The 57,671-nt window shown below is 50.4% G+C and carries 39 protein-coding genes (1 of these 39 running past the window's edge); 25 read left to right on the top strand and 14 right to left on the bottom strand.

The window, feature by feature from the left end:
- Positions 1 to 3,060: the 3' portion of an SUMF1/EgtB/PvdO family nonheme iron enzyme gene (locus tag AAC022_RS19130; protein ID WP_339733612.1), read on the top strand. The gene continues 1,074 nt to the left of window position 1, outside the view; 3,060 of the gene's 4,134 nt are visible here — the last part of the coding sequence; its start codon lies beyond the left edge, outside the window; it ends in the stop codon at positions 3,058 to 3,060.
- A 200-nt stretch (positions 3,061 to 3,260) separates the two neighbouring features.
- Here the strand turns inward: AAC022_RS19130 and AAC022_RS19125 are convergent, their stop codons facing one another.
- From AAC022_RS19125 to AAC022_RS19100, 6 genes are all read right to left on the bottom strand, one after another.
- Complete coding sequence (locus AAC022_RS19125) at positions 3,261 to 4,631, bottom strand: Gfo/Idh/MocA family oxidoreductase (RefSeq protein WP_339733611.1); 1,371 nt, start codon at positions 4,629 to 4,631, stop codon at positions 3,261 to 3,263.
- A 435-nt stretch (positions 4,632 to 5,066) separates the two neighbouring features.
- Entirely contained in the window at positions 5,067 to 6,593 is a 1,527-nt protein-coding gene (locus tag AAC022_RS19120) for a TolC family protein (protein ID WP_339733610.1), read from the bottom strand.
- Between the two features lie 187 nt (positions 6,594 to 6,780).
- Positions 6,781 to 9,918, bottom strand: coding sequence for an efflux RND transporter permease subunit (locus tag AAC022_RS19115; RefSeq protein ID WP_339733609.1), 3,138 nt, complete (start codon positions 9,916 to 9,918; stop codon positions 6,781 to 6,783).
- 69 nt (positions 9,919 to 9,987) lie between these two features.
- Positions 9,988 to 11,283 carry an efflux RND transporter periplasmic adaptor subunit gene (locus tag AAC022_RS19110; protein ID WP_339733608.1) on the bottom strand — a complete coding sequence of 432 codons (1,296 nt, stop codon included), beginning with the start codon at positions 11,281 to 11,283 and terminating at the stop codon, positions 9,988 to 9,990.
- 70 nt (positions 11,284 to 11,353) lie between these two features.
- Positions 11,354 to 12,781, bottom strand: coding sequence for a HAMP domain-containing sensor histidine kinase (locus tag AAC022_RS19105; RefSeq protein ID WP_339733607.1), 1,428 nt, complete (start codon positions 12,779 to 12,781; stop codon positions 11,354 to 11,356).
- Entirely contained in the window at positions 12,778 to 13,452 is a 675-nt protein-coding gene (locus tag AAC022_RS19100; RefSeq protein ID WP_339733606.1) for a response regulator transcription factor, read from the bottom strand. Before AAC022_RS19100 ends, AAC022_RS19105 begins: the two co-directional genes overlap by 4 nt.
- Positions 13,453 to 14,087: 635 nt before the next feature.
- Between AAC022_RS19100 and AAC022_RS19095 the strand changes: the two genes are divergently transcribed.
- The gene (locus tag AAC022_RS19095) at positions 14,088 to 18,518 is read left to right on the top strand and encodes a PVC-type heme-binding CxxCH protein (protein ID WP_339733605.1); all 4,431 of its coding nucleotides are present in this window, start codon (positions 14,088 to 14,090) and stop codon (positions 18,516 to 18,518) included.
- Between the two features lie 11 nt (positions 18,519 to 18,529).
- Here AAC022_RS19095 and AAC022_RS19090 read toward each other — a convergent pair whose 3' ends face one another.
- A complete protein-coding gene (locus AAC022_RS19090; protein WP_339733604.1) occupies positions 18,530 to 22,750 on the bottom strand; it encodes a M56 family metallopeptidase in 4,221 nt (1,406 codons plus the stop codon).
- A gap of 62 nt (positions 22,751 to 22,812) precedes the next feature.
- Complete coding sequence (locus AAC022_RS19085) at positions 22,813 to 23,169, bottom strand: BlaI/MecI/CopY family transcriptional regulator (protein WP_339733603.1); 357 nt, start codon at positions 23,167 to 23,169, stop codon at positions 22,813 to 22,815.
- A 309-nt stretch (positions 23,170 to 23,478) separates the two neighbouring features.
- Between AAC022_RS19085 and AAC022_RS19080 the strand changes: the two genes are divergently transcribed.
- Positions 23,479 to 23,676 (top strand): hypothetical protein, encoded by a 198-nt coding sequence (locus AAC022_RS19080; protein WP_339733602.1) that lies wholly within the window; start codon positions 23,479 to 23,481, stop codon positions 23,674 to 23,676.
- Between the two features lie 166 nt (positions 23,677 to 23,842).
- Here the strand turns inward: AAC022_RS19080 and AAC022_RS19075 are convergent, their stop codons facing one another.
- On the bottom strand, positions 23,843 to 24,613 hold the full coding sequence (locus tag AAC022_RS19075; RefSeq protein ID WP_339733601.1) for a hypothetical protein: 771 nt from the start codon (positions 24,611 to 24,613) through the stop codon (positions 23,843 to 23,845).
- Between the two features lie 47 nt (positions 24,614 to 24,660).
- Entirely contained in the window at positions 24,661 to 25,293 is a 633-nt protein-coding gene (locus tag AAC022_RS19070) for a hypothetical protein (RefSeq protein ID WP_339733600.1), read from the bottom strand.
- A 577-nt stretch (positions 25,294 to 25,870) separates the two neighbouring features.
- On the opposite strand from AAC022_RS19070, the gene AAC022_RS19065 reads away from it, so the two are divergent.
- The 3 genes from AAC022_RS19065 (at position 25,871) to AAC022_RS19055 (ending at position 30,658) form a co-directional block, all read left to right on the top strand.
- Positions 25,871 to 26,953, top strand: coding sequence for a class I SAM-dependent methyltransferase (locus tag AAC022_RS19065; RefSeq protein WP_339733599.1), 1,083 nt, complete (start codon positions 25,871 to 25,873; stop codon positions 26,951 to 26,953).
- A gap of 734 nt (positions 26,954 to 27,687) precedes the next feature.
- On the top strand, positions 27,688 to 29,556 hold the full coding sequence (locus tag AAC022_RS19060; RefSeq protein WP_339733597.1) for a 2-oxoacid:acceptor oxidoreductase subunit alpha: 1,869 nt from the start codon (positions 27,688 to 27,690) through the stop codon (positions 29,554 to 29,556).
- A gap of 79 nt (positions 29,557 to 29,635) precedes the next feature.
- Positions 29,636 to 30,658, top strand: coding sequence for a 2-oxoacid:ferredoxin oxidoreductase subunit beta (locus AAC022_RS19055; protein ID WP_339733595.1), 1,023 nt, complete (start codon positions 29,636 to 29,638; stop codon positions 30,656 to 30,658).
- A gap of 104 nt (positions 30,659 to 30,762) precedes the next feature.
- On the opposite strand, the gene dcd is transcribed toward AAC022_RS19055, so the two are convergent.
- Complete coding sequence (gene dcd, locus AAC022_RS19050) at positions 30,763 to 31,335, bottom strand: dCTP deaminase (protein WP_339733593.1); 573 nt, start codon at positions 31,333 to 31,335, stop codon at positions 30,763 to 30,765.
- Between the two features lie 142 nt (positions 31,336 to 31,477).
- Complete coding sequence (gene nth / locus AAC022_RS19045; RefSeq protein WP_339733591.1) at positions 31,478 to 32,173, bottom strand: endonuclease III; 696 nt, start codon at positions 32,171 to 32,173, stop codon at positions 31,478 to 31,480.
- 135 nt (positions 32,174 to 32,308) lie between these two features.
- Between nth and AAC022_RS19040 the strand changes: the two genes are divergently transcribed.
- Both AAC022_RS19040 and AAC022_RS19035 read left to right on the top strand, forming a co-directional pair.
- Complete coding sequence (locus AAC022_RS19040; protein ID WP_339733589.1) at positions 32,309 to 33,013, top strand: LON peptidase substrate-binding domain-containing protein; 705 nt, start codon at positions 32,309 to 32,311, stop codon at positions 33,011 to 33,013.
- Between the two features lie 164 nt (positions 33,014 to 33,177).
- On the top strand, positions 33,178 to 34,773 hold the full coding sequence (locus tag AAC022_RS19035; protein WP_339733587.1) for a sulfatase: 1,596 nt from the start codon (positions 33,178 to 33,180) through the stop codon (positions 34,771 to 34,773).
- 18 nt (positions 34,774 to 34,791) lie between these two features.
- Here AAC022_RS19035 and AAC022_RS19030 read toward each other — a convergent pair whose 3' ends face one another.
- Positions 34,792 to 35,211 (bottom strand): hypothetical protein, encoded by a 420-nt coding sequence (locus tag AAC022_RS19030; protein ID WP_339733585.1) that lies wholly within the window; start codon positions 35,209 to 35,211, stop codon positions 34,792 to 34,794.
- Between the two features lie 469 nt (positions 35,212 to 35,680).
- On the opposite strand from AAC022_RS19030, the gene AAC022_RS19025 reads away from it, so the two are divergent.
- From AAC022_RS19025 to AAC022_RS19010, 4 genes are all read left to right on the top strand, one after another.
- Positions 35,681 to 36,523: a transketolase gene (locus tag AAC022_RS19025; RefSeq protein ID WP_339733584.1), complete on the top strand. Its 843-nt coding sequence runs from the start codon at positions 35,681 to 35,683 to the stop codon at positions 36,521 to 36,523.
- 113 nt (positions 36,524 to 36,636) lie between these two features.
- A complete protein-coding gene (locus AAC022_RS19020; protein WP_339733582.1) occupies positions 36,637 to 37,590 on the top strand; it encodes a transketolase C-terminal domain-containing protein in 954 nt (317 codons plus the stop codon).
- Positions 37,591 to 37,689: 99 nt separating this feature from the next.
- A complete protein-coding gene (locus AAC022_RS19015) occupies positions 37,690 to 38,646 on the top strand; it encodes a GNAT family N-acetyltransferase (protein ID WP_339733581.1) in 957 nt (318 codons plus the stop codon).
- 100 nt (positions 38,647 to 38,746) lie between these two features.
- Positions 38,747 to 39,703 carry an ornithine cyclodeaminase family protein gene (locus AAC022_RS19010; protein ID WP_339733580.1) on the top strand — a complete coding sequence of 319 codons (957 nt, stop codon included), beginning with the start codon at positions 38,747 to 38,749 and terminating at the stop codon, positions 39,701 to 39,703.
- Between the two features lie 17 nt (positions 39,704 to 39,720).
- On the opposite strand, the gene mazG is transcribed toward AAC022_RS19010, so the two are convergent.
- Positions 39,721 to 40,659 (bottom strand): nucleoside triphosphate pyrophosphohydrolase, encoded by a 939-nt coding sequence (gene mazG / locus AAC022_RS19005; RefSeq protein ID WP_339733578.1) that lies wholly within the window; start codon positions 40,657 to 40,659, stop codon positions 39,721 to 39,723.
- Between the two features lie 119 nt (positions 40,660 to 40,778).
- On the opposite strand from mazG, the gene AAC022_RS19000 reads away from it, so the two are divergent.
- The 13 genes from AAC022_RS19000 (at position 40,779) to AAC022_RS18940 (ending at position 57,566) form a co-directional block, all read left to right on the top strand.
- Positions 40,779 to 41,270: a hypothetical protein gene (locus tag AAC022_RS19000; protein ID WP_339733576.1), complete on the top strand. Its 492-nt coding sequence runs from the start codon at positions 40,779 to 40,781 to the stop codon at positions 41,268 to 41,270.
- 38 nt (positions 41,271 to 41,308) lie between these two features.
- On the top strand, positions 41,309 to 42,352 hold the full coding sequence (locus tag AAC022_RS18995; protein WP_339733574.1) for a prolyl oligopeptidase family serine peptidase: 1,044 nt from the start codon (positions 41,309 to 41,311) through the stop codon (positions 42,350 to 42,352).
- Between the two features lie 224 nt (positions 42,353 to 42,576).
- The gene (locus AAC022_RS18990; protein ID WP_339733572.1) at positions 42,577 to 45,558 is read left to right on the top strand and encodes an anaerobic glycerol-3-phosphate dehydrogenase subunit C; all 2,982 of its coding nucleotides are present in this window, start codon (positions 42,577 to 42,579) and stop codon (positions 45,556 to 45,558) included.
- Positions 45,555 to 45,809 carry a MoaD/ThiS family protein gene (locus AAC022_RS18985; RefSeq protein WP_339733570.1) on the top strand — a complete coding sequence of 85 codons (255 nt, stop codon included), beginning with the start codon at positions 45,555 to 45,557 and terminating at the stop codon, positions 45,807 to 45,809. The genes AAC022_RS18990 and AAC022_RS18985 overlap by 4 nt, the downstream gene beginning before the upstream one ends.
- A 41-nt stretch (positions 45,810 to 45,850) precedes the next feature.
- Positions 45,851 to 46,285: a molybdenum cofactor biosynthesis protein MoaE gene (locus AAC022_RS18980; protein WP_339733568.1), complete on the top strand. Its 435-nt coding sequence runs from the start codon at positions 45,851 to 45,853 to the stop codon at positions 46,283 to 46,285.
- Positions 46,286 to 46,385: 100 nt separating this feature from the next.
- Entirely contained in the window at positions 46,386 to 47,387 is a 1,002-nt protein-coding gene (gene moaA, locus AAC022_RS18975; RefSeq protein ID WP_339733566.1) for a GTP 3',8-cyclase MoaA, read from the top strand.
- 33 nt (positions 47,388 to 47,420) lie between these two features.
- On the top strand, positions 47,421 to 48,596 hold the full coding sequence (locus tag AAC022_RS18970) for an aminotransferase class V-fold PLP-dependent enzyme (RefSeq protein ID WP_339733564.1): 1,176 nt from the start codon (positions 47,421 to 47,423) through the stop codon (positions 48,594 to 48,596).
- Between the two features lie 387 nt (positions 48,597 to 48,983).
- Positions 48,984 to 50,687 (top strand): GspE/PulE family protein, encoded by a 1,704-nt coding sequence (locus tag AAC022_RS18965; protein WP_339733562.1) that lies wholly within the window; start codon positions 48,984 to 48,986, stop codon positions 50,685 to 50,687.
- Between the two features lie 411 nt (positions 50,688 to 51,098).
- Complete coding sequence (locus AAC022_RS18960) at positions 51,099 to 52,217, top strand: type IV pilus twitching motility protein PilT (protein WP_339733560.1); 1,119 nt, start codon at positions 51,099 to 51,101, stop codon at positions 52,215 to 52,217.
- Positions 52,218 to 52,321: 104 nt separating this feature from the next.
- Positions 52,322 to 54,028, top strand: coding sequence for an ATPase, T2SS/T4P/T4SS family (locus AAC022_RS18955; protein ID WP_339733558.1), 1,707 nt, complete (start codon positions 52,322 to 52,324; stop codon positions 54,026 to 54,028).
- Between the two features lie 65 nt (positions 54,029 to 54,093).
- On the top strand, positions 54,094 to 55,356 hold the full coding sequence (locus tag AAC022_RS18950; protein WP_339733556.1) for a type II secretion system F family protein: 1,263 nt from the start codon (positions 54,094 to 54,096) through the stop codon (positions 55,354 to 55,356).
- Positions 55,357 to 55,594: 238 nt separating this feature from the next.
- Positions 55,595 to 56,470, top strand: a complete 876-nt coding sequence (locus AAC022_RS18945; protein ID WP_339733555.1) for a prepilin-type N-terminal cleavage/methylation domain-containing protein — start codon at positions 55,595 to 55,597, stop codon at positions 56,468 to 56,470.
- Between the two features lie 37 nt (positions 56,471 to 56,507).
- Positions 56,508 to 57,566 (top strand): hypothetical protein, encoded by a 1,059-nt coding sequence (locus AAC022_RS18940; RefSeq protein WP_339733554.1) that lies wholly within the window; start codon positions 56,508 to 56,510, stop codon positions 57,564 to 57,566.
- Positions 57,567 to 57,671: the final 105 nt, after the last annotated feature.

The following is a 57,671-nucleotide window of genomic DNA, read 5'->3' as shown; positions in this document are numbered from 1 at the left end:
CTGACCTTGTGCTGCATGATCTTTCTGGCTTTCCCTTCACAGGACAGTAGCTCGACAGAACATTCCAGTATCGTGGCTCCAATAGCTCCACATCCACTTCCTGCAGCGAATGCCGATAATCAAAAACCGTTTGCATTACGGTTTGATGGGATCGACGATTTTGTTGAAACTCCTTTTGTCTACGACAGTGGGGAACCGATCACTTTTGAGGCCTGGCTGACTCCAGACTGTGAAGAACGTCCCAGAAATATGGAAATTGTTTCAAACGCCGAGACGGCAGGGTTTCTCTTACGATTGAAAGATGGAACGATGCCGGAGTTCCTGTTCCATGACGGCATCTACTATGCTCCTCATAATCGCTCGCGTCAGATTGGCTGTGGAAAGCGAGTACACATCGCTGCCGTGTATGATGGAATCAGTATCGGGATGTATGTAGATGGCAAGAAGCAGGGGCTGAATTACCCAATACGGCGGCGACATCGACATTCTCCAATTCCAATCCACCTCTGTGCCAATCCAGACCCGGCTCTCATTGGGCGGCCCGTTGCCGAAAAAAAAGCCTGTTTTGCTGGGTTACTGCATCAGTGCCGCTTCTCAAAAGGCGCAATCTACCTGGATGATTTTTCGCCAGAAAAACGGCTCTCATCCAATGACTCGACCATTCTGCTGTACCACTTCAATAGCGATTCCGGGAAGATTGTATCTGATCAGAGCGGTAATGGTCGCGATGGGAAGATCGTAGGAGCGACCTGGGAAGAATTCGATCCCCAGAAAGTTCCAGATAAAAACGACCAGTTCAAATGGCCTGCCGAGATGCCGGATCCCGTACTGGTCAATGACAGCCCCGAGCGCATTCGGCAGCTTCAATTGGCCTGGGCAGACCACCTGAAGCTGCCACCTGATTTATCAATCCCCATGGGAAATAATTCCGATATCGAGCTGGCGTTAGTTCCCCCGGGTGAATTCATGATGGGAACGTTGGAAACTTCGCTGCAAAGTCCTGATGCTGCTGAAAAGCAGAAGAAATTAGAACCTCGTATTTTGACGGCTAACCTGGCTCAGCAACGAACACGAATCACCCGTCCTTTCTATTTGAGCAAGACCGAGATTTCACGGAAACAATTTCGCCAGTTTGTTGATCAAACCCGTTATAGAACTGATGCGGAAATCGACGGACAGGGTGGTTCTGATTTTAAGACGACGGAAATGAATCCCCGAATTACCTGGGCAAGTGACCTGAAGGGCGCGCTCAGTGAAAATCATCCCGCTACCAACCTGACCTGGTATGATGCCAAAAACTTCTGCAGTTGGTTGACCAGAAACCAGGCCCAACTGGTTTTCGATCTACCCACCGAGTCACAATGGGAATACGCCTGCCGTGCAGGAACGACTTCAATGTGGTACACGTCCGATAGAAACCAGTTATCCAAATACTGCTGGTTTCAATCTACGCAGACCCACCCCTGTGGCAAACTTCAGCCCAATGCCTTCGGTCTACACGACATGCATGGAAACGTCTCTGAATGGTGTCGTGACTATTTTTCGACGGAAGAGAGTTTCTCTGACTCGATCAACAATCCCACCGGCCCCCATTCAGGTACTCATAGAATCATACGAGGCGGTTCCATCAGTCAGGAGGCCGACTATTGTCGCTCTGCATATCGAGAAGGCCGTGTCCCGGTAGCCCGGGATGCCCAAACTGGCTTCCGGATTTGTGCCACGCTCAATCCGGAGACGGAAAACCTGGACAGCCTTGATCAATTTTCTCTGCATTTCAATGGCATCGACGACACTGCCGAGGCCGTATACGATTATCGTACGCGATCTGATCCACTGACCATTGAATGCTGGGCAGACATCCCGGCTGTGACTTTGAACGACCAGTTTGCCTCTGCGGTCATCTTTGATCTGCATTCGCACCTTCGCGCCCTGTATTGTGTGCTGCAAAACCATCGAGTCCACATGTATTACCGCCAGGGAGACTGGACCTGGCATGCCTTTTCTCCGGTAATTTCGGCTGGGAATCATCACATTGCAGGCGTGTTTGATGGAACAACACTGAATATTTTTGTTGACGGGCGTATTCCAGAAAACGTTTCAAAGCAACGGGCCCCGCGTGAGGCACGCTATTTAAGATCGACATTTCGAATCGGTTCCAGTTCGATGCTGGAAAACTCACAGCACCATGGTTTTCAGGGAAATATTTCGCAACTGCGCATTAGCGAAAAAACGGTCTATAACGCTGCGTTCCAACCACCTCCCCTGCTCACACGGCATGAGTCCACTGTTGCCTTGTACCGATTTGAAGAAGGCAACGGCAGGATACTTTATGACCTCAGCGGAATGCATAATCATGCGCGAATTACTGGTGCCGAATGGTCGATCAGTCCGGCACCTGAGAAACAACTCACAAACCGGGGAGTTCGCTTTGATGGCGACGACTGGATCGAATCAAAACTTCCGGACAAATTTGAAGGCCCCTTCACAATTGAAGCCTGGGTCTCACCTGAAACAATGAAAAAAATGGCACACCAGCTATTATTTCAGTGGGGGACTCTCAGCCTGAAATATAATGTAAATAATGGTGAGTATTGGACCTGGTCTCTGCTCGATCCGCAGTCCCTGGAAGTTCCTGTCTCCACGATGTCCATCCGAAATGTTGCCATCAATCACCCCGTACATATCGCCTGTCAGTGGAATGGAGCAAACTGGACCATGTTCTTGAATGGACTCCCTTGCCAGACTCTCAAAATGCGCGACAGCCAGATTGCCCGCCTGAGAGACATCATCGAGTCCTGTCAGCAGAAACCGCTGTTTATTGGAGGAATACAGCCTTCAGAAAAAGACGTTTCGCACTACTTCGAAGGTAGCATGCATGCGCTCCGAATTTCAAACATCGAACGTTATCACAAACTGTTCACACCTCAAGATGATTTTGAAATTGATAATCAGACACTTCTGCTATATCGGTTTGATGAAAAAACAGGAGAGACAGCGCACGACTCCAGCAACGATAAAACGCATGGCACATTACATGGCGCCCAATGGCTCGCCAAATGATTGACTTTTATCCCCGACTCCTTCCATACCCAAAAAACATGGCTCACAACCCCTTGTAAATTAAGGTGTTGCGAGCCATTGTTTTTTGTAGTACAGCAGACCACGACAATGTTGACGAACGTCAAATTCAGTCGATGCTTGCCAACTTCATCATGGGTGTTGTTGATTCGCCGAGTGAATCCGCGAATCCTGCTTCCTGACTACATATTGATTTCGTAACCTTTGCGGTTTTCGCGTGAGAGGAACGAGTTCGCCTGGGCGTCGCCGATCACCTCTCGCTTGACCGGATCCCACTTAATTCCACGATCCAGACGCATGGCGATATTGGAGAGATGACAGATCTCCAGCATGCGGTTATGAGACCAGACGTCGGAAATCGGTTGCTTGCGAGAATTCATAGCCTCGATAAAGTTGGCTGTGTGATTCGCGCTGACCTTGCCGCCGTAAACTTCTTCGATGGCTCCTTCTGGCAGTGGATTCTTTTTGAGGTCTTCAACAGGCGCCCCGACGATCTTGCCACGGTTGACAAAGAACCGACCTTTCGTGCCTTCGAAGAGAATGCCGTTATCACCTTCGCTGGTAATAATCATTTCCACATCGTCGGGCATATCAACTTGGATTTTGAATTTTGTGGCGGCGTTGTACTGATCGTGCACCACAGGGTTTCCATCTTTGTATTCCACTGGCAATGAAAATTCGAGCGGCGTCACTTTACTTGGCCCTGTGTCGCTGGCACCAAGTGCCCAGCAGGCAATGTCAACATGATGCGCGCCCCAGTCGGTCAGTTTTCCACCAGAGTACTCGTGCCAGTTTCGGAAGGCGTAGTGACAATTACTGTAGAGCGGTACGCCACCACCGTAACCCTTACGCATTTCGGGAAGCGCCCGGTAATCCACTTTCGCTGCCGGTCCCAGCCAGAGATCCCAGTCGAGTTCTTGAGGAACAGGAGCAACCGGGATGACAGGAGAAGCCGACATACCATTGATGCCGCACGTCACCTTTTTGACCTTACCGATGCGACCAGCCTTCACCAATGCGACGGCCTGCAGGAATCGCTGTCCCGATTCCGATCGCTGCATCGTGCCGACCTGGAAGACGCGGCCTGTCTCCTTGACGACCTTTTCAATCAACTTGCCTTCGTCAATCGTCAGAGTCAACGGTTTTTCACAATAGACGTCTTTGCCAGCATACATCGCTTCAACCGCGATCTTCGTGTGCCAATGGTCGGGTGTAGCGATCATGACGGCATCAATATCTTTTCGATCGAGAACTTTCCGATAGTCTTTGTAGGCGTCTGGCTTCTTGGTCTGTTTCTTTTCTGTTTTTGCCACGTTGGCTGCGAGAACATTCGCGTCGACATCAGCGAGTGCCGCGAAATCAGCAAATTTAAATGACTTCGAGGTAATCCCCCAACCCTGGTTTCGAAGACCAATAGTTGCAAAGACAGGACGATCGTTCGGTGACTGGTAACCGAAAGCGCGATCAGCCGAAGGGCAGAAAATACTGGCAGCGCCTGCAAAGGCAGCTCCCTGCAGAAAATTGCGGCGCGTTATTTGTCGAGATGTTGGCATCGAGCGAAATCCTCTTGGAGAAATAAATCAGAAGTCTTGTATATCAAAAGTACGCTGGCATCGCTCCGCGCGTTTGGTGCGTCTCGAGAACGATGTCCGTTGGGACCAAACATTATACACGAATGCGTTCATTGAGTACACCATAAACTGGGACCCTAGAGAAGATGGGGGTAATCCAAGACCTGTTTTGTGCATTGTAATACCAGTGATTGTGCAATCTGCCCCCAGGAGTAACACCAGTCATACGGCTTAGTGTTCTCTTGTTTCAAGACTGTGCTGTTCGCGATAATATCAAATTGAGGCTGTACTGAATTTTATTTTCTCGAGTCTAAATTCAACAATAGCCGAGCAATCAATGAGCGTTCAGAGAATCGTTCTCACACCACTTCATTTTTTTGAAATCATCGCTGCGATTCTAATCGTAGGTGACAGCAACTACTGTCCTACGATCAGCTCCAGAGGCATGCCGGTTGCTCCAACTAAGAGAGCGGCAGACTGTGCGAGTTCGTTGAGCAATTCGAGTTGGGCACGTTGATTCTGCAAAATGCTGGTGCGCGCCTGAATGATTCGCACGACATCGACTTCGCCTGCCAGGAATTGTTTCTCCAGACTCTGCAACTCTTGTGGCAGTTCTGATGCGCTCAACGTTTTCTCTTTTGCAAGGACGTCAAAGGCGAGTTTGTATCGTTCGAAAGCCGCCTGTGCTTCCAGTTCGGCTCTCAGGAGTGTCTGACGCCAAACTGCAGTCCTCTGATTTAGTTCGGTCATACGCTGTGTTTCGAGAGGTCTGCCGGTATTAATAATTGGCAGGCTCAATTCCGCGCGCAGGCCAAAATGATACAAACCACTTGCGTCGCGCTGATAATACGGGCCCGTTGTGATATCGGGAACCCGATCTGCGGAAGCAAGATTCAAGCCGGCAGAAGCGACATCAACATTGGCATGTGCCACGAGGACATCCGGCCGAGACGCCGCCCAGCTCGTCATCCAGGCCCGATTGTCTGGTGCTTCATTCACACTTCGAAAATTGATTTCCGACTTCATCGATCCATCGTTCTCTGCAGTAGGCAGCAGCCATTGGGTTGTTCGCAGGTCGCCTGCAATTTCCTCCGGGGAATCGGGCGGCAGTCCGAGCTGACGTCGAAGATTACGCAGTGAAGACTGATAGTTGGCTTCAGCCAGCCTGAGCTGCTGGCTCGTGGCACGTGTATCGATGCGCACCGTCGCCAGATCCGCGCCGGAAATATCGCCCGCATCAAATCGCTTTGACAACGCTGCCAGCAAACGCTCGTTATTATCCTGACTGGCCTGAGCCACTTCCAGCAGCCCGCGTTGATAAAGAGCCGTGAAATATAATTGTGCTGTCAAAGATGTTGCCTGAAGTTCCGCCTGATGAATATTCCAGCGCACGCCGTTTAATGCTGAATGCGCTGCATCTTCGCGAAACTGCTGCTGATGGGCCAGTTGAATCCGCTGCATCAGTAAGACGTAATGATAGGCATTCCCTGTTGGTCCTCCTCCCGGAAAGTACTGGCCGGGAGTGACCTGCGCCTGGAGTATCGGATTGAACGGATAAGTTTCCGCGACTCCCACGGTGGCAACGCCGACCTGTTCCGTTTCACGCAGCGCGACCAGATCCGGATTCCCGGCCAGAGCCAGCGAGATACTGCCGTAAACAGACAACGACTGCCTTGTAGAATGAGAGATTTCAGTAGAGTAATCCGGTTCAACCGTTTCCGTAAACTGTAATGATACTTTTTGGATCTTGGTGACCGGCATGTGTTCAGCAGGAACCGAGACTCTGGCTGCCTGAGTTTCGATCACAGATGAGAGATCAGCGGGGATGTCTTTCGCGATGTCTTTCGCAGAGACCAGATCGGATTGAGACGAACCGCTGGCCCTGCATCCGCTGAAAGTCAGAATTAGTAGCAATAAAAGCAGGATGTGAAGACGAGCCATCATGGCATTTCGATCCAGTAAGTATTTTCCATTGGGGAAGCACTCCGTCGATTCCCCATACATCAGGCTGACGCCTTACTCTCTCCTTTCGTCAAAATACACACCATCGATTCAATACGAAGTCCCTTTTTAAGTCAGAGTTAATCTTCCCGATGAAAGAAGCCTGACTCTATGAATCACTTTAGGAAATCTACGTCGACAGTCCGGGTTGATCCAATTGGAGCGGGGACCGACTGAATTCTGCCTCTTCAGTATTTTCGGTGCTCAGCATTGCCTGTTTCCCCCACAAGAGGTACAGCGGCGGCAGCAGAAAGAGATTCAATATGGTCGAGGTCACAAGCCCCCCGATGATGACAACAGCCAGCGGATATTCGATTTCGTGTCCTGGTTTGTTCCCCGAAATGACGAGCGGCAACAGCGCCAGCGAGGTGGTCAGAACGGTCATCAAAATCGGTGCGAGGCGTTCTTCAGCACCTCGAATCACAAGTTCGAGACCAAACGACATCCCCTCTACCGCCTGAAGATGCCGGTAATGACTGACCAGCATGATACCGTTCCGTGCAGCGATGCCGAGCACGGTGATGAAACCCACCAGCGAACCGAGTGAGAGTACACCGCCTGCCAGCGAGACGGCAACCACGCCGCCGATGAGTGCAAACGGAATCGTCAGGCAGACCATTAACGTCAATCGAGCAGACTGAAAGTCGATATACAGAATCAGCAGAATTCCCAACAGCGCGACCGCTCCCAGCAGCAGCAATCGGTTCTGAGATGCCTGCAGGGCGGCGAATTCCCCCAGAAACTCGGGATGATAACCCCGATCAAAGGGCATGCCGCCTACAGCGGCCTCAATGTCTCGCGCAACAGAACCCAGATCCCGGCCTTTGGCATCGCAGGTGACGTCAATGCGTCGTGAACCGCTTTCGCGTTTGACTTCATTTGGAGCTGGGACAATGCCGATTTCCGCGACATCTTTGAGTGGCACTTGCCCGCCGTTGGGTAAGTCGATTCTCAGTCCGTGCAGTGCCTCTAGATCCGTGCGCGATGCCTCAGTCCCCCAGACCATGACATCCATCTTCTTCTGGTTTTCGAAAACTTCGCCGACCTTTGTCCCCCGCAGCATCGTTGTGACCGCCCGTCGAACCTGACCGGGAGTCAATCCAAATCGTTCGGCAGCTAACGGCTTGAGTCGGATGTCAACTTGAGGAACCAGTACCTGAGGTTCGACCTTGAGATTGTTCACGCCGTCAATTTCACCCATGACTGCAGCGACCTCATGCGCCTGATTTCTCAGCGTTTCCAGTTCGGGACCATAGATGCGCACGACAATACTGGAGCTGGTTCCCGACAGCACTTCCTTGACTCGCTCTCGCAGATACGTCAGGACATCACGGTACAGGCCGGGATAGCTGTCCACAACCGCCTGGATTTTGGCCAGTGTTTCGTCGTAGTCCACATCTTCATCTATGCTGATCCAGAGTTCGGTAAAGTTCGGGCCGACCACTTCATCGGCAACCTGAGCACGACCGATATGACTGCCGAAATTGCGCACGCCAGGAATGGCCCGCAGTTCACGACTCGCCTTGATCGTAATGCGGTCCATCGCTTCAATGGATGTGCCCGGCTTTTCGACAAAGTGCATCAGAAAATCGGTCTCCTGAAAGTTCGGTAGCAGTTCCTGCCCCAGACTCTGTAGTAACACAAATGTCGCAGCAAAAGAGATCGTCAGAACACCAATCGCCGACTTTGGACGCACGGCGAACCACGGCAACATGTTGCGATAGGGAATCTTCAGCCACCGCGTCAGAGGAGGTTCATGCTGTTTCATGTGCTTGCGCGGCAACAGCAGCAGTGACATGGCCGGCGTCACAATAATCGCCACTAGCAGCGACGCCAGAATGGCCAGGATATAACCAATCGCCAACGGTCGAAAAAATGAACCGGGCAATCCTTCCAGAAAGTAGATCGGCAGAAACACCAGCACGATAATCGCCGTCGCATAAACAATCGCACTGCGGACTTCCATTGAGGCGTCCAGCACGACATAAAAGGCAGAACGTGGGCGTTCGGCAAGCTGATTGAGTCGCAGACGGCGCACGATGTTTTCGACATCGATGACCGCATCGTCAACAACTTCACCCAGAGCAATAACCAGTCCTGCGATAATCATCGTATTGATGGTCATGCCCCACCAATGAATCAACAGCACCGCCGAAATCAGCGACAGGGGGATAGCCGTCAGACTAATCACCGCCGTTCGCCAGTCAAACAGGAACGCGATCAGCACGATCACTACGAGCACACACCCAATCATCAAAGCGTTGGTTAGATTCGTAATCGAACGCTCGATGAACGTCGCCGGGCGAAAGATAGTGGAATCGATCTCGACCCCTTTCAATCCCGGCCTGAGCAAATCCAGAGCGGCTTCGACCTTGCGCGTCACTTCCAGAATATTGGCCGCCGGCTGCTTTTCCACGATTAGCAGCAAACCAAGCTGGTCGTTAATCACGGCGTCTCCGATGGCGGGTGCCGCCCCGATCCTGACATCAGCAACGTCGCCCAGGCGCAACGCGGCGCCGCCATTAAAGGAGACCACCGTTCTCGCTAAATCTTCCGGGCCGCTGACCGGAGAAAGCTGGCGTACGGCCATCCGCTGGTTCGGTGTATCGACAAAACCGCCCGCATCCAGCACGACGGCATCTCCCGCGGAACGCAGGACGGCATCGAGCGTGACCTGATGCGCCCGCAGTCGATCAACGTCTACCATCACCTGTAGCTGTTTGTCTCTCTGTCCCCAGATGGCCACATTGGCGACGCCCGAAATCGCCATCAACCGCGGTCGAATTGTCCAGACCGCCAGTTCCGACAGCTCCTGCTGCGACAGTGAATCAGACCACATCCCGATTTTCATCATACGGCTGAGCGAAGAGAGCGGCTGTAGAATGACCGGGGGGCGTGCCACTGTCGGCAGACGTGGTGCTTCCACAGCCAGACGTTCCTGCACCAGTTGCCGCGTCCGATAGAGGTCCACCTTTTCTGTGAGCAGCATGCGGATCGAGGACAGACCGAGCACCGACTTGGACCGCAGTGTATCCAAACCGGGCGTGCCAATGAGTGCGTTCTCTAAAGGAAATGTGATCAGGTTTTCGACTTCTTCCGCGGACAGCCCCGGAGCTTCGGTCTGTATCTCAACATAAGGCGGCGAAAATTCGGGGAAGACGTCCAGTGGCATCTCAGGCACCATCCGCAGCCCTCCTAAGATCAACAACACCGCCGCAGCGATCACCGCGATGCGTAACCTCAAGGCCGTTTCAACGAGCCACCTCATATTCATCTCCACAGGTTATGAACAGTCAATTGACTTTGACTTGATTAATTTCTGTTATTGGACGCTGCGTTATTTCGCAAAGCCGAATTCGGTTCCCGAAAGTTCTGCTGCGCCAGCGGTAACGATCTGCGCGCCAACCGCAGGGCCCCGCAAGAGAGCCACCCGGCCGTGATCAACCCAGCCGACTTCGACACGACGACGAACGTACTGACGTTCTCCCACTTGTTCGTAGACCCATTGGCCCCCATAGATGTCATAAATCAGTGCCGACCAAGGCACGGACTTCACATTCGTCTCACCCACCAAGGGCAGGTGGGCTGAGACTTTCTGGCCGGGACAAAATTGATGATTGACGTTGGGAATTTCGTAATAGATGTCAACAGCAGCCGAAAGCGGCATCGCCGTTGGCGGAAGTGAGACCGGTTTTCCCAGGATATCTTTGTTAGTTAAACGACCATCCAGCAGCGTCAGACGCGCGGGGCGTTTCATATCAATTTCGTCCAGCTCTCCCACATAGACGGGGACTTTGATCCAGAGCACCGCATCATTCATGACTTCAAACAGAGGGAGTCCAGCTGCGATTAACTGGCCCGGCTGAACGTTCGTGGTACGGACGATTCCTGATAGAGGAGAATGAATGGCGAGCGGCTTGAGCGTACCGGCGTCTTCATCCAGTTTAATGTTGTCGACCAGTTTTTTACGAATCTTCGCTGCCGCCAGAACTTCGTCCGCCAACTGCACTTTGGCCTTGGCATCATCGACGGCGCGCCGGGTTCCCACATTCCCCTGTAGCAGGCGTTCGGCCCGCGTCAACTCAATCTGCGCGGCATCTTTCTGCACACTCGCCTGCTGAAGTAAACCCTCTGCATCAATTTGAGATTGTGCCACCGCCGCCTTTGCTTCCGCGAAACGAATTCGCTCAGCCGGCGTTAAAACGGACCGCTCAGGTGAGAGTAACGGCAACAGTTCCAGCAACGTTTCATCCTTTTTAATACGCTGACCGACCTGTGGGAATAAATCACCGTGCGGATGCCCGAGGGTTCCGGCGAGCGGGGCGGAAACAATCACAGAAGCGCCTGTCGGCAAAACCATTTCAGCACCATAGGGCCGTGCGCGAGGCATTGAGCGAATTTCCACCGGCTGCGTTTCCACACCCAGGCTATTGACCGCTGCGGGACTGAGTTGAATGATATTCAGATCGGATTCACTCACGGGGTGAGTCGTCTTCGCATGGCTTACAGTCGGCTTGGATTTTGCCGAATTCGTTGTCTGTTGTGCTTTTCGATCATGATCCCAGATGATGAACAACAGTCCCAGAATGAGACCAAACACCAGCAATGCCAATCCTTGTTTTAGAATCTTCATTTCAAATTTCTTTCTGACGTCTTGATTTGCTCAAATTGGCTATGGTCAGGTTGTTCACTCAAGAGAGGCATCACACCGTAAGACGGTCTGCTGGAGTTGAACTCGGTTCATCAGCATTCGTGTATAATCGCAGACGAACCGTCACTGTCGTCCCGTGTTCCGGCTGACTTTGAATATCAATTGTGCCCTCATGCATCAAAACGACAGTCTTGGCAATCGAGAGGCCCAGCCCGGCGCCTCCACCGGAGTATTGACGCGAAGGGTCGGCCTGATAAAACCGATCGAAGAGATGCGGCAAGTCGTCGGAAGAAATCCCGATGCCTGAATCTTGTATTTCGATGACGGCGGTTTGTTGCGAGACACTCAATCGCGCCGTCACCCGACCGCTATGCTGAGTGTACTTGATGGCATTATCCAAAATGTTGAAGAAGACTTGGCTGAGACTGATATCATCGCCGAGGACTTCGCAAACCGTTTCGATTTCGCAATTCAAGGTCACACCACGATCGGTTGCAACCGGTTTCAACTGATCGACAACATCCAGCAGCAGTGCGTCCAATTGAACGGGGTCATGGATGCAAGGTATGATTCCGGCATCGTGTCGACTGAGATTGAGCAGTTGATCGGCCAGTTTTCCCAGACGTGTTGTTTCCTCAACGACAACAGCCAGAGTTTGCGCGTATTCTTCTGGAGTACGCAAGGAACGCAGGACTGACTCGGCTTCCAGTCGCAGTGCGGCGATCGGAGTGCGAATTTCGTGAGATGCATCCGCGGTAAAGCGTCGAATCTCATTGACGGCGCGTTCCAGTCGGGCGATCAGCGAGTTCAACGCCACTGCCAGTTTCCCGATTTCATCATCCGGATTGGAAACCTCGATCCGACGATCCAGACAGGTGATGTTGATCGAATTCGTATCGTCCACAATCTGCTGGACCTGCCGGAGTGCACGTCCCGCCAGAAACTGACCACTGGCAATCGCCAACAGAACCGCCACCGGTAACAAAAATGTAACAGCCCATTGAAGTGTGTGCAGATCATTATACAGCGGGATGAGCGAGGTCATCACCTGCACGTTCAAAATACCGAACGAGCCAGGCAGAGTTGTGCTCGCAATACGATACGGGCCCAAGCCTTCAAGATCTCGTGTTTCCAGTCGCGTCTGTGGTATCTCTGCAGTTGACTGCGACAAAGTTAGTACGGGTTTCTTCAGTCCCGTACTATTGAAAATGACATGGTCCGCCTGATCGGTGACCATAAATTCATAGAATTCGTGCTGAGAAAATCTTGCTGATGCTTGCGCCGCGAAAACCGAGGTACTGTCGGCAAGTGCGACCTCCAGGCCAATTTCCTGTAGTTCTTCGCGCAAGCCTGTATCCGTACGTGCCAGCACCTGCTGCCAGACTAACAGGCAAAGCACGAGAGAAAAGACGCATAACATCACTGCCAGCGCGAATCCATACCAGAGCGTTAACCGCCATCGAATCGAAAGACGTGTCATGGAGTATCTCCCAACAGATAACCCTGGCCGCGCACGGTATGCAGTATAGAAGTCTGACCGGGTTCCTCAATCTTCTTACGCAGCTGGTTGATCTGAACCTCAATGACGTTAGTCCATGTTGCCGTCGATTCCTTCCAGACATCGCGGGCAATCATCTCGCGCGTCACAATCTGATTGGCATGCGAAATCAGATAGGCTAATAACTCCAACTGTCGATTCTGCAAGGAAATCGACCTCTCCCCTCGACGGACAGTGCGCGAAACCAGGTTCACCGTCAGATCTCTGAACGAGAATTCTCTCTCATTCGTCTGTGCATCTCGACGTAACAATGCGCGAATGCGTGCCAGTAGTTCATCCAGCGCAAATGGTTTGACCAGATAATCGTCGGCACCGATATCAAGTCCGGCGACGCGATCTTCAATCGAATCGCGGGCTGTCAAAATCAGAACGGGTGTTTTATTTCCTGCAGCGCGGAATTCTCTCAGACATTCCAAACCAGACCCATCAGGCAGCATCAAGTCCAGCACAATCAAATCGATATTGGAAGACATCAGGCTGGTTGCCCGGCTCAGTGTTTCTGCCGCCTCGGGTTTAAAGCCTGATTCACTCAAAGCGCGCATGATACTCCGCAGGAGATTTGCTTGATCTTCAACGACAAGTATCCGAGACATTCCAGCGTAACCTAAAATTAATTCCATTTTGGACTGATCATTACACACAGACGAACAGCGCGCATTCAAAATCTATTATCAGCCATGTGAGTACATGAAAGAAGTCTGATACATAGCAGATAATCTCGAATTAATCTTATCGGCTAAGAGACTGAGTCCGGAATTTAATCATTGGCAAAAGAGAAACAAACTTAAAATCAAAATTCCTCGTTCCACTTCGAAAATTTTCGCGGTGATTTGCGTTGAAGAACCTGGTATCTTAGCCGCCATGAAATTGGCATACATTTGCACCCCGCGACAGGTCATAATGAAACCACCAATGAGGACACACTACAGAAAGAGCTGAGTGAAATAGATCGATCGGATCTGCCGCATCGAAAGCCACGAGTAAATTCGGTGTCGCAATCTGGATCGCCGAAATCGATCTATTTCTTAGGCTCATACAGGAATACGAAAAGCCGTGATTGCACACAGCCGGTAAAATATCGCAATAAAAATTGCGCAAAACACCATCTACATTGATTGCTGTCATGTTAATATTGATGAATAACAAAATGATTCTATTTGTCACTTCGCTCTTTTCCGGTACTAACCAGGATCGTTTTTTTTCTTTGAAACTGACAGAGAAACCGACTATGCACCTCGCAATACCATTTATCATTCGAAATACCATTGGCCCGTTTGCCTGCATCGTTTCTCTCATACTGCTGGTGTCCACTGCTGCGACGGCTTCAGCTGAGGAACTCGATCTTCTGTTTATCGGTGACAACGGGCATCATCAGCCGGTGCGTCGATTCGAAGAACTCGCCCCCTCACTTTTAGAGCGCGGGATTACCTTGCGGTACACCGATCGCATGAAGGACCTCAATCCGCAAACACTCTCTCAATTCGATGGGCTGGTTCTCTACGCCAACATCGATCGCATCGAAGAAGCTCAGGCGAAAGCGTTACTCAGCTATATCGCTGAGGGTCATGGTTTCATTCCACTACATTGCGCGAGTTATAGCTGGCGGAATAACAAAGAAATTGTTGCCTTGATGGGAGCTCAATTTCAGCGACATGGCGGACAGGTCTTCTCTACACAGATTGCCAAACCAAAGCACCCGATCATGCAAGGCTACAATAGCTTCACCAGCTGGGATGAGACCTATATTCATCACCTGCATAATGATAAAAATCGAACGGTGCTTGAGTATCGTGTCCAAGGTGATCAGGCGGCGGGCCAGAAACGCGAACCCTGGACGTGGATTAAAACCCACGGCAAAGGGCGTGTTTTTTACACTGCATGGGGTCATGACCAGCGCACCTTTACAAACCCCGGTTTCCACAATTTGGTGGAACGTGGAATTCGCTGGGCGTGTGGAGATGATCCCGGCAAAGCCCCCTCATTCAGCGATCCCAACAGCTTTTCTGCTCCGCAAATGACAGAGCTTCGCAAAGATGTGAAAAAATTCGAATACATTGATGTCGGCCCGAAAATCCCCAACTACACTCCGGGCAAAAACTGGGGAACCCAGGGCAAACTTCGCAACTTAATGCAGAAACCACTCTCTGTCGAAGAGTCAATGAAGCACTTTGTTACGCCTCAGGGTATGGCAGTCCGACGTTATGCAGATGAGCGTGATTTTCATTCCAAGCCGATTGCGATGACATGGGATGAACGAGGGCGCCTCTGGATTTGTGAAACCGTTGACTACCCCAACGAATTAGGAAAAAATCGCGACCGCATTCGTATCTGTGAGGATACCGACGGCGACCACGTGGCTGACAAATTCACGGTGTTTGCAGAAGGCTTAAGTATTCCCACCGCCATCGTAATTGTCCGCGGGGGCGCAGTCGTACAAAATGGTACCGAGACGATCTACTTAAAAGACACTGATGGCGATGATGTTTCCGACCAGAAGACAACACTCATCTCAAACTGGACGCTGGGAGACACCCATGGCGGGGTCAGTAATTTCCGTTATGGGCTGGACAACTGGATCTGGGCGATGCAGGGCTACAACAAAAGCACACCCAAAATCAACGGCCAAGAAACACAATCTTTCAGTCAGGGATTCTGGCGTTTCAAACTATCTCAGACGGATCCACCAATGGTAACCGACCTGGAGTTTGTTCGTTCCAGTGATAATAACACCTGGGGGTTAGGAATCAGTGAAGAAGGTCTGATCTTTGGCTCAACAGCAAATCGGAATCCGAGCATGTTCATGCCTGTGCCCAATCGGTACTACGAACGGGTTCGCGGATGGTCTCCTTCAACCCTGCATTCAATCGCAGACTCACATCTTTTCAAACCGATCACAGACAAAATTCGCCAGGTGGACCAGCATGGCGGATACACGGCTGCAGCAGGCCATGCACTTTACACAGCCAGAACTTTCCCACAGGAATGGTGGAACAAAACCGCCTTCGTTTGTGGTCCCACCGGTCACCTCGTAGGCACGTATGTGCTTCGCCGCAATGGTGCCAATTATGAATCGACAAGTCCTGTCAACCTGCTTGCCAGTGACGACGAATGGAGCGCCCCGGTCATGGCAGAAGTCGGCCCGGACGGCGCGGTTTGGGTGATTGACTGGTACAACTACATCGTACAACACAACCCGACGCCGCACGGCTTCAAAACAGGGAAGGGCAAAGCTTACGAAAGTGATTTGAGAGACAAAAAACATGGGCGAATTTATCGCGTCGTTCCAGTCTCGAATGATGGTGACAAGCTTCACGACTTTGTCAGCCTCGCAAACAAATCGAACAAGGATCTGGTGCAAACTCTCAAGCACCCTGCTTTCGTCTGGCGACTGCAGGCGCAGCGTTTGCTTATCGAACGGAAAGCCAAAGATGTGCTACAACCCCTAATTGAGCTGGTTGCGGATCAGAGTGTCGATGAAGCAGGTCTCAACGTGGGAGCAATTCACGCGCTCCCCACTCTGAAAGAACTGGGTTACGTACAACTTGGAGAACAATTCAAGGCTTCCGACGAAATGGTCCGTTGCCTTAAAAACGGTCTGTCTCATCCATCCGCTGGAGTCCGGCGTAATACGGTCGCCGTTTTACCGATAGACGAACTTGGAATGCAACTCTTGCTGGCGCATCGCCGTTTGTTTGATGATAGCGATCTCCAGGTTCGCTTGCAGGCGATTCTCACACTTGCCGATATGCCTGCGTCAGACCAGGCAGGGAAACTTGTCGCCGAACTCGCTTCGAAAGAAACCGATGGAATCTTGGTCGATGGTTTGACGTCAGCGGCTGCGGCGCATGCTGTTCCCTTTTTGCAATCGGTCACTTCCCGAAAGACACGTGTTTCCACAGACGCCAATCTTCAGATCGTGCGTACCATCGCCGAGCATATTGCACGCGGAAAACCCAATGCCCAGACTCTGATATCAATTCTCGCTGGGATGCAAGACACCAACCCCGAAGTGGCTAGTGCCATTCTTAACGGCTTGACTGACGGTCTGCCAGCAAAGTTTACGATCGCAAAATCGGCATCCATGGACTCGGCCCTGGTGACGACATTCAAGAATGTCGATGCGGGAGCAAAAGTAAAGCTGATTCAACTCGCGAACCAGTGTCACACAGATGCTTTAGATGAATATGCAGATGAAATGATTGCATCACTCGTCGAGAAGCTTGGCGACGAAGATGCAGAACCGGAAAAGCGTGCCATCGCCGCCCGCGATCTAGTCAGCTTTCGTGCAAACGATGACAAAGTCGTCAGTGAGATCGTTGATCAAATCAATGCGCAGACGCCCCCCGATCTTGCTGACAAATTCTTTGAAGCGATCGGGCTAAGTAAATCGCAGTCCGCAGGCAAAATCGTCATTGAAGCTTTTTCGACACTCACACCAAGAATGAAATCGACTGCTGTCAACATCATACTCAGTAAACCTGCCTGGACAAAGTCTTTGCTTAATGCCGCTACAGCGCGTAAATTCGATCTGAACGATTTATTGCTCGAACAGAAACAGGCACTGCGATCTTTTCCGGACAAAAAGCTTCGTATTCAAGCGGAAATGCTTCTCGCGATGGGAGGCGGGCTTCCGGATGCCAACCGTGAGAAGGTATTGCAGTCGTTGATGCACGTGACGAAGGTCACAGGTGATGTAGAGACCGGCCGGGCTACTTTCAAGAAAATCTGTGCAGCTTGCCATCAACACGGTGACATGGGTCATTCCATTGGCCCGAACTTAACCGGTATGGCCGTTCATCCCAAAGCCGAGTTGTTAACGCACATTCTCGATCCGTCGCGAAATGTAGAAGGTAATTTTCGGCTCTATAAAGTACTGACGGTAGATGGCAAGGTCATCAATGGAATGCTAGCAGGTGAAAGCCGAACCAGTATTACGATCATTGATTCCCAGGCGAAGAAAATCAATGTTCCCCGCGAGGACATCGACGAGCTAATCGCTTCGCGCAAATCGGTCATGCCGGAAGGATTTGAAAAACAGATTTCCGAAAAGCAGCTGACCGACCTGTTAGAGTTCCTGACCAGCAAGGGACGTTTTCTTCCGATTCCACTGGGTCGTTACGCCACCGCAGTCAGTACCAAACCGTTATTTGGAACAGGAGACAACGGACCGGATCGAATGATTTTCCCTGATTGGAAGCCCAAAACCTTCAACGACATTCCATTCGTACTGACCGACCCACACGGGAAGACAACACCAAATATCATTCTACTCAATGGTCCTTTCGGCACTCTGCCACCGAAGATGCCGAAGGCAGTATCACTGCCGTGCAATACCAGAGTCAAAACCATTCACTTGTTGAGCGGCGTGGGCGGCTGGAGTTTCCCATACGCCAGAGAGAAAACCGTCTCAATGATTGTACGACTGTACTACGCTGACGGCACAACGGAAGACCACAAGCTGCTCAACGGAATCCACTTTGCAGACTACATCCGCCGCGTCGATGTACCGGAAAGCGAATTCGCGTTTCAGCTGGGTAGTCAGCAAATCCGTTACCTCGCAGTCAAACCAAATCGCCAGGAAAATATCTCAAACATCGAACTCACTAAAGGCCCCGACAACAGCGCCCCCATCGTAATGGCCATCACCATCGAACGCTGAGCGTGAATCAATCACTGTAGCATTAACTTCCAGATCAACCGCGTATTTTCTTTCTCTGTCGGTCGATCAAACAACACCATAGACGACTGGGCCGCACGGGCCACAGGAACGTCTTTGACGGAAGGGACATTTGAAATTGGCACTCTAGGGACCGTTAACCCCTTAATTTCCTCGGCGCCAATGCGAATTTCGACTTTGGACAATTGAGTCTCATCCTTGCTGTCAACGATTTGCAGTTGTAAAGAATGGAGCCCCGCAGCCAGCTCTTTCACAGAAATTTCCTTTTCGGCTGGTTGGTCTCCCGACTGATCGACTAAGAAGAGCCGCAGTTGCGCAGTTTTGTTGGCGGGAACAACGACATCCCACCAGTGCCAGTTCTGATAATAGCGACGGCCGCCACCAGCGACGATGTCTCCTGGTTTGACATCGAGTGATTTGAACTCGGCCGAGTTTTCAGTCACAACCTGATACAAGGGCTGACCGTCGACACTCTGAGTCACGGGGCCGATAAACTGATTGTGTTCTCCGTCCCAGTAAATCTTGCGTGGAACCAGCGCACCATCGGGTAATCTCCCCCCCTGCTTGGAATCAATCTGTTTGCCGTTGAATTTGAATCCCAAATATCCATACTCGGCCAGTGGTGAGGACGGTCCGTCTTTTGCATCCCGACTTGTCGCATTGGCATGGTTATGAACGGTTAATGCTGGTATTTTTTCCTGCCCAACCCGATACCAGCGCTGGATGTATTCGAAAGTCCCGTGCTTTTCAAATGCGGAAGTTGAAATGAAATAGTCGTCGGTGCCTCCCTGATTCGTCAGCATGAGATTGTTGAAACTACCACTTGAGGAGGCCCAGCCGCCGATCATCCTGATCAGCGAACCATCTGCCAGATCAAACACAAAGGCTGCCGAGGGGGCAGAGCGACCTTTCGGCTTGACGTCCCAGGTGGCATCCTGCGGACGCACATCACACAGTACAATCACACGATCTCCCCCAACAGTTGGGATGAGAACTACGGGAACCCGCTCGTTTTCTTTTCGCTTGTAAAAGTCCGTCCAGTTCAGATCACTGCGAAAACGGAGCGGCGTTGCCGCATTAAATTTCGCCAGCTCCAGCAAACGATTGAGTACGACCAGCGATGGTTTCGCCAGCAGTTGCTCCAGTAAGATTTTGAGAGAATCGCTCAATAGTGATTTCGGATCAAGATACTCGGCCTGCACTTTGCGTAAATGATATTTTTCTTTGAGGGGCTGATCTGACACTGTCAAAACAACCACGCGCCCATTAGCGAAGCGTGGAATCGACAGTGTTTTCCGAACAGAGGCATCACGACCGACCCGCCCCTGAATGGCAATTCGTAAGCGTGCCACCGCTTTCCCATTCACTTCCAGGGGAACGTTTAGTCGAACCAGTCCATCCTCTCCCGTTTTCCCAGTCGCGATCGGGCCAAACCGTTGCGCGGCCCACAGCTCCCAGTCATCAGGAGTCTCCTTGAATGCGATCTCACTGACTGTAACATTAATGTTGGGAATCGGTTCTGCCTGCCGGTCAACAACCACAACCTCTCGTGATCCCGTCGGCACATGCTGTTCCATAGTAATCGTTCGGCGTTGCAATTTACCACCGACCAGATTGATCACTGCGTAGCGTGATTTTTCCTGTACTGAAGAGGTCGGATGAATCGGCATTTCATATTTGTCAGCAACAACTGAATATGACTCACGTCCACTGGCTGGCAGATTACGAACAGCAGCGATGCCTTTGGCATCTGTTTTTATACTCAAAAAAGTAGTCGCCCAGGCATGCAGGCGTTTTGTCCGTACCGGATCTTTATGACGCACTAATGACGAGTTAATAAACATATTCACCGTGGGAATAAACTGGCTCCATCCCAGAAACAAGCCATTTGGGTTGAATTTGACCGTAGCACCTTTGATCGGTTGACCGATGGGATCAACCACCGTCACATCTAAAGACGAAGTCTTAACGCAAGGCAATTCGATCTCTGTTTTATACAGCCCCTCAGGCAGTGGAAACAGATGCGGCAAGAAAGCATACTGGCGCTCAATGACACTTGTTAACAGCGATGATTCGCCAGCAGCATAAGCCTTTAGATAAGCAGCCAGGGACTCTGCAGACGGATTGCTTGATTGATACCCGTCGACCAAAGCAAATAACTGCACATGTCCTCCCGCGGGAAGGGAATCGAACACAAAGGTTCCGTCTTCATTTACGAACGCGGTATCCCGCCAAGTCCAGCCACCGCCGATACGATGCTCTGCTGCTTCGCTGATGTATAACTCAACGCAACCATTCTTGATCGGCCGTGGCACGCTATCCTCGAGCCGACCTTCCAAACGGATTCCCGCGTATAAAGTGGCAACAATGGCACCATCTTTAGTGACCTGTTCTGGATTGGACACATCAATCAGATCACTAAACAGAACAGGACCTTCACCGCTGCCATCAACGACCCGCATCCAGCGACGATCCAAACTAACCACCGGAGACGTAAAGTAACCAACGCGGCCCTTGTCGAGTTTGAATTCGCGACCGAAGATACGCGATTTTTCCAGCAACGGATAAGCATCATTCAGCAGTCTGCCTTTGGTATCGATGGCTTTGACACGTACGATTTTCCCCTGCTTCAGAATTAAGGTCGGCTCACCACTCAACGAGTACTGCGTCCCGGCTTTCGCATAGCCGGGTGCTTCCGCAGAAATTTGAACACGGGCCGCCCCCTTGGGTACCGGAATCGTAACCTCACCCTTTTCATTCGTGACAGGGGGATTGAGAGAGACCACGATCTGCAGATCCCCTTCGTTGTCCTCCCACCAGCCGACTCTGACGTTTGCCCCTGCGATGGGTTGATCGCGTTCATCAACAACACGAATAATCTTGGGGGTTGTCTGTGATGTATCAATGTCGGCGACATTCGGCCGTTGTTTAAGTGGAACCGGTTGCTTTTTATGGTTTTTCTCTGCCTGCTCTTTTTCCGCCTTCTCTTTCTCCGCCGGGGGTTGTTTCGATTTCTCTGTATCCTGCTCTTGATCAGTGACCTCTGGTGGTTGTGCGATGGCTTGCGGAACGAATTTGATCGAAGCCACACTGATAAAAATCAGCACGGCAATCAAAAGAAAGCCAGCACGGCGGGCATGTCCCAGCGTTTCAAAGGACCTTGGCACTTCGAGCCACTTTAGTCTTCGCAGCATGAACGAGCGATCTGCCATCGCCAACACTGCCGAGTTCGATTCTGCTCCCTGCCGACGCAATGCCCACTGCGCCAGCATTTGTCGATACGCATCCAACCCGGAAATCGAATCTGCGGCACGGGCATCGGACATATGCTCACACGCTAACCGATGCTGTGATGTCAATCGCCAGACCAAAGGATGAAACCACCAGAGCGCGGTTACAATGCGAGACAGTAAATCCCACAGTGAATCGTGGCCCGCGATGTGGGACAATTCGTGCATCAAGACAGCGCGGCGTTCCGAATCCGAAAGGGCTTCACTCCAGGATTGCGGCAGGAAAACAATCGGACGAAACAAACCAGCAGTGCAGGGACCATTGATGGCTGTTGATATACAAACTCGTGGAATTTGATGTATCGTAAGTTTCGTCGCCAGCATTTCACATTCGCGTTGAAGAGTATCCGATGCTGACTCTGAGGTCCGCAGCAGATGTTTTGCCTGCTTAATCTGTATTCCGATTTTCAACAGCAGTAGGAAACAACCAGCGAGCCAACAGAACCAGAGCCATTGAAAGAGGGATACTGTCGAGTTGATGACGGGATCACTTGCAGAAACAGACAGTTCGTTGACTTCGTTCTGTGGAACCATCATCGCCGCCACAGATTCTTGCATGGCAGGCTCCGACAAACTCGATTCCGTGTCGACGATGACTGGTTCACTGATGACATTCGTTGTTTGATCAAGAGGTTGACGTCTTGGTTCCTCGTGTACGACTTCATCTCCATTGACGGGTAATGCCATCGTTGTCTGCTCGCCTTCCGATATTACGGGTAACGAAGCTGGCAAAATCGCTAGAGTTGTTGAAGGCAGGCAGAGATAAACAACGGGTAAACCAAGACCGGCGACGATCAGGAACCGGGTGATTAAGACCGACCAGCGCGGATTCTGTTTCGCTGAAATCCTCAATGCCAGCCAACCGATTGCCAGGACAATGCTCAGACGGATTATGATTTCGGCAGCCATGTTCGAATTCAGCATCTGCGTGTCCTTTTCAAAGCCAGAACACCAATCGTCCGGCAGGAACGTGATTCTTTTCTCGTTTACTTTTCGCTGTTGGCAATTTTCTTCAGCTGTTTCAACTCTTCGGGAGTGAGTCGTTCCTTCTCGGCGAGTTCCATCAGCAGTTGCCCCATTGAGCCACCGGTAAAGACATCGGCCAACCGCCGTACCATCTGACGAAAATGGGTCTCGCGGCGCAACTTCGGTGAATAGACATAAGCACGACCGACGCGTTTTCGCGTCAGCAGTCCCCGTTCGACCATGCCCACCAGCACACTTCGCAGCGTGCCGTTATCAATGTCCCATCCGAACGCGTCCTGAATCTCAGCCGGTTTTTGCGGCGCGTCTTCCCACAACAGACGCAGCACTTCCAGTTCATTTTGATTTGGTTGATCCATCACAGTACCTCTAATCAAAGTGCAATGCTGTTTGATTTCCCCGACCTGTGATTCTTCCACACTTCCACAACGTGCACAAGAGGAATATGTGACTTTTCCACACTTTGCATAAAAGTTGTTGCCTCGGAATCATAAGCATCTAAACCAAAGCGTCCCGATTTCTATTTCCTTGTTTGACAATGACCCGCTGATTAAAGTCCCCTTGACGCGACCGTGCCGTTCCAGATGATCTCTGATCTGCGTCGGGCGCGAGTACAGTACAGATTCAGTTGAATCAATCTGCAGTGGTTCAAAAGGAGCACTATCAAAGTGACTGGTTTCAGAGCGATTTCCAAAAACGATGCTCACCTGCACCTCACTTATCGACACACTTCGGCACACATTCGCCTGCCTTCGCACATATATCGCCTGCTTTCGATCCTGGTTCATCCCACTTCGACGCATCATGAAAACCCCTTTTCTCTTGACCCGGCTACGCACCTGACGAAAATCAACACATTCCAATAATCAGCCAGCGACAATAACTTGAAAAATCATGGAAGAAGCAATCACACAAAACTGCCGATAGAGCGACTGAGTTCTGCACAGAGAACCTCTCCCAACAGTCGTTATACTTGAAGGATACTCAACCCGTGAGATGAACATTCCGAAGCGGTCGTGTATCAATGGTGAACTACTCCACGTTTTTTTGTTTTATCATTTGTCGTAGTTCTTCATAGACCGCAGCATCCGACACGCTGGTCGTTCTAATTTGATCATACGACATGCCTTTGACGTCCATCAGATACTCGACCAACAGACGCCAGCGGACATAGAGCGGCGGAACAAGGACTCCTGCAGAAATTTCCATCCATTCCGCACTGCCATCTGAGTCAGCAATTTGTGACTCGTATTGCTCCAGGAGTGTGGTAAGGCGGTAATCTGGTGCGGTCCGATCACTATGGTGCGAGATATACTCGGCGTATCCTTCTCTTTTCCAGTCCAGGGCAGTGTCATTTATTCCATAACGCGCATTCTCCAGGCAATGTGTCATCTCATGAGCCAGCGTACGGATCAGGTCCATTTCCAGAACAAACCCTCTGATTCGCCTCCGATCAAATTCAATGTCTCCATTCAGAAAAACATTATTCTGTGAAGCCTTTGCCAAGACCGGGCTGGCCAACAGACTTTCCAGACGACGGTACTTTGTATTGGCTACCAACATCACATTGATTTTGGGCTGAGTTTCTATCAACTCAGAATTTTGAATGAGCGAGAGACTTTGATCGATTACACTTTTCCACCGAGAATCAATTTCTGTTTCCGAATAAACCGTGATGCTTCGATGGGTAAGCGAATGTTGAAACAGGGCTTGTGGGTAACAGAGTACCCACACATACGCAATCATCGCTAAGAACATCAGAGTCCCTGAAATATACACAATTTTTTTAGTACTCAATTTCATTATTTGTTCTGTTACAGTCGTTTTAGTTGCTATGCAGCCTGTCAGCACTAGAAATTTCGCTTGTGATTTACCAACTCATCCACATAGGATTGGAGTTCATTCCACTTTCGGTCACGTGACCAGCAATAGGGATAGGTGCTCATTAAATAATAAAACTCTGGCATTACATCAATGAGTTTCTGGCACGACTTGGTCAGCGAGGGGGGACAGCCTAATTTTTCGGGACACTCCACGGCATCAAAAACCGGATGCCAGCCATCTGGGACATATAAAGAAACGTCAAAATATCGAATTGTATCGAACCAGAGGGATTCGGCTGGAGAGTCATGACGTCCCGACGACAGAATGATCTCAATCAGGCGGTAGAATGGAAAGATCAATACAGAAGGGTCTTCGTGTCGAACGGCAAAGTATCGAGGGTCAACAGATTCCACATCTGTCACCCACGAGAAACCAAAGGAAGTTGTTAACACATTCCCCCATGCAACGCTAAATGGAACCGAGCCATCAGCATATTCCTCTGCCAAGCCTAATTCATAAGGGATGTAATCTAGAGACGACAAGTCATCTGGAATACCAGTGAAATGGCATGGCTCAACCTTGTATTGGTTGTACGCGGTCCGTATACCATCCAGCGCGTTGATAATCGCTTCATTTTGATCTTGAGATAACGGATGCATAACAGGCGACTATTCGATTAATGGTAAAACTTGTCTTTCATTACATGACTCAAGATCTGATGCCCACAAAGCATCGACTCATTGAAAAGACCAATCACAATATGATAGAGAGAGTAAAAGGCCAATCGGGTTCGGCACAGTTGCTGTGTCATTCTGAGGCAGATTTTCATCAAGTCTCGACTGGAATATTTACAGAGCGTGTTCGATCATGGCGTGGCTCACTTCTCAGCGGAGAGAAATTGGCGCCATTCATTTTGAAGCCCCACCAGCAAGAGTACAAGAACGGTGTTGAGAAAAGCGACTTTCCATCTCATGTGGAACCCCTTCCAGGCGAGATCTGAATCGAATTCAGGTCGAATACTCCGCAGGAATAACGTGTTCTCTTTACCCTAAGCAGTGCACAGTAAGTCGCTTGCGACCATTTATTCACAACTCTTCGTTTTTTGATGAAAAATTGGTAACATTTGGCCGCGTTTTTCGCTCAGTAGTTCAGACGCGGGTTCAGCGGGCCTGATTGTTCATAGAAAATGAAATTTGCTGTTCAAGCCAGACTTATTTTAGGAGAGAGGGTGTCACGATGTGTAATAATTGTAATCTGAATATCGATGCGGAACGCACGGATGAATTCGGACAGAAGCTGCTGGAGATTGTCAATCACAGCAGTCTGTCACTGATGATGTCGCTTGGTCATCGGGCGCGGCTATTTGATATCATGAGTGAGATGGAACACGCTAACAGCGAACAAATTGCCGAGCAGGCTGGTTTAAACGAACGCTATGTTCGCGAATGGCTGGGAGCAATGGTGACCGGCGGCATTATCGAATATGACGCAGTTTTGAAAACCTATTTTCTACCAGCCGAGCATGCCGCTTTATTGACGCGGGCTGCCGGCTCCAATAATTTTGCCACCACGATGCAGTGGTTTTCCGTTCTGGGAACCGTCGAAGACAAAATTCTGAACTGTTTTGAAGAAGGGGGTGGCGTTCCCTATTCCGAGTTTGCCCGCTTCCATGAAGTCATGGCGGAGGAGAGTTATAACTCGGTCGTAAGTGGCCTGTTCGAACATATTCTGCCTTTGGTGCCTGGACTGGAAGAAAAATTGAAAGCGGGCATTGATGTCTTGGATATTGGCTGTGGCAGCGGTCTGGCTTTGATTGAGATGGCAGCCGCTTTTCCCGAAAGTCGCTTTACAGGCTATGATATCTCGGAAGAATCGATCGAACGGGCGAAGAAATGTGCCGTAGAACGGGGCGTGTCAAATGTGACTTTTCAGGTGCAGGATGTTTCACAGATGAACGCGGCTCACTCCTTCGATCTGGTAACTGCCTTTGATGTGATTCACGATCAGGCCAATCCTGCCAAGGTCCTGAGCGAAGTGAATGCTACCTTACGACCGGGGGGCACCTTTCTGATGCAGGATATCGCCGCTTCGAGCAATGTGGAGCAGAATATTACAAATCCACTGGGGCCGATGTTTTATACGATCTCCACAATGCACTGCATGACCGTTTCACTGGCTCAGGGCGGGGCGGGGCTGGGAACCTGCTGGGGTAAAGAACTGGCTTGCCAGATGCTGGAGGAAGCCGGCTTCAAGAATATCGATGTACAGGAGCTGCCTCACGATATCATGAATTATTTTTATGTGATGACAAAAATGTGATGACCGAATCCCCTTATTCGGTGTCTTCACAGGGAGTAGAAATCAAATGGTTTCTGCTCCCTGTTTTATTGGAACCTGGCTGATATCAGGATCGACTGATCGATCTTTCCAATCGATTGCGATTAAAAGGAGATATTTATGTAGACTTTTAATTGGATGCGTTTTGCTGCTGCCTATAATTCCAGTAAGTTGAGACAATCGTGTCTCAAGAGCGAAGAATTCTCAAGAATCACTGAAGAATGTACTATTTAAGGCCTTTCCAGGTGTTGATTTTGCTGCAAGAATGCCGATTATAAGGAATAATTCTATTGCGTTAAGTTTACCGCCCGACGGAACAATGGTGAACAAACAGTGGTGAAGAACACGGACGTCTGAAGCTGGAATATCAATACCCGACCGGTACTTGAGAGGGAATTTCCCTTCCAGACGAAACGATTCATTAAATTGTGCAAACCAAGTGTGAAACAATCCTGCGTCTTTCCCTCCTTGCGGGGCACGTTAAATCGTGACCCGAATCATGTCAGAGAGAACACCTCGCGTTTTCCATGGTTTCATATTTTCAGTGATTGATTGTCTGGTTTTTCGTTACTAGTTAACAGGGCCAGACCTCTGGACCGGAACTTCCGTCAGAGGGAAAACGGGCGCGACAAGCACAAACATAAACAGTTATAATTTTCAATCAACTGAGACGATACCGCCTGAATCAAGGCGACTACCGGGGAGTAAAAATCAGAATGGCGACCACAGACGTGCCTGGTGCAAATGGCAAAATCAGCGAGCAGCTGGATGCTGTTGTAATTCGTTTTTGTGGAGATAGTGGCGACGGGATGCAGCTGGCCGGCACGCAGTTTACGAATGTGTCGGCTGTGTTTGGTAATGATGTGAAAACATTACCCGACTTCCCCGCAGAAATTCGCGCACCCGCCGGAACGCTGGGCGGAGTGAGTGGTTTCCAGATCTGTTTCTCCAGCAGTGATATTTTCACGCCCGGGGATGAGGTCGATACACTGATTGCCATGAACCCGGCTGCATTGAAAACAAATGTGGCAGACCTGAGACGTGGCGGAACACTGATCGTCAACGAAGACGCTTTTGAAAAAAGCAACCTCTCGAAAGCAGGCTACGACAGTAATCCGCTTGACGATGAAGAAGAACTGGCTGCCTACCAGCTGCAGAAAGTTCCCATGACCAGCCTGACGCGCGATGCGGTGGCAGAACTGGGACTTTCGCCGCGTGAAGCGGAACGCTGCAAAAACTTCTTTGCGATGGGACTCGTCTACTGGCTCTATCAGCGCGATGCCACACCAACCGAAGAGTGGGTCAAAAGCAAGTTTGCCAAGAAACCCGAACTGGTCGAAGCGAACCTGAAAGCCTTGCATGCAGGCTATAACTATGGCATCACCACCGAAGCAATCACCGTAAATTACCGGGTAGATCCAGCCGATCTGCCACCTGGCAAATACCGTAAGGTCACCGGCAATGAAGCACTGGCATTCGGCTTTGTGACGGCGGCGAAACTGGCCGGAAAGCAATTGTTCTACGGCGGTTATCCGATTACTCCCGCCAGTGATATTTTGCACGAACTTTCCAAACTGAAACATTTCAACGTCGTCACCTTTCAAGCCGAAGATGAAATCGCCGCGATTACAAGTGTTATTGGTGCCTCTTATGCGGGTGACCTGGCGATTACTGCCAGCAGTGGTCCCGGCATTGCCTTGAAAGGCGAAGGCATGGGGCTGGCTGCGATTATGGAATTGCCGCTGGTCGTGGTCGATGTTCAACGCGGCGGTCCCAGTACCGGACTGCCAACCAAAACAGAACAATCCGACCTGTATATGTGCATGTTTGGTCGCAATGGTGACTGTCCGATGCCTCTGATCGCACCTGCTACACCAGCAGACTGCTTCGAGATGGCACAGGAAGCACTGCGGATCGCGGTTGAATTCATGACTCCGGTGCTCTTGCTCAGCGATGGTTACATCGCCAACGGAGCCGAGCCCTGGAAGGTTCCTGAAATCTCCAGTCTGAAACCAATCAAAGTTTCACACGAGAATACCCAGGGTGATGAACCATTCATGCCTTATCTGCGGAATGAAAAGAAAACCCGCCCTTGGGTCGTTCCCGGCACCCCCGGCTGTGAACATCGTGTTGGTGGTCTGGAAAAATCAGACGTGACCGGCAATGTAAATTACTCTCCCGAAAACCATCAGTATATGACGACGCTCCGAGCAAATAAAATTGCCGGAATTGCAGACTTCATTCCCGAACAGACCGTCGAAGGACCCGAGTCGGGCGAGCTGCTGGTGATTAGCTGGGGGGGGACCTATGGTGCAGTTCGTACTGCGGTGAAGCAATCAGTTGAGGAAGGTTTATCGGTGGCGCATGCTCATATTCGCTACCTGAATCCATTCCCCAAAAATCTGGGTGACCTGATCAAGCAATACAAGAAAGTTTTAATTCCCGAATTAAACACCGGGCAATTACGTATGATCATCCGTGGTACTTATCTGGCTGACGCGGTCGGCTTGAATAAGGTCCAGGGAAAGCCATTCCTGATCAGTGAAGTCAAAGAAAAAATCAAAGAGATGATTGAAGAGAAATAGTTTTACAGTCAATCTGATCTCACATTGAAATTACATCGCACTTTAAGAAACGAGTTATTGCGTTTAAGGATAGATAAAAATGAGTGTAGACGTCCCATTGCCCGTCCTCTCGCCTAAAGATTTTGCCAGCGATCAGGAAATCCGCTGGTGTCCGCGCTGCGGCGATTACTCTATTCTCGCCCAGATGAAAAAGGTTCTGCCGACACTGGGCATTCCTAAAGAGAAGTTTGTGTTTGTCTCGGGAATTGGCTGTTCCAGCCGTTTTCCATATTACATGGACACTTACGGAATGCACAGTATTCACGGTCGGGCGCCTGCCATCGCGACGGGTGTGAAGCTGGCCAATCCTGATCTTCAGGTCTGGGTGATCACCGGCGACGGCGATTCGCTGTCCATCGGCGGTAATCACTTCATGCACGTTCTCCGTCGTAACGTGGATCTGAAAGTGATTATGTTCAACAACCAGATTTACGGATTGACCAAAGGGCAATACTCGCCCACCAGTCCGACGGGAACCAAAACCAAAAGTACGCCGTTCGGCTCGGTCGATCGTCCCTTGAATCCATTGTCGGTAGCCATCGGTGCCCGTGCCACATTTGCCGCCCGTTCGGTTGATGTCGACGTTAAGCATCTATGTAGCGTGCTCGAACGTGCCGCCAAGCATAAAGGATCTGCTTTCGTCGAAGTCTATCAGGACTGTAACGTGTTCAACCCTGGTGCATTCGAATTTGCTTCCAAAAAAGGCAAGAAAGAAGAGAATGTAATCTATCTCGAACACGGCAAACCGTTGATCTTCGGTAAGGAGCGGGATAAAGGAATTCGGCTCAACAGCCATGATCAACCGGAAGTCGTTGAACTGGGTAAAGGCGTCACAGAAGATGATCTACTGTTCCACGATGAAAAGTCAGAAGATATGAACCTGGCGTTTCTCCTGTCCAGTATGCGACATCCCGAAATGCCCGAACCGATGGGCGTCTTCCGTTGCGTTGAGCATCCGACCTATAACGATGCGGTCTACCAGCAGGTGGAATCCGCGACAGAACGAAACGGAGAAGGGGATCTGGAAGCGCTGTTTAGTACCGGCGACACCTGGACCGTTTAAGCGTTCATTTCAGAGACATTAAAAAAAGACGTTACAGTTTAAGCTGTAACGTCTTTTTTCGTAGCTGGTTTTTCAAGCGGCAATGTCGTTTTATTTGGGTCGTTTTACTTGGCTGCTTCTTCTTCACCGAACGACAGCCGCATCTGGCGCGTTTCCGCGGGGTCCAGTTCTTTGAATAACAGGCTGGGTTGAATGCCTTTATTGTTCTGATATTTATCGCTGCTGTATTCGACAATCTCGCCAATCACCGTGTTGTAAATGATCTGGCAAATCGCAACGCCTGCATAAACGCGGACGGGATGTGCGACGGTGATTTCCAGTGTCCAATAGCCACAGAAGCCGATGTCGCCTACGCCGGCGGTCGCATGTACAGAAATCCCCAGACGGCCAATCGAAGAACGCCCTTCGAGCAGTGGAACCAGATTGTGTGTTTCCGTCCGCTCAATGGTTCGCCCCAGATAAAGCTGACCGGGGTACAGCACCATACCTTCTTCGGGAATGACATGCTTGCCCAGACGGTTGGGGCGGGCCATATCCAGAACAATTTCCTCGTAAGTCATTAACTCGTTGTGAAGGCACAGGTTATAGCTGTTCGGATTCAGATGCCTGTCATGATAGGGTTCAAGGACAATATCTGTTCCCAATCGTGCTTTGATTTCTTTCCCGGTCAGGATCATGGCTTCTCATTAACGTTGAAGTTGAAAAAAACTCTGCGTACTGGAAACATAAACCGCTGAGAAGTGGCTTTCAACGGTCCTGACTGATGTTTTCAGAAACAGTAACAAGTACCGTGAATTGCGTAAGACAGCGACTCTACTCTCAAAGAGGCTTCAACCCGGTCCGCGGACAGATTTTCAATAACGCACATTCGGTGCAGCGCGGCTTGCGGGCCACACAGGTAGCGCGACCGTGCAAGATCACGCGGTGCGAAAAAGCGATCCATTCTTTTTTCGGCAGGACTTCGATTAAATCGCGCTCGATAATTTCCGGATTTTTGCTCGTCGTCAGTCCAAAGATATTACAGATTCGTTTCACATGCGTATCGACGACGACGCCACTGGGAATTCCAAATGCCGTGCCGAGGACCACGTTCGCCGTTTTGCGACCGACGCCGGGTAGTGCGACCAGTTCTTTCAGTGTACGGGGCACTTCGCCCTCGTATTCTTCTGTCAGTACCAAAGCCATCTTGCGAATGTTCGTCGCTTTCGCGCGGAAGAAACCGAGCGGATACACAATCTTTTCGACATCCGCCTGTGTGCTGGCAGCCAGCTTGGCGGCGGTCGGGTATTTCTTGAACAGAATCGGCGTGTTCGCATTCACACGTTCGTCAGTGCACTGAGCGGACAGGATTGTTGCGACCAGCAGCTGAAAGGGGGAATCATGGATCAAAGCACACTCAGGTTCTGGAAACAATTTGGCAAGACCACGCGCGATTTTGCGGGCATGTTTCTTTTTGTCATCAAGTGATTCGACATAACCGGAAGTCTTTGCAGACTGTGATTGTTTTTTCGCCATATTTTCCGTGACAGTTCCCAAATTGGAGTGCTAGTCTGACTGGCCTCTCTGATTCCACTCAGCCGTGTTTCGTCATGCGTCTCAGTATGTGGGACCACGAATTGTTTTTCAATGAATGAAGTATAGAAATATACAATGTCAACATTTAGCGATCTTTCAGAGCAACGTCTTAAGACATTTTCAGGAACCGTTCCCGTGTTGGAACTGGAGAATTGTGTGCTCCTGCCGGAATCCATGCTCTCGCTCAGAATTACAGCTGCCGCCGACTGTCAATTGATCGCGGAAGCACTAGCGGCAGACGCATTGATTGCTGTTTCACTGAAACGAGCAGACGGCGATCCCCGATCGAAACGAAAGACTCCTGAGATTAACTCGGTCTGCCTGGCCTCCATCGTGGCGCCCTGCCAATTGGAGTCAGGCGATTATTCAATCCTCTTACAAGGCATCTGCCGCGCGAAATCAGTCACGCTGCAAAATACAGATCGCCCGTATCGGAAAGCGATTCTCGAACTGAAACCGGATTTCTATATAGAACAGCCGGTCATTCAGCGTGAACACCGCCAGTACGAATTACTGCAGCAGTACTCCAGCATCTTTCTGAAACAGGCCGACGATCCCACTTATTATCACATGCTGCAGCGTGATATCACGCTCGGCAAACTATGCGATATTCTCGCAGGGACGATCAATCTGGAACCGGTCCTATCTCAGTTGATCTTACAGGAACACGATGTCGATCTGCGCAGTGATCTGCTGCTAAGCTTTCTCAAAGCAAAATTCCGTGAACAACAGCGCAAGCCTTACGCCGGCGCGCTCTCTCTGGAATTCAGCCGAAACTGAACAGGATTCATGATGCGTGACGGAGTGACTTGTCCCCGTTTCAGCGAAACTCCTTGTGACGGAACCTTCCGTGACTTAAGATAAGGTTCTGTGTTAAATTGGCTGCCTGGCACCTGCGACAGCCCGAGTTTTGCCTTTGATGATTCTGCTGAGGACGCGCTGAAATGAAGAAGCATTCTATTTTTCTATTGTGTGCAGTCATTGTGTTGTTGATTTCAATAAATGTCACACAGGCAGAATCGACAACCGCAAAAACAAGCCGTCCCAATATTCTATTTTGCATCGCCGATGATGCTTCATTCCCCCACATGGGCGCCTATGGTTGCTCGTGGGTCAAGACGCCCGGCTTCGACCGGGTCGCGCGGGAAGGGCTCTTATTCTCGAACGCGTATACTCCGAACGCCAAGTGTGCCCCTTCGCGAGCCTGTATTCTGACGGGCCGTAATTCCTGGCAGTTGAAACAAGCCGGTAATCACATGGCCTTTTTTCCTCCCGAATTCAAAACATATGTCGAAGCGCTGGGAGACGCCGGTTATGTTGTCGGCAAGACCGCCAAAGGCTGGGCTCCGGGAGTCGCCATGGATGCCAACGGCAAACGCCGTAATCTGGCAGGCCCCGCGTTCAATAGTCAAAAAGCGAAGCCGCCGGCCAGTGGGATCTCTCCCATCGATTACGCGGCCAACTTTGAACAGTTTCTGGAAACATGTCCGCAGGATCAATCCTGGTGTTTCTGGTATGGCGGACTGGAACCGCATCGCCGTTATGAATATGGATCCGGCGTCAAAAAGGCAGGCAAGAAGCTCACCGACATCGACCAGGTTCCCTCGTATTGGCCTGATAACGAAGTGATTCGCAATGATATGCTCGACTATGCTTATGAGATTGAACATTTCGATCAGCATCTAGTGCGGATGCTCAAATCTCTGGAAGAACGAAACCAACTCGACAATACGATCATTGTCGTCACCGCTGACAACGGCATGCCCTTTCCTCGCGTGAAAGGACAGGAGTACGAACGCTCGAATCACCTGCCGCTGGCTGTTATGTGGAAGCAGGGTATCAAGACCGGCCATCGAGTGATCGATGATTATGTCAGCTTCATCGATTTCGCGCCGACCTTTATCGAAGCCGCTGGATTAAAGTGGGAACAGACCGGCATGCAACCCACGGCGGGACGCAGCCTGACAGACATTTTTCAATCAGACAAATCGGGAATCGTCAATCCGAAACGCGACCATGTGCTCATCGGTAAGGAACGCCACGACATCGGCAGACCGTTTGACTGGGGTTACCCGATCCGCGGAATTGTCAAAGGTGGCATGTTGTATCTGAAGAATGATGAACCGGGGCGCTGGCCCGCCGGGAATCCGGAAACGGGATATCTGAATTGTGATGGCAGTCCCACAAAAACGGCCATTCTGCAACTCCGCCGCGACGGAAAACAGGAACAGTTCTGGCAGTGGGCGTTCGGCAAACGAACTGGGGAAGAGCTGTATTCGATTCAAGACGATCCGGAATGCATGAAGAATCTGGCAGCAATTCCGAAATTTCAGACCATCAAGAATGCTCTGCAAGAACAGCTGCATGCCGAGCTAACTGCCCAAAAAGACCCGCGCGTTCTGGGCAAGGGCTCCGTGTTCGAGGGATATCAATACTCAGATCCCCGCACGCGCAACTTTTACCAGCGGTATCAGAAAGGGAATGCGCCTAAAGCGGGCTGGGTCAACGAATCCGATTTTGAACCCAAGCCACTTGACTGAGTCGAAATAGGGTTTTGGTTAGTCTTCCTCTTTCGCCGACAGATACCCGGCTGAAGACTGAAAGTATTTCTGTCGTCGACGTTCCGTCTCCCTCGTCGCTTTCGATAAGCCGGCTTTGAGGTCTTCCAAGTTAGCTGCACAATAACGGCAGCCGGTCTGACTCAGATGGAACTCGACATAACTCAGATAGTCGGGAGACAGCGTTTCGAGTAAATACCCTCCCAATTGGCTCCGCGAAGGGCAACTCAGGCGATTACGTCGCCAGATTTCGCCCACCGAATGCACGCCTTCATTCCGCTGGAGTGACAGACTGGCAAGACGGACCCGCAAGGGATTGGAGTTCCTGAGTGTGGCTTCAATCTGTGACATCAGCTCAACAGACAACGATTCATCCAGGTAAGCCAGTAATTCCTGATCGGTAAATGGGCTTTCATCCATCACTGGGGAGCCTCAGTAAGGTCAAAGATATATAAAGTACTTTATGAAACGCAATTCCCCATTATTGCTCAAGCAGAATGGGCTTTAAAGACTCTTTCAGTAAACAGTTGTGTATTTTGGGAGAAACGGAAAACAAGCCAGCCTGGTATGAAACTTTTTTGAGAGATCTGTGAATTTAGTGAAAATAGTAGTGAGGAAAGGAGTTTTTCCCCTGCGACACAATGGTTTCTATTGCCCGGATGGTTGTCGCTGGAAGGTTTGCTCGTTAGCATACGCTTAGAAATTGACGCGCTTAAGTTGCGCCTGGTGGCGCCGGATATGCTGTCACTGCTCGAATCAATGCGTACCTCATCAGGTCGCACCCTTCTATCAGTCATGTTGAATTCAACAAGTAAAAGCTTACTGATGGAATGTCGTAAAGAGCGTGACAACTTTATTTGTTTGTTTAGAAGAAATTGAAGGAAACAAAGTGGCTGCTCAAGCAAACGCCTTATCAATGGAAGAGTTGAAGGAAAAAGGAAAAGTCCTTCGCCGTCTGATCATCCGTATGACAACCGAAGCTGGCAGCGGACACCCCAGCAGCAGCTTGTCTGCTGTAGAAGTGGTGAACGCACTCTGGTTTGGTGGATTCATGAAATATGATTCCCAAAACCCGACCTGGGACGCCCGTGATCGTTTCATTTTGAGCAAAGGCCACGCCGTGCCTGTGCTGTATGCTGCGATGGCAGAGGCAGGTTATTTCTCAACTGATGACGTGATGTCACTTCGCAAACTGGGGAGCCCGTTTGAAGGTCACCCGAACATGAAACGTCTTCCCGGAATTGAAGCCTCCACCGGCTCGCTGGGACAGGGGCTTTCTTTGGGAATCGGCCAGGCTCTCGGCGCACGCTTGAACAAAAACGGCTCCAATGTCTTCGTCGTGATTGGCGATGGCGAAATGGGTGAAGGCCAGGTTTGGGAAGCACTCGCGACCGCTGAAAAATACAAATTAGGCAACCTGACTGCCATCATCGACCAGAATGGCTATCAGCAAACCGGATCCACTTCAGAAGTACTCGACCTGGGTTCCTTCGAAGAAAAAATCGCGGCTTTTGGCTGGCACACTCAGACGATTGAAGGCAACTGCCAGGAATCGGTCGTCGAAGCGCTGGAAATCGCAGCCAAGGTAACGGACCGTCCCAAAGCAATTATTTCGAAGACCCAAAAAGGGTTTGGGATTCTACCCCTGCTGGAAGCAGCCGGAGACACAAACTACCACGGTAAACCGCTTTCGCCAGAGTTGGCAGAAAAAGCGCTGGCGTTACTCACTTAGAACCTGCTTCTGATTCTCAGTGAACGGAGTCTGTTCCGAACTGAGAAGACCTGAGACAGCTTGAGTCAAATCAATATCTAAAGTCAACACACAGACAAAAGAGACATATCATTATGTATTTAGGCGAAATTAGTGGATTGAAAGTCGGGCAAGCCACACGCGATGCGTTTGGTGATGCATTAAAAGAACTGGGGAACAAATACCCCCAAATTGTGACCGTTGATGGTGACGTCGGAAACTCGACACGTACGGAAGTCTTTGCAAAAGACCATCCCGAACGTGGTTTCAACGTAGGAATCGCGGAAAGTAACATGGTCAGCGTCGCTGGCGGTCTGGCCTCAACCGGCCATATCCCTGTCGTTGCCAGCTTTGCCGCATTTTTGTTGTGCAACGCTTATGATCAAATCAGAATGTCGATTGCGTTTCCGGGCATGAATGTAAAGCTCGTTGGTACGCACGCTGGGATTTCGATCGGCGAAGATGGTCCTTCACAGATGGGAATCGAAGACGTCTCCCTGGCCTGCAGTCTGCCAGGTATGGTTGTGATCGTCACCGCCGATGCTGTCTCAACCAAAGCAGCAACCGCCGCCATGATTGAATATGAAGGCCCCGTTTATCTGAGACTGGGCCGACCAAACGTGGCTGAGATCTATACCGAAGACGATACCTTCGAAATTGGAAAAGCCAACACCGTACGTGAAGGCGACGATGTGACCATTATTGCAAATGGCCTGATGGTCGCCGGTGCCATTGATGCTGCCACAGTATTGGCAAAAGAAGGCATCAGCGCACGTGTAATTGATATGCACACCATCAAACCAATTGACGTTGAAGCGATTCAGAAAGCAGCCCGCGAAACCAGTGCGATTGTTGTTGCAGAAGAGCACCTGGCTCATGGTGGATTGGGATCTGCTGTGTCTATGGTAGTTTCTCAAGCAACGCCTGTTCCAATGGCCTATGTCAATGTTGGCGACTGTTTTGCAGAAAGTGGCGATCCTCAAGGGTTGCTGGACAAATACGGTCTGACTGCAGCTGCCATCGTTGATGCTGTCAAAAAAGTCAAGTAACAAAACGAAAAGCCCCCTTTCGATAATAAGGGGGCTTTCTTTATTGTTGCTTTTAAAAAACAGATTCTAAGTCCCATTCACATTTTGTGAGAGAACTTTGTGACTGAGTTTCGTGCGTTTCATAATACTGACCCACCGCATTTGCTGAGCTTATGGCATGCTGCAGGACTGGGAAGAGGAGCCGCGGAATGTCTCAGCATCGATGCCTTCGAAGTTCTGATCTTCTCACAACCCTATTTTGATTCCAATGGGCTGATTGTTGCGGTCGAAGACGGAGAACCCGTTGGGTTTGTGCTGGCAGGATTCGGCCCGAACAAAGAAGAATCAGCGCTTGACTATTCTCAAGGCGTCATCTGCACCGTTATTGTTCATCCCAAATTTCGCAGACGTGGCATCGGTCGTGACCTGGTTTTGAAGGCTGAAGATTACCTCAAATCCAAAGGTGCCGTGAATATAACCGCTGGCCCATCGGGGCTGCTCTCCCCCTATCTGGTCGGTCTGTATGGAGGGACTCGCCCTTCCGGCTTCCTGTTGTCTGACCCACTGGCCGCTCCGTTTTTTGAATCGATCGGCTATGATGCAATCAAGTCGATTCGAATTTACCAACGTGATCTGCTCGGCCCGAAACCACCGATCAAATTTCATCTAGTCAATATTCGACGCAAAATGCAGCTGATGATTTCCGATGATTACCAGGCACCTAACTGGTGGTGGCTGACACGGCTGGGAAGGCTGGAAACATTACATTTTGAACTCGTCCCCAAAACCGGCGATGGCGCTGTTGCCTCTGCGACTGTCATTGGCCTGGACTTATATATTCCGAAATGGGAAGAACGAGTGATCGGACTGACAGATGTCTTCGTAAAAGAAGACGAACGTTCCAAAGGTTACGGGCAATCACTCTTACTGGAAATCGCTCGCCGTCTGCAGGATGAGTTAATCACAAAGCTGGAATGGCACGTCGAAGAGTCCAACACGGTCGCTGCGCACGTCGCTTTAGCCGTCGGTTATTATCAGATTGATACTGGTATTGTATATCAACTGATTTCTCGTTAGCGTGTAAGCAAATCATCGAAACATCATTTGATATTCGATTCGAGTCTGTATTCTTTGTTTGTCAGCAGTCCTGATTCATTGAGGAAAAGGGTAACCGTTCATGGCGGCGTTATATATTACTGAGGATGATGTTCGTTCTGTGATGGATTTGGAAAAATCGATCCTCATCACGCATAAAGTCTTCAAGGAACTTGCCGCCGGTCACGCCACCAACGTACCACGACAGCGTGTACGGGGACCGGGAATCATGCTGCATACAATGTCAGCCGCCAATGAATATTTGCGCTATGTTGGATGGAAGGCTTACACAACGACTAAAAACGGCGGCCAGTTTCATGTCGCGATCTACGATCAGGAAAGCGGCGAAATGCGCGCGTTAATCGAAGGCGATTTCCTTGGCCAACTGCGCACGGGAGCTGCCAGCGGCGTTGCGACAGAATACATGGCCCGGCCCGATTCCAAAGTCGTGGGACTGTTCGGAGCCGGTCTGCAGGCACGCACGCAATTACAGGCGGTCTGCCTGACGCGGAAAATCGAATTTGTCTCTGTCTATTCGCGCGATTTTGAGAAGTGCAGCCGCTTCGCCGAGGAGATGACGGAACTCTGTGATGTCGAAGTCTCAGCCTCACATTCTCCCGATGAAACTGCGGCTGAAAAAGACATAGTGATCTGCGCGACCACGAGTAAAGCCCCGCTGTTTGACGGACGCGTGCTTGATGAGGGAACCCATCTGAACGTGGTCGGATCGAATCACCGTTCGCGACGTGAAATTGACCGCACCACCATCAAACGCGCCGATGTGATTGTCTGTGATGATATCGACCAATGTAAAATTGAATCCGGAGATTTCATCCAACCCGTCGAAGAAGGCATCACGGACTGGCGACTGATGCATAACCTGTGTGAGATCGTAGCCGAACGTCAAACAGGCCGCGCCACCGATGATCAGGTCACCTTATTCAAATCAGTCGGTCTGGCAGTGGAAGATGTGGCAATGGCTGTCACAGTTTATGAACTCGCACTCGAAGAAGATCTGGGCACCGATTTGCCGTTTTAACGTCAGTCGAATTGGCACTAAGAACTCTGTCTTTCCTGCTCTTTGACGGACTGATAGATCTCTTCCATTTCCTGCAAGGAAGCCGCCTGGATCGAGCGACCGTCCTGCTCCAACTTCTGTTCGATCTTCTCGACCCGTTGTTGAAACTTGCGATTACTTTTTCGCAATGCTTCTTCCGGATTGATTTGCCAACGCCGGGCAATGTTCGCGACGACAAACAAAATGTCACCCAGTTCTCCTTCAACGCGTAATCGCAGTGCCGGATCGTCGAGTTCCGTATCGGCAATGACGTCCGCTTCCACCGTTGCCGGCATATCGGGGATCTTGCCTTCGGGATAAATTTCGTCTGCCAGTTCCTGAATCTCTTCGCGCAATTTATCAAACAGCATATCGCGATGCGGAAAGTCATACCCCACTTTCGCCGCTTTCTCAGCCACGCGTGCTGCACGGGCCAAGGCTGGCAACGCTGCAGGCAGGCCATCAAATATGGAGTGTCGCTGCTTTTCCTGCTCCTTGATCTGATCCCAGTTCTTGCGCACCTCAGCGGGAGTCTCTGCGTTGACGTCTCCAAAAACATGCGGATGCCGATCAATCATTTTTTGTGTCAGGCGATCGACAACATGCGTTAAATCGAAGCGACCTTCGTCGGCGGCGATTTGAGAATCGAGCACAATCTGCAGCAGTAAATCACCCAATTCTTCGATAATATGTTGATCATCGCCGGAATCGATGGCTTCCAGCAGCTCGTACGTCTCTTCCAGAGTATACGGCTTGATCGATTCCAGTGTCTGTTCCCGATCCCAGGGGCAACCCTCGGGCGAACGCAGGCGGGCAATGACATCGCAAAGCTTTTTAAATGCAGGAGTTAAGATGCTATAATCGGGTGGAGTCCCCGATTCAGGCGGGGAATCAAGGTGTGAGTCAGCAGGCTGAGAGGGATGATCGGATTTTGTCATTATTTTACCGTATGATTCACCTGTAAACTGAAATAGTGTAGGATGATGGTATCGTAGCGAATTCCGTTCGCTCTGAAAATTCACAACCAATTCATGAGGCATAAAAGATGAGTTTTCTAATGAAAAGTACAATGGCGGTCTGTGTTCTATTTCTATCTCTGGGAGCCGCTGATGCGGCCCAGCAGGATGACGCAGCGAAACAGCGAGAAATGCTCGAAAAGAAATTTGAAACGCAGATGAGCGGTGCAACGCTGGTAGGACACTTTACCGTAGACGGAAAGACCAATGGCAAACCGCCTCGCGAAGAACGGTATGAAATCGCATCCGCCAAAAAACTGAATGGCGATCAATGGCTGATTACCGCTCGTATTAAGTACGGCAAGAATGATGTTAACGTACCGATGCCTTTGAACGTATTCTGGGCCGGTGATACCCCCGTGATTTCTCTGACCAACTTGACGATTCCCGGCTTGGGAAATGCGTTTACCTCGCGCGTGATGTTTTTTGAAGGTCGCTATGCCGGAACCTGGCAGCATGGTAAAGTAGGCGGAAACCTCTGGGGCAGAATTGAATATGCCAATCAGAACTCTGAAACAGAAGAAGAAAAATAGTCACCGCGATGCATCAACAACCTGAGGAGTCTGAATTTATGTGGAAGAAATGCGTTTGGAGTGTTTTGGTTCTGAACCTGTGTTGCGTCGGTCAGGGAAATCTGATCGCCGCCGAAAAAGCGAAAGAAACAAAACAACCACAGGCAAAACAGACTCCTCTGATACCCATCAAAGTCAAAAGTTCGCTGGATCAAAGTCTGCAGCCCTCTCTGGTCTGGGCACCCGAAGCAGCGAAGACAACTCCGACTCCACTATTGATCTTCTTGCATTCCTGGAGCGGAAACTATAAACAAAACAACGCCAAGTGGCTGAAAGAAGCACAAAAACGGGGTTGGATTTATCTACACCCGAATTTCCGCGGAGTGAATCAACAGCCGGAAGCCTGTGGTTCCCAATTGGCCCGTCAGGATATTCTGGATGCCATTGACTATGTAATAAAACATTATAACGTCGATCCAAGCCGCATTTATCTGGCAGGGTCATCCGGTGGCGGACACATGACGATGCTAATGGCCGGACATCATCCGGATCGTTTTTCGGCAGCATCAGCCTGGGTCGGCATTAGCGATCTGGCAGCCTGGTACCATTTCCATGTGAAGGATGGCAAACCGCAGAATTACGCACGCATGATTCTCAAATCTCTGACAGAAAAGCCCGGCGTCTCTTCCCAAGTGGATGCCGAATACCGCGATCGCTCTCCTCTGTTTTGGATCGCGAACGCGACCGATCTGCCGCTCGACCTCAATGCCGGCGTGACAGATGGAAAAACCGGTTCGGTCCCATTCGCCCATACGTTACGCGCCTTCAACGCACTGGCAGAAAAGAACCAGACCACTCCCATTTCAAAAGCAGAAATGCAGCAGTTGTGGGATCATGGCAAATTGAAAACGCCTCATTCCACAGATCAAGAGATTGATGAAACCTATGATCGTGACATCCATTTAAGACGAAACTCAGGTCAAGCACGGGTAACCATCTTCGAAGGAGGCCATGAAGGTTTACCGGAACCCGCCTGCGAATGGTTATCGAAACAGTCACGCGATACATCCAGGTTCGTAAACAAAGCGGCAGGCCAGCAATAATCTGACCGTCGGTCTGGTGAAATCACTTTGAACAGGTAGTTTTCAGCAAGCTTAGGGAATGCTCGAATTATACGGGTTCTTTCATAGAAGTTCCTGAATTACGCCTCAGAAGTCTGTTTCAATGGATTGACTGTTCAAACTATGCACTTCAATCGCGTACAATAGCGATGAACCCAAGCCTCACAAAATCGCGTGCACGCATTTCAGCCTGAGAGCCAGTAACTTTGGACCGACAACAGCAACGAATTGCAGAAGATCTTTCGAGCCTGATTGCAGGTGATGTGCGATGCGATCCGGTGGCGTTGTCGATTTATGCCAGCGATGCCAGCCTGTATCAGGTGCCCCCCTTATGCGTCGCTTATCCCCGCGAACGGAACGATTTGATCACAATCGCCCGGTACGCGACGGAAATGAACGTGCCACTCATCCCTCGGGGCGCGGGCACCGGGCTGGTAGGCGATGCCATCGGAAGTGGAATCGTTGTCGATTGTTCGCGGTATCTGACCAACTTCGAGTTACTGGAAGACAATCAGGTACGGGTTCAACCTGGAGTGGTCCATGCCCGGCTCAATCGTTATTTGAAATCACGCGGCTTATATTTTCCGCCGGATCCTTCCAATACTGAAGTCACCACGCTCGGCAGCATGCTCGCCATTGATGCGGCTGGCTCACGCGCCATTCGTGTCGGATCGACTCGCGATCATGTGAATCAGCTTGAGATTGTGATGGCAGATGGGACCTGCTTCGAGGTGGGTAACGAAAGTCTGTCGATTCTCAGTCAACCTTTGCCCACTGGTCCCACAACGTCTCTCTTAGGCGAGCAATCTCCCGATACACGCGGCGATCAGGTGAAACGAACGGTACTCAGCAAGCTTTCCAAACTGCTCTCCGATCACGAGCAGTTGATTCAGGAAAAGCAACAGTCCCGCATTCCGAATTGCAGCGGGTACTTTTTGAAAGGCATTAAGACGCGACACCATCTGAATCTGGCACGATTACTGGTCGGTTCTGAAGGGACACTCGCCATGTTTTCTTCAGCCGTCCTGCACGTCTCTCCCTTACCTGCCCACCGTGGCGTGGTGCTGTTGTTGTTTGGGGATCTAGCGTCCGCGATTAAAGCGGTGCAGACGATTATTCATGAACAGCCTTCCGCCTGTGATTTGCTCGATCGTCGGCTGTTGTCTTTAGCAAGAGAAGCTGACCCCCGTTTTGCCTCACTCATCTCAACAGCGGCAGAAGCAGCACTCCTGGTGGAGCAGGTCGGCTTCAGCGATTCCCAGGTGCAAAAACGATTGCACAACGTCACCCTGGCGGTGAAGAATATCAACTCCCGTGTGGTGGTCGCGATGGAAACGCATCAGGCAGATGAGGTCGACTTTCTCTGGTCGCTTCCACAAAAAGTGGTACCTTCCTTGAGCCGCTTACCCGGTGATTCACGGCCGCAACCGTTCGTGGAAGATATTGCCATCCCACCGGAGTCCTTGTACGAATTTTCGCAGAAAGCGCAGAAAGTCTTTCAGCGGCATCAGGTCACAGCCACGCTTTACGCGCACGCCGCATCAGGGCAAATGCACTTGAGACCTTTTTTACCGGCGTTGACGGAGCAAAACGCACCGATTCTGGAGAGTATCGCCCGCGATTTATATCAAATGGTATTCTCCGTGAATGGTACGATCAGCGGAGAGCACGGGGACGGCCTGGCTCGAACCGCGTTTATTCGCTCGCAGTACGGTGATTTGTATCGCGTCTTTCGCCAGGTTAAAGATATCTTCGATCCACATAATCTGCTGAATCCCGGCAAGATCATTAATGACGACCCCCACGTCACCATTCGAAATCTCAGGCCGGTTCCCGAAAAATTTCCGGAACTGATTGATCTGCAACTAAACTGGACACCTCAGGAACTGCAAACCGAAGCCGCCCGCTGTAATGGCTGTGGCTCCTGTCGCCGGCAAGATGCCGGTTCGCGGATGTGTCCCGTGTTTCGGATTGAACCGAACGAAGAGGCGAGCCCCCGCGCGAAAGCGAATCTGTTTCGCGGCCTGCTTTCCGGTGCCATTCATCCCAACGAACTTTCCTCCGTAGAAACAAAAAAACTGGCCGACACCTGCTTCAACTGCAAACAATGCCAGCTGGACTGTCCCTCGACGGTCAACATCCCCCAGATGGCGATTGAGGCCAAAGCCGCGTATGTCTCAGCCAACGGGCTGGGCCATACCGACTGGATCTTATCCCGCGCCCATTCGTTCGGTGCCTTCGGGAGTACACTCTCCATGGCAGCCAACTGGGCGATTAATAACTCCACGGCACGCTGGGTCATGGAAAAAATGATGGGCATCCATCGCAGTCGAAAGCTGCCGCTGTTTTCACGGCGTTCCTTTTTACGTTCGGTTCCCCGAAAGCTCACGAAACGGCCACGACCGGGCAGCGATCCGAATCTTGTCATTGTTTTCGTAGACTATTACGCCAATTATCACGATCCGGAATTAGCACATGCGCTTCTGGCCATTTTGCAGCACAATCAGATTCCCGTTTATGTTCCCCCGAATCAACTGGCGTCTGGTATGGCGATGGTTTCTGCCGGCGACTTGATCGCAGCGCGGAGTGTCGCAGAAGAGAACCTGAAGATTCTCAGCGAATTTGCCAGAGAGGGACATCAGATCATCTGTCTTGAGCCAGCCGCTGCCATCTGTCTCAAGCAGGAATATCCGATGCTGGTACAGGGAGAAGACAGTGAAGTCGTTTCATCGCAGGTCAGAGAGGCAGGTGAATTCCTGTTGCAGTTGCACGAATCCCAAAAATTGCGCACTGATCTTGTGCCCCTGGATCTGGAGTTGGACTACCATACACCCTGTCATATCAAGGCTTTATCGTCCCGTTCTGCACTAAAGGAGCTTCTCGCTTTGATTCCTGAGCTGCGGGTGAATACAATTGAAAAAGGTTGTTCAGGCATGGCCGGAACGTACGGACTTGCCAGGGAGACCTTTGAAACCTCGAAGCAGATCGGTCGGGAGCTGATTGATCATATGAAAACCACACGCGTGCGTGCGGGGGCAACGGAGTGCAGCAGTTGCAAAATGCAGATGGAGCAGGAAACCCGGATTCCGACCGTTCATCCAATCAAGCTACTGGCACTTTCCTACGGAATCATGCCGGAACTTGAGCGGTCGTTGCAGCCCCAAAAGAAAAAACTGGTAGTCTCATGACAGTTCAACAGATTCAGATCAAATTATTCGCCCGCGCCAGGGAACTGGCAGAGAGCGAACTGATCTCAGTTTCCGTTGAAGAGCAGGCGACGGTCGCACAATTACGGCTGGCGATGGCAAAACAGTTTCCTCAGTTACAACCGTTAAGCAGTCAATTGTTAATTGCCGTTGATAATGCCTACGCAGGGGAAGACCAGTCCCTGAATACACAACAGGAGGTCGCCTGCTTCCCCCCAGTGAGCGGCGGCTAAAACCATATTTTTCAGATCAGTCAACAAATCGATTTCGAACGATGAAGCCAGACTATATTTCCATAACAGAACAACCCATTGACTACACGGCGTTGACCGAGCGGGTTCGCTCTAACCAATGTGGCGCCGTGGTCCTGTTTATGGGAACGGTTCGTGAAATGACCTCTGGTCGTCAGACGATTGCCCTAGACTACGAAGTTTATCCAGAAATGGCGCAACAGATGATGCGGCAATTGATTACCGAAGCGCGTGACCAATGGGCCATTCAAGTCGTGGCGATTGAGCACCGCATCGGACACCTGGGACTGGGGGAAATCAGTGTCGCGATCGCCGTCAGTTCGCCACATCGAAATGAAGCATTTGAAGCAGGGCGATTTCTGATTGATCGTTTGAAAGAAATTGTCCCCATCTGGAAAAAAGAAAATTGGTCCGATGGAACAACCGAGTGGGAACATCCGGAAATCGAAGCAAAATAAATGCCGGTTTAGTTCGGCGTACTGTCTATAATAAAACAAAAGCAAGCGAGAAGTCGTTCAGGCGGAAAGACATCAAGACTGCGTTTACTGTGAGGCTTTAATGGAAAACCAGAATCAGCTAATCGATTCATTCGGGCGCGTGCATAATAATCTGAGAATCAGCGTTACCGATCGTTGTAACATTCGCTGCTTTTACTGCATGCCTTCGGAAGACGTGCAATTTGTGCATCGCAGCAAGATCATGTCATTCGAGGAAATCGTCCGCTTTGTCCGTCTGGTTGCCCCCCTGGGCGTCAATAAAATCCGCTTGACCGGCGGCGAGCCTCTGGTCAGAAAAGATGTTCCCGCGTTGGTAAAGATGCTGGCCGAAATCCCCGGCATCCAGGACATCGGCATCACCACCAATGGGATCCTGCTGCCGCAATACGCACAACAGTTATACGATGCCGGCTTGAGGCGGATTAATATCAGTCTCGATGCATTGAACGCGGAAAAATTTAAAGAGATCACCCGCCGCGATGAGTATGCAAAAGTGCGCGAAGGGATTAAATCGGCCCATGCAGCCGGCTTTAACCCGGTGAAGATTAATGCCGTTTCCATTCGCAATATGACGGAAGAGGAAATCATTCCCTTTGGACAACTGGCACGTGAAACGGGTGCCGAAATTCGGTTTATTGAATTCATGCCCCTCGATGCAGACAATCAATGGGAACGTGAAAAAGTGTTGTTTGCCCACGAGATCCAGGAAATTCTCTCGCGGGGGATCATGCCACTGGTTCCAGTGGAACAGCATGACAAGAGTGCGCCCGCATCGAATTTTGTCTTCGAAGACGGCGTCGGTCGAATTGGATTCATCGCCTCAATCAGCGCTCCGTTCTGTATGAGCTGCAATCGATTTCGCTTGACCGCCGACGGTAAACTTCGCAACTGTTTATTCAGCTTGGAAGAAACAGATATTCGCGAACTGTTCCAGAAAAATGCCCCCGACCAGCAGATACTGGAAGCGGTACAGAGCAGCATCGCCGCCAAAAAAGAGGGACACGAAATCAATACCGCACGTTTCATTCAGCCGGATCGCCCGATGTACTCCATCGGCGGCTGACATCTGACACACTTCGAGTCTGGTTAGTTTTAAATGAATGAGCAGCCATTGATTTATCTGGATAACGCGGCCACCAGTTTTCCGAAGCCCGAGTCCGTTTATGCCGCCGTCGATCAATATAACCGTCAGGTGGGCGCGCCCATCGGCCGTGGTGCGTATCGAAAATCCATTGGGCTGCAGGCATCCATTGATCGGTGTCGTAAGCGGGCAGCGGAGGTCTTAGGGGCAGCACGACCGGAAGAAGTCGCCTTTACCTTTAATGGGACGGACAGCCTGAATACGATGATTCATGGCGTACTGAAACCCGGCGATCATGTCGTAACCTCCGATGTAGAACACAATTCGGTCCTCAGACCACTGCAGACACTAAAGGAACGCTGGGGGCTGGAAACGACGTTCATTCCCGCAGACCAATCTGGCGTGGTGGACGCGGCCGCATTTCGTGAAGTGATACGAGACAACACCCGGTTGATCATCCTCAATCATGCATCTAACGTCACAGGCAGTATTCAACCGGTCAATGACGTCGGCGAGATCGCCCGAAACGCCGGTGTCTTATTTCTTGTTGATGCAGCGCAAACAGTCGGTCATCTGCCATTCAATGTCTCTCAAATGCCCGTCGATTTTCTGGCCTGTCCCGGGCACAAAGGCTTACTCGGACCTCTAGGTACAGGCTTGATCTATATTCGCTCTGAACTTGTCGATCAGGTAGACAGTTTCAGACAGGGAGGAACCGGAACCCTTAGTGAAGAAGAGACACAGCCTCAAACTCTGCCGGACAAGTTTGAGTCGGGCAATCATAATGCCCCGGGCCTGGTTGGATTGAGCGCTTCGCTGGAATACCTGCAGGAACGTGGTATTTCTGCCATTCGTGAACATGAACAAGCATTAACCGCACGGCTGATCGAAGGTTTGCAGTCACTACCTGGATTTGATTTATCTGGCCCCAAACAGGTCGAGGACCGTGTGGGAGTCGTCAGTCTGATCTCTCAGACAGTGGAACCTCAGGTCCTGGCTTCAATTCTTGATGAAAACTTTGGCATTCAGACCCGAGCCGGCTTACACTGTGCCCCACGCATTCATCGCGCGATTCAATCACTGAATTCAGGGGGAACGTTACGATTCAGCCCCGGGCCTTTTACAACCATGGCAGAAATTGAGGCAACCATAGCCGCGATGCAGGAATTGGCGGATTCTTTTACAGGGTGAAAATTCAGAGCCAACGGGCATCGCATCAGAGATCCTGCTTTAAAGGTGTAATCAGAAAACTATCACAAGTATTTTTTGTATAGCGATTTACATCCTTGACACTCTGCCAGATCTACCTCAAAATTAAAATAGGCAATTCTTGTACGACACATCTTCAGTCTGCTTCCCCAATGGATCATTGGAATATCAGAGAGCAGCCAACTCAGTTGAGTTGGCGTTGACGAGTAATTTCACAAGCAGGATGAGCTGACTGACAGGCAGAAAACAGCCTGCAGTTCATATATTTTTCATAAACCAGATTGAACCGGAGTATTGATTCCCCACCTTTGATATGGGAAAAAAGGATACTTGCAGGTGAAAACTGATTCTATTCCGTGGAGAAATTGAATGGCTGACGATTGGATGCAACAGTTAGTAGATGATGGGTTTCTGGGCCCAGCCCAGTTGGATGAAGCCTCAAGTCTGGCCAGTTCCATGGGAATTTCCCCCGGTGAAGCACTGGTCAAACTGGGTTATGTCGGAGCCGAAGTCATCGCACAGGCACAGGCCTCAATGTATGGATATGAGTTCATTGAGCTCGATTCGATCGAGATCCCACAAACTGTGATTGAGCTGGTTCCGGAATCCATGGCACGGGAAAATACAGTCATTCCTGTCGGGATGAAAGGGGACTCCCTGCAGATTGCACTGCATGACCCTATGAAATATGAGGTTTTGGACAAGCTGCGGTTTATTATTAATCGTGATCTCGATGTAGTTATGGCACCCATTGAATCGATTCAGGCGGCTATTAATCGGCATTACGGTCAAAGTGAAACCGAGTCGGTCGACACGATGCTGAAAGAGTTCACCGAAACACAGATGGACATTACAGCGACAGAATTGGCAACAACAAGTTCTGTTGCTGACGAAGACGAGAGCGCTCCGGTAATCCGACTCGCCAACCTGATTATCAGTGAAGCTGTAAATATGCGGGCCAGTGATATCCACGTCGAACCGTTTGAAGACCGAATTCGGATCCGGTATCGAATTGACGGCTCGTTAGTGGAACGCGACAGCCCACCTCGACGTTTATTAATGGCGTTGGTTTCACGTTTTAAGATCATGGCTTCCATGGATATCGCCGAAAAACGCCGCCCCCAGGATGGTCGAATCAAGACGACGTTTGCCGGGAAAGATTTTGACCTGCGGGTGAGTATTCTCCCCACCAACCACGGCCAGGCGGTCGTCATGCGTATTCTGGACCGAGATAACATCAAAGTGGGAATTCGGAACCTCGGTTTCTCCGAAGAAAACTATCGGCGATTTCAAACAATTATCCGCAGACCGAATGGGATTTTTCTCGTGACAGGTCCAACGGGAAGTGGTAAGACTACCACTTTGTACAGTGCTCTGGGTGAGCTGAATCGTCCGGATCGAAAAATTATTACCGCTGAAGATCCGGTCGAATACTACCTGCCCGGCATCAATCAGGTCGAAGTGAGGCATAATATTGGGTTGGATTTCTCTCGAATTATTCGTGCCATGTTGCGTCAGGCACCCAATATTATTCTCGTGGGAGAAATTCGTGATAAGGAAACTGCTGAGATGGCAATTCAAGCATCTTTGACAGGACACTTGGTATTCAGTACGCTACACACGAACGATGCGCCCGGATCTATTACACGCTTAATCGACATGGGGGTACAACCGTTCCTCGTCGCATCCAGCGTTATGGCCGTGATGGCACAGCGCCTGGTGCGTGTTGTTTGCGGGAAATGTGTCGAGACTTATGAGCCTGATCCTGGAGAGCTGGAGTACCTGGGATTTACGCCCAGCCAACTCGAAACCGCGATCCATAATCGAGGCAAGGGATGCAACACATGTTCACACACCGGTTACAAGGGACGCAAAGCGGTGTTTGAGCTGATGATGATGAATTCGGCTATACGTGAAATGACTTTTCGCAGCGAAGCCGCTCAAAACATCAGAAGACAGGCACGTTTGTTCGGTATGAAATCGTTGGCAGAAGATGCCGCTGATAAAGCACTCGAGGGAATTACAACTATCTCTGAAGCAATGAAATTAGCGAAAGGACTAGAAGGTCATTAGGAAAGGATTCGGGGCACAAAAACTCGCTCTATTTGAGCCGCTCAGAGAGGCAGAATGGCTTGGTTTCGCGTCGCATTGGCCCCATGCCTTATATGCGAAGTGTTTGATCTATTTCAGGGCTTTTGTTGAGTTTTAGTGTGGATTACTGAATAATTGCTTTATCACACGTCATATTTGCCATGAAATTTCATTATTACACTTCTAAATCATCTTATCTTACATTGTTTGATTCATTGATCGTTTCACTTTGGTTCTTGTTTCACTCGGTTATTCACGGAAAAAATGTACAAGCAAATGATCGTTCTGGAAGAGGGGTAACTCAAATCGAACAACGATCAGCACGTTTGTGACGTGCCTCATTACCGGTGATCGCTCACTTTTCAGTCAAAGAGTTTTCAGAAAGTACTTTGGATGGCAACGGTTCAGATTGACAAATTGCTGGAGACGGTCGTTAAAGAAAAGGTGAGCGACTTACACATCACCACAGGCCAGCCGCCGGTTGTTCGGATGGGAGGGCATATGGTCCGCCTGGAAACAAAAAGCCTGGAGCCCGACGATACAGTCGCTTTGATGAAAAGTATTACTCCTGAGCGAAATCAGCAGGAACTGCAGGAAGTAGGGGGAACGGACTTTGGATTTGCCTTCGGCGATAAAGCGCGATTCCGCGTGTCCGTGTTCAAACAACGTGGTCATATCGGCATGGTCTTGCGTCGAATTCCGAACGAATTTCTGACGTTTGAACAATTGGGGCTGCCAGCGGTCATTTCAGATCTGCTCGAACGCCCTCGAGGATTGTTTCTCGTGACGGGCCCGACCGGGAGTGGTAAAACCACCAGCCTGGCCAGCATGATCAATCATATGAATGATACGATGGATCACCATATTATCACCATGGAAGATCCGATTGAGTATTATCATGAGCACAAAAAATCGACGATTAACCAGCGTGAAATTGGCGTCGACGTTCCCTCGTTTCCTGAAGCACTAAGACGTGCACTGCGACAGGACCCCGATGTGATTCTGGTGGGGGAAATGCGAGACCTTGAGACGATTTCGGCCGCCATTACCGCTGCAGAAACCGGGCACATTGTCTTTGGAACCCTGCATACGACAGGAGCACAGGGAACAGTAGACCGAATTATCGACGTGTTTCCCACCAGTCAGCAGGACCAGATTCGAACTCAGTTATCGGCCTCCATCATCGGCATTCTCAGCCAGGCGCTGTTGCCGAAAAAACCAAAAGGGCTGGTGGCCGCCTATGAGATGCTCGTTGTCACACCCGCAATCGCGAACCTGATTCGTGAGGCCAAGACCTACCGTATTAACTCCAGTATTCAGACCGGACGAAAGTATGGCATGCAGTTGTTGGATGATGCGTTGTACAACCTCTGGCGCGACGGACTGTGTGAGGAAAAAGATGTCGTTATGCGTTCGAACAATCCCGGCGAACTGAAAGCCAAAATCGCCATGGCGAAAAAAGGGTTGCTTGAAGGCGATGAAGATGGTGATGATGACGATTATGAAGACTAACCCACATTCGGGTTTTTAATAGCAGGAGCAGAAATTCAGGGAATTGAAAAAGTCAGGTCGTTCATTTCAGAATGAAATTTAGAGTTAGTCAAAGGTAGGCATTCATGGCAACAAGACGCCTTGGTCAAATCATGGTCGATCTGGGTTATATCTCGGAAGATCAGTTGTGGGATATTCTGGAAGAACAGAAGCAGAGCCCCGGTGAAGTCATCGGTCAGGTTGCTATCCGAATGGGACTGGTCACCGAAGAGCAAGTGACACAAGCACTGGCTGAACAGTGGGGCATGCCCGTTGTTGAACTGGGTGAAACCAATATTCCGGCGAAAGTTCTGGAACTCGTCCCCGAGACGATGGCATCGATTTACAAAATCATGCCGGTTTCATTGAAAGACGATGTGCTGACCGTCGCCATGGCGGACCCACAAAACGTAGCAGCACTGGATGACCTTAGAAACTTTCTGGGGTACGATGTCAGAGGCGCTGTTTCGAACCTGAAAGATGTAGAAGAAGCAATCACGCGTCACTACTCCGAGCGTCAAGACAGCATCGAAGATGTGATCGGCGCCATTGAAGACGAACTCGGCACAGATACCAGTAAGAACGTTTATGACCTTTCTTCGTCCGAGGAAGTGGCCGACGCTGCCCCGATTCGAAAACTGCTGAATATGGTGATGCTGCTGGCCATCAAGGATCAGGCAAGTGACATCCACCTCGAGCCATTTGAAGATGAATTCAAAATTCGTGTGCGCGCCGATGGCGTGCTCTACGAAATGGTGCCCCCTCCACGCCACCTGGCGAACGCCATCGTTTCGCGTGTCAAAATTATGGCAGACCTGGATATCGCCGAAAGACGATTGCCGCAGGACGGTCGTATCGAATTGAACGTGGGAGGCAATCCGGTCGACTTACGCGTGAGTGTGCTGCCTACCCTGTTTGGTGAAGCTGTGGTTATGCGAATTCTCGACCGAACCGTCGTGCAGTTGGACCTCAATAAAATTGGAATGGATCCGGTAACACTGTCACGTTTCCGGGAAATGATTCATCGCCCCAACGGCATCGTACTCGTGACCGGACCAACCGGGAGTGGTAAAACAACAACCCTCTATTCTGCTTTAAACGAGCTGAATGTCATCGAAGAGAAAATCATCACAACCGAAGACCCGATCGAATACGACATCGATGGCCTGATTCAGGTTCCGGTGAATCCCGACATCCAAGTGACATTTGCTTCGGTATTACGGGCGATTTTACGTCACGACCCCGACCAGATTCTGATCGGTGAAATTCGAGACTTCGAGACCGCGGAAATCGCCGTTCAAAGCGCGCTGACCGGCCACTTGGTTTTCAGCACGCTCCATACTAACGACGCCCCTTCAGCCATCACACGTTTGCGTGATATGGATATCCCCAAGTTCTTGATCACCGCCACAGTGGAAGCGATTCAGGCACAACGTCTGGTGCGTACCATCTGTAAAGAATGTCGCACCGAATTTGAACCCAGCGATGAACTGCTACTGGAACTGCAGCTCCCCATCGAACAGGCGCGCCAATACAGCTTTTACTACGGGAAAGGCTGTGCGACCTGTAATAACTCAGGCTACAAAGGCCGAACTGGCCTCTATGAATTAATGGACGTCACCGATGAAATCCGCGACCTGATCACGGAAGACGCATCCGTCGATGATATTCGAGATATGGCCCGCAGCCAGGGAATGACCACCTTGCGTGAAGCCGGGCTGAAACTGATTTTTGACGGCATCACAACAATCGACGAAGTTGTTCGCGAGACCGTGATGGAAGATATTGAGTAATGTCTGCCCCGAGGGCCGAAGCAGAATACAAACCATTTTTAGAAGACTTTTGACGGAGTAACGCCATGCCGGTTTATCAATATGAGGCAATGGATAACACAGGACTCGAGGTAAAAGACACCATCGAGGCCCCATCTGAAGCAGAGGCCCAGACACTCATCAAAGAGAAGGGCTTTTTCGTCACAAAAATCGCCGAAAAAGGTCGTGGAAAAAAACAGAAGAAGGGAGCCGCCACAAAAGGGGGCGGCGGCAAGAAAGCCGGCGGCGCCAAAAAAGGGGGCTTCTCCATCGGTGGCGTTCGCTCCAAACAGCTGACCGCATTCACACGACAGCTTTCCACACTGCAGGATGCCGGCTTGCCGATTCTAAGAAGCCTGCGGATTCTGGAAGCACAGGCCAAACCAGGCCCGCTCAAAGCGTCCCTCGATGGCGTGATTGAAGATATTGAGTCTGGAAATACACTCTCAGAAGCAATGGCCAAGCAGCCCAAGTGCTTTGATAACCTGTACGTCAACATGGTCAAAGCAGGGGAGGCCGGCGGTGCTCTCGAAGTCATTCTACAACGTCTGGCAGAATTCAAAGAGCGTGCTCAGAGTTTGAAAAAGAAAGTGCAAGGGGCCATGATCTACCCGGTGGCGGTGATTACCGTTGCCAGTTTGATCGTCGGATTCATTATGTACTGGATCATTCCGAAGTTCAAAAAGATCTTCCTCGATTTCGGTACGGAACTGCCCGGCATCACGTTGATGCTGATGGCGGTCAGCGATATTGTCGTCTCCTACTTCTACCTCTTCCCGGCGGTGCCGCTGGCATTCTGGATCTTTATCAAAATCGTCAAGAAGAATAAGAAGGGGGCCTTTATTGTCGACTGGATCTCCCTGCGCATACCGCTATTAGGAAAAATCATCAGTAAGTCGGTGACCGCGCGAACCTGCCGGACATTGGGAACACTCATCGCATCCGGGGTGCCGATTCTCGAGGCAATCATCATCGCCCGTGATACCGCAGGCAATATGGTATTCCAGAGAGCATTCGACACGATTTACGCCGCGATTCGCGAAGGGGAAACCATGGCCGTCCCACTCCGTGAGGCGCGGATTGTGGATGACATCGTCGTCAACATGGTGGACGTCGGTGAAGAGACCGGTGCCCTCGATAATATGCTCTACAAGGTGGCCGACGTGTACGACGAAGAGGTCACAGTCCTCGTAGATGCACTGGTCAGTTTGCTGGAACCGTTAATGGTAATTATTCTCGGCCTGATCGTTGGTTTCATCGTGATTGCCCTCTTCATGCCTTTGATCAAACTCTTAAACGATCTTTCGTAGTGTTTTGGGTGGGGTGTTGCAGAATAATACAGTTTAATCAAACGTTTCTCCGCGATTCGCGTAGATCATAATAGCGATAAAGTGTTTTGAGTAAATGTCTTATGTGTTTGTTGTGTTTAGGGCACAAAAAATGCCCTTTATAATGAATCAGGAAACTCTCGGCTGATTTTCGTCTCTTAGAAATCAAACAGAGTTTTCGCTATCAAACTGTTGTTTTGAAAAGACTTAGGAGTTAACAATGAAACGTCGGTCGCCCCAAACCATCAAGGCGTCACAGCAAACAAGACGTGCGTTCACATTAATCGAACTCATGATCGTAATTGTGATCATCCTAATCCTCCTCGGCCTACTCATCCCCGCCATCGGCGCCGTAAGACTCCGAGCTCAGCAGGCACAGGTCCGTGCAGAAATTGCTAATTTGGAAGCAGCCATCACTTCCTTCAAAACCGATTTTAGCATGGAACCTCCCAGTTACATCAATTTACACGAGGCCGGTAGTGCCACTTGGGATCAGCACAGTAAATCATTAATTCGAAAAATGTGGCCGCAGTTTCAATTTGGACTCGACCGAGATATCAATAATGATGGTGACGAGACCGATTCATTCGAACTCAGCGCTGGAGAATGTTTGGTATTTTTCCTGGGTGGAGTCTTTGATTCAACGAACAAGGCTCCCAATGGATTCTCGAAAAACCCTGCCGACCCATTTTCGATTGCTTCCGGCGGAACAAATCGTCAGGGGCCTTACTTTGAATTTGATACGAACCGGTTTACTGATATCGATGGAGACGAAGCCGCTGAATATAAGGATGCATTCTCCAGCCAACAGTTGCCCTATTTGTATATCAGCAGTTACGGCGGACGCGGTTATCGTACGGCTGAATTACCATCCATTCCTGCTTTGAGCGTGAATGTAAAAAACGTATACCACCAAGGCACACCTGGCGATCCACTCGGCCCGGCTTACAAACCCAAGTCTTTCCAGATTATTTCGCCAGGCGCTGACTCTCAGTATGGAACGGGTGGTAATTATGACCCGGATAAAAACTTTCCATCCGGACGCACTGTAGAGGCAGATAACATCACCAATTTTACTGGTGGATCACTTAAGTAATTCAGTCGGGCCTTGTTTTTCAGAAGTCAGGTTTTTCATGCGTCGTTTACAAACACATCAATCTGTTCGAGTCATGCGAGGCGGTTTTACGATCATCGAACTGTTGATGGTTGTAGGGATCTTGTTATTTTTGATTGCAACCTCAGCATTCGTGGTGCGTAACATCGGTAATAAAGCCCGTGGAAAAGCCACGATGACTAATATTGTCAAAGTGAATGGTTTGCTCAGTCAGCGGATCCAGTCTTTTCAGAAACTTCTGGAATCAAATCGATCTGATAAACTGATACAGCCCCGGTTAAGCAGTAAACGTGGGCAGTTGGTCTCGGAACTGAATAATAAAAAGTATTACTCTCTGACAGATCCCATCGTGGAAATTCTGGTAAAGAAGGATCTCTTTCGGGAAAATTTCCCTCAGTTTGTTGGAGACAGTAAATCAATCAATACTGCGATGGGGGCAGCCGCTGGCGTTTCAGGTTCTGACGGCGGCCTCAGCGTCAGTTCCGAATATCTTTATTTTGTACTGACACAATACGATGGGCTCGGGATTGCCCCTGTGGGAGAAGATGCTTTTACCGCTTCCGAAGTGAAAGACACCGATGGTGACGGGCTGAAAGAATTTGTCGATGGCTGGGGCAGACCTCTGCGGTTTTATCGCTGGCCAACACGCCTGTTTCGTCCTTATGGAGCATCGCCCGGAATTCATCGCGAAGTGGCAGGTCCCTTTTTCAGTGGCCTGCCCCCGGTACCGAATTCAGCAAATGAACGGGATCCTCTCGCCGTGGATGCAGATGATCCGCTGGGGCGGCTGGCGAATGAGAACACGCGTTCGAGCGGTCTGGTTAGCACGTTGTTTAATGACTCTGTTAATTTCTATTATGACAGTGACCCGCTTACTACCTTTCCCTGTGAATACGGGGTGATAGATACATACTGGCTGCCTCTGATCGTTTCCGCTGGTGAGGATGGGATTCTGGGGCTGTATGAACCTTATGACACAGCAAATAACGGCGTGCTGGCACAACCAGTAGCCGTACCCGTTGTGGAAGGGGTTTTTGACAATATTACCAATCACAATCAACGAGCCGGAGGAAGGTAAGCCGATGCCAGCCTTTCATAGGAACAATCAATTCACACTGCAGTCTTCGTCACGAGCCGGTTTTACGCTCGTGGAGTTGCTGGTCGTGATTTCCATCCTGGCGAT

Source organism: uncultured Gimesia sp. (assembly GCF_963976445.1).
In the GTDB taxonomy this organism is placed as follows: Bacteria; Planctomycetota; Planctomycetia; order Planctomycetales; family Planctomycetaceae; genus Gimesia.
This window is presented reverse-complemented; position numbering and strand designations above follow the sequence as displayed.

Bases quoted from the DNA above. Each gene is read 5' to 3' on its own strand.
- AAC022_RS19120 (WP_339733610.1), bottom strand. From the start codon at position 6,593: ATGATGGCTCGTCTTCACATCCTGCTTTTATTGCTACTAATTCTGACT.
- AAC022_RS18955 (WP_339733558.1), top strand. From the start codon at position 52,322: ATGGCAACAAGACGCCTTGGTCAAATCATGGTCGATCTGGGTTATATC.
- AAC022_RS19030 (WP_339733585.1), bottom strand. From the start codon at position 35,211: ATGGATGAAAGCCCATTTACCGATCAGGAATTACTGGCTTACCTGGAT.
- AAC022_RS19125 (WP_339733611.1), bottom strand. From the start codon at position 4,631: ATGCCAACATCTCGACAAATAACGCGCCGCAATTTTCTGCAGGGAGCT.
- AAC022_RS18980 (WP_339733568.1), top strand. From the start codon at position 45,851: ATGAAGCCAGACTATATTTCCATAACAGAACAACCCATTGACTACACG.
- AAC022_RS18965 (WP_339733562.1), top strand. From the start codon at position 48,984: ATGGCTGACGATTGGATGCAACAGTTAGTAGATGATGGGTTTCTGGGC.
- AAC022_RS18945 (WP_339733555.1), top strand. From the start codon at position 55,595: ATGAAACGTCGGTCGCCCCAAACCATCAAGGCGTCACAGCAAACAAGA.
- AAC022_RS19110 (WP_339733608.1), bottom strand. From the start codon at position 11,283: ATGAAGATTCTAAAACAAGGATTGGCATTGCTGGTGTTTGGTCTCATT.
- AAC022_RS19100 (WP_339733606.1), bottom strand. From the start codon at position 13,452: ATGTCTCGGATACTTGTCGTTGAAGATCAAGCAAATCTCCTGCGGAGT.
- AAC022_RS19070 (WP_339733600.1), bottom strand. From the start codon at position 25,293: ATGCATCCGTTATCTCAAGATCAAAATGAAGCGATTATCAACGCGCTG.
- AAC022_RS19040 (WP_339733589.1), top strand. From the start codon at position 32,309: ATGTCAACATTTAGCGATCTTTCAGAGCAACGTCTTAAGACATTTTCA.
- AAC022_RS19090 (WP_339733604.1), bottom strand. From the start codon at position 22,750: ATGCTGAATTCGAACATGGCTGCCGAAATCATAATCCGTCTGAGCATT.
- AAC022_RS19065 (WP_339733599.1), top strand. From the start codon at position 25,871: ATGTGTAATAATTGTAATCTGAATATCGATGCGGAACGCACGGATGAA.
- AAC022_RS19085 (WP_339733603.1), bottom strand. From the start codon at position 23,169: ATGGATCAACCAAATCAAAATGAACTGGAAGTGCTGCGTCTGTTGTGG.
- AAC022_RS18970 (WP_339733564.1), top strand. From the start codon at position 47,421: ATGAATGAGCAGCCATTGATTTATCTGGATAACGCGGCCACCAGTTTT.
- AAC022_RS19010 (WP_339733580.1), top strand. From the start codon at position 38,747: ATGGCGGCGTTATATATTACTGAGGATGATGTTCGTTCTGTGATGGAT.
- AAC022_RS18995 (WP_339733574.1), top strand. From the start codon at position 41,309: ATGTGGAAGAAATGCGTTTGGAGTGTTTTGGTTCTGAACCTGTGTTGC.
- dcd (WP_339733593.1), bottom strand. From the start codon at position 31,335: ATGATCCTGACCGGGAAAGAAATCAAAGCACGATTGGGAACAGATATT.
- AAC022_RS19095 (WP_339733605.1), top strand. From the start codon at position 14,088: ATGCACCTCGCAATACCATTTATCATTCGAAATACCATTGGCCCGTTT.
- AAC022_RS18960 (WP_339733560.1), top strand. From the start codon at position 51,099: ATGGCAACGGTTCAGATTGACAAATTGCTGGAGACGGTCGTTAAAGAA.
- AAC022_RS19055 (WP_339733595.1), top strand. From the start codon at position 29,636: ATGAGTGTAGACGTCCCATTGCCCGTCCTCTCGCCTAAAGATTTTGCC.
- nth (WP_339733591.1), bottom strand. From the start codon at position 32,173: ATGGCGAAAAAACAATCACAGTCTGCAAAGACTTCCGGTTATGTCGAA.
- AAC022_RS18940 (WP_339733554.1), top strand. From the start codon at position 56,508: ATGCGTCGTTTACAAACACATCAATCTGTTCGAGTCATGCGAGGCGGT.
- AAC022_RS19105 (WP_339733607.1), bottom strand. From the start codon at position 12,781: ATGACACGTCTTTCGATTCGATGGCGGTTAACGCTCTGGTATGGATTC.
- AAC022_RS19035 (WP_339733587.1), top strand. From the start codon at position 33,178: ATGAAGAAGCATTCTATTTTTCTATTGTGTGCAGTCATTGTGTTGTTG.
- moaA (WP_339733566.1), top strand. From the start codon at position 46,386: ATGGAAAACCAGAATCAGCTAATCGATTCATTCGGGCGCGTGCATAAT.
- AAC022_RS19000 (WP_339733576.1), top strand. From the start codon at position 40,779: ATGAAAAGTACAATGGCGGTCTGTGTTCTATTTCTATCTCTGGGAGCC.
- AAC022_RS18985 (WP_339733570.1), top strand. From the start codon at position 45,555: ATGACAGTTCAACAGATTCAGATCAAATTATTCGCCCGCGCCAGGGAA.
- AAC022_RS19020 (WP_339733582.1), top strand. From the start codon at position 36,637: ATGTATTTAGGCGAAATTAGTGGATTGAAAGTCGGGCAAGCCACACGC.
- mazG (WP_339733578.1), bottom strand. From the start codon at position 40,659: ATGACAAAATCCGATCATCCCTCTCAGCCTGCTGACTCACACCTTGAT.
- AAC022_RS19060 (WP_339733597.1), top strand. From the start codon at position 27,688: ATGGCGACCACAGACGTGCCTGGTGCAAATGGCAAAATCAGCGAGCAG.
- AAC022_RS19075 (WP_339733601.1), bottom strand. From the start codon at position 24,613: ATGAAATTGAGTACTAAAAAAATTGTGTATATTTCAGGGACTCTGATG.
- AAC022_RS18950 (WP_339733556.1), top strand. From the start codon at position 54,094: ATGCCGGTTTATCAATATGAGGCAATGGATAACACAGGACTCGAGGTA.
- AAC022_RS19115 (WP_339733609.1), bottom strand. From the start codon at position 9,918: ATGAGGTGGCTCGTTGAAACGGCCTTGAGGTTACGCATCGCGGTGATC.